Annotated in this window: 32 protein-coding genes, 2 rRNA genes, 1 pseudogene and 1 other annotated feature (1 of these 36 running past the window's edge); of the genes and pseudogenes, 18 read left to right on the plus strand and 17 right to left on the minus strand. The window is 47.6% G+C overall.

Features of this window, described 5'->3' with window-relative positions; genetic code table 11:
• On the plus strand, positions 1-208 hold the final stretch of the coding sequence (locus D0Y50_RS12545; RefSeq protein WP_117317246.1) for a PEP-CTERM sorting domain-containing protein. It extends 545 nt beyond the left edge of the window; only the last 208 of its 753 coding nucleotides appear in the window; the start codon falls outside the window, past its left edge; the stop codon is at positions 206-208.
• A gap of 50 nt (positions 209-258) precedes the next feature.
• Here D0Y50_RS12545 and D0Y50_RS12550 read toward each other — a convergent pair whose 3' ends face one another.
• Positions 259-735, minus strand: a complete 477-nt coding sequence (locus tag D0Y50_RS12550) for an energy transducer TonB (RefSeq protein ID WP_147318241.1) — start codon at positions 733-735, stop codon at positions 259-261.
• A gap of 206 nt (positions 736-941) precedes the next feature.
• Positions 942-1,063, plus strand: a sequence feature (His leader region).
• 33 nt (positions 1,064-1,096) lie between these two features.
• Here D0Y50_RS12550 and hisG point away from each other — a divergent pair.
• The 16 genes from hisG (at position 1,097) to D0Y50_RS12635 (ending at position 19,837) form a co-directional block, all read left to right on the plus strand.
• Entirely contained in the window at positions 1,097-1,996 is a 900-nt protein-coding gene (gene hisG, locus D0Y50_RS12560; protein WP_108568322.1) for an ATP phosphoribosyltransferase, read from the plus strand.
• Between the two features lie 4 nt (positions 1,997-2,000).
• Positions 2,001-3,308 (plus strand): histidinol dehydrogenase, encoded by a 1,308-nt coding sequence (hisD, locus tag D0Y50_RS12565; protein ID WP_108568323.1) that lies wholly within the window; start codon positions 2,001-2,003, stop codon positions 3,306-3,308.
• Positions 3,301-4,383, plus strand: coding sequence for a histidinol-phosphate transaminase (hisC, locus tag D0Y50_RS12570; RefSeq protein WP_108568324.1), 1,083 nt, complete (start codon positions 3,301-3,303; stop codon positions 4,381-4,383). Before hisD ends, hisC begins: the two co-directional genes overlap by 8 nt.
• Positions 4,380-5,450 carry a bifunctional histidinol-phosphatase/imidazoleglycerol-phosphate dehydratase HisB gene (gene hisB, locus D0Y50_RS12575; protein ID WP_108568325.1) on the plus strand — a complete coding sequence of 357 codons (1,071 nt, stop codon included), beginning with the start codon at positions 4,380-4,382 and terminating at the stop codon, positions 5,448-5,450. The genes hisC and hisB overlap by 4 nt, the downstream gene beginning before the upstream one ends.
• Positions 5,450-6,052, plus strand: a complete 603-nt coding sequence (gene hisH / locus D0Y50_RS12580) for an imidazole glycerol phosphate synthase subunit HisH (RefSeq protein ID WP_117317251.1) — start codon at positions 5,450-5,452, stop codon at positions 6,050-6,052. The genes hisB and hisH overlap by 1 nt, the downstream gene beginning before the upstream one ends.
• Positions 6,052-6,789: a 1-(5-phosphoribosyl)-5-[(5-phosphoribosylamino)methylideneamino]imidazole-4-carboxamide isomerase gene (gene hisA, locus D0Y50_RS12585; protein ID WP_108568327.1), complete on the plus strand. Its 738-nt coding sequence runs from the start codon at positions 6,052-6,054 to the stop codon at positions 6,787-6,789. Before hisH ends, hisA begins: the two co-directional genes overlap by 1 nt.
• Entirely contained in the window at positions 6,771-7,565 is a 795-nt protein-coding gene (gene hisF / locus D0Y50_RS12590) for an imidazole glycerol phosphate synthase subunit HisF (RefSeq protein ID WP_108568328.1), read from the plus strand. The genes hisA and hisF overlap by 19 nt, the downstream gene beginning before the upstream one ends.
• A gap of 4 nt (positions 7,566-7,569) precedes the next feature.
• On the plus strand, positions 7,570-8,187 hold the full coding sequence (hisIE, locus tag D0Y50_RS12595; RefSeq protein WP_108568329.1) for a bifunctional phosphoribosyl-AMP cyclohydrolase/phosphoribosyl-ATP diphosphatase HisIE: 618 nt from the start codon (positions 7,570-7,572) through the stop codon (positions 8,185-8,187).
• Positions 8,188-8,557: 370 nt separating this feature from the next.
• On the plus strand, positions 8,558-9,235 hold the full coding sequence (lepB, locus tag D0Y50_RS12600; protein WP_232366254.1) for a signal peptidase I: 678 nt from the start codon (positions 8,558-8,560) through the stop codon (positions 9,233-9,235).
• A gap of 143 nt (positions 9,236-9,378) precedes the next feature.
• Positions 9,379-9,834 (plus strand): Hsp20 family protein, encoded by a 456-nt coding sequence (locus tag D0Y50_RS12605; protein WP_108568331.1) that lies wholly within the window; start codon positions 9,379-9,381, stop codon positions 9,832-9,834.
• Between the two features lie 106 nt (positions 9,835-9,940).
• Entirely contained in the window at positions 9,941-10,399 is a 459-nt protein-coding gene (locus D0Y50_RS12610) for an Hsp20 family protein (protein ID WP_170145505.1), read from the plus strand.
• A gap of 127 nt (positions 10,400-10,526) precedes the next feature.
• Positions 10,527-11,057, plus strand: coding sequence for an Hsp20 family protein (locus D0Y50_RS12615; RefSeq protein WP_117317257.1), 531 nt, complete (start codon positions 10,527-10,529; stop codon positions 11,055-11,057).
• 325 nt (positions 11,058-11,382) lie between these two features.
• The gene (gene ppnP / locus D0Y50_RS12620) at positions 11,383-11,667 is read left to right on the plus strand and encodes a pyrimidine/purine nucleoside phosphorylase (protein ID WP_108568334.1); all 285 of its coding nucleotides are present in this window, start codon (positions 11,383-11,385) and stop codon (positions 11,665-11,667) included.
• A 393-nt stretch (positions 11,668-12,060) separates the two neighbouring features.
• Positions 12,061-13,044 (plus strand): transposase, encoded by a 984-nt coding sequence (locus D0Y50_RS12625; protein WP_117317259.1) that lies wholly within the window; start codon positions 12,061-12,063, stop codon positions 13,042-13,044.
• 922 nt (positions 13,045-13,966) lie between these two features.
• The gene (locus tag D0Y50_RS12630) at positions 13,967-16,585 is read left to right on the plus strand and encodes a TonB-dependent receptor plug domain-containing protein (RefSeq protein WP_117317261.1); all 2,619 of its coding nucleotides are present in this window, start codon (positions 13,967-13,969) and stop codon (positions 16,583-16,585) included.
• A 657-nt stretch (positions 16,586-17,242) separates the two neighbouring features.
• On the plus strand, positions 17,243-19,837 hold the full coding sequence (locus D0Y50_RS12635) for a TonB-dependent receptor (RefSeq protein ID WP_117317263.1): 2,595 nt from the start codon (positions 17,243-17,245) through the stop codon (positions 19,835-19,837).
• 81 nt (positions 19,838-19,918) lie between these two features.
• On the opposite strand, the gene D0Y50_RS12640 is transcribed toward D0Y50_RS12635, so the two are convergent.
• From D0Y50_RS12640 to adk, 3 genes are all read right to left on the minus strand, one after another.
• Complete coding sequence (locus D0Y50_RS12640) at positions 19,919-21,052, minus strand: alanine racemase (RefSeq protein ID WP_117317265.1); 1,134 nt, start codon at positions 21,050-21,052, stop codon at positions 19,919-19,921.
• Positions 21,052-21,450, minus strand: a complete 399-nt coding sequence (locus D0Y50_RS12645) for an MAPEG family protein (protein WP_108569048.1) — start codon at positions 21,448-21,450, stop codon at positions 21,052-21,054. Before D0Y50_RS12645 ends, D0Y50_RS12640 begins: the two co-directional genes overlap by 1 nt.
• Positions 21,451-21,595: 145 nt before the next feature.
• Positions 21,596-22,240 carry an adenylate kinase gene (adk, locus tag D0Y50_RS12650; protein WP_108569047.1) on the minus strand — a complete coding sequence of 215 codons (645 nt, stop codon included), beginning with the start codon at positions 22,238-22,240 and terminating at the stop codon, positions 21,596-21,598.
• 536 nt (positions 22,241-22,776) lie between these two features.
• Between adk and D0Y50_RS12655 the strand changes: the two genes are divergently transcribed.
• Complete coding sequence (locus tag D0Y50_RS12655) at positions 22,777-23,631, plus strand: LysR substrate-binding domain-containing protein (protein WP_108569046.1); 855 nt, start codon at positions 22,777-22,779, stop codon at positions 23,629-23,631.
• 72 nt (positions 23,632-23,703) lie between these two features.
• On the opposite strand, the gene D0Y50_RS12660 is transcribed toward D0Y50_RS12655, so the two are convergent.
• The 13 genes and pseudogenes from D0Y50_RS12660 to D0Y50_RS12720 form a co-directional block, all read right to left on the minus strand.
• Positions 23,704-25,320, minus strand: coding sequence for a zinc-binding metallopeptidase family protein (locus D0Y50_RS12660; protein WP_232366255.1), 1,617 nt, complete (start codon positions 25,318-25,320; stop codon positions 23,704-23,706).
• A 12-nt stretch (positions 25,321-25,332) separates the two neighbouring features.
• A complete protein-coding gene (locus tag D0Y50_RS12665; RefSeq protein ID WP_117317267.1) occupies positions 25,333-28,158 on the minus strand; it encodes a TonB-dependent receptor plug domain-containing protein in 2,826 nt (941 codons plus the stop codon).
• 607 nt (positions 28,159-28,765) lie between these two features.
• Positions 28,766-30,688: a molecular chaperone HtpG gene (gene htpG, locus D0Y50_RS12670; protein ID WP_117317269.1), complete on the minus strand. Its 1,923-nt coding sequence runs from the start codon at positions 30,686-30,688 to the stop codon at positions 28,766-28,768.
• Between the two features lie 105 nt (positions 30,689-30,793).
• Positions 30,794-31,393, minus strand: coding sequence for a recombination mediator RecR (gene recR, locus D0Y50_RS12675; protein ID WP_117317271.1), 600 nt, complete (start codon positions 31,391-31,393; stop codon positions 30,794-30,796).
• A 2-nt stretch (positions 31,394-31,395) separates the two neighbouring features.
• Entirely contained in the window at positions 31,396-31,722 is a 327-nt protein-coding gene (locus D0Y50_RS12680; RefSeq protein ID WP_108569042.1) for a YbaB/EbfC family nucleoid-associated protein, read from the minus strand.
• Positions 31,723-31,753: 31 nt separating this feature from the next.
• A complete protein-coding gene (locus D0Y50_RS12685) occupies positions 31,754-32,728 on the minus strand; it encodes a DNA polymerase III subunit gamma/tau C-terminal domain-containing protein (RefSeq protein WP_117317274.1) in 975 nt (324 codons plus the stop codon).
• A gap of 224 nt (positions 32,729-32,952) precedes the next feature.
• Positions 32,953-34,512, minus strand: a pseudogene (gene dnaX, locus D0Y50_RS19785) (DNA polymerase III subunit gamma/tau); the annotation flags it as partial.
• 25 nt (positions 34,513-34,537) lie between these two features.
• The gene (apt, locus tag D0Y50_RS12695) at positions 34,538-35,065 is read right to left on the minus strand and encodes an adenine phosphoribosyltransferase (protein ID WP_108569040.1); all 528 of its coding nucleotides are present in this window, start codon (positions 35,063-35,065) and stop codon (positions 34,538-34,540) included.
• Positions 35,066-35,335: 270 nt separating this feature from the next.
• The gene (locus D0Y50_RS12700; protein ID WP_108569039.1) at positions 35,336-36,097 is read right to left on the minus strand and encodes an HvfC family RiPP maturation protein; all 762 of its coding nucleotides are present in this window, start codon (positions 36,095-36,097) and stop codon (positions 35,336-35,338) included.
• Entirely contained in the window at positions 36,057-36,908 is an 852-nt protein-coding gene (locus D0Y50_RS12705; protein WP_108569038.1) for an HvfB family MNIO-type RiPP peptide maturase, read from the minus strand. The genes D0Y50_RS12700 and D0Y50_RS12705 overlap by 41 nt, the downstream gene beginning before the upstream one ends.
• A gap of 53 nt (positions 36,909-36,961) precedes the next feature.
• A complete protein-coding gene (locus D0Y50_RS12710; RefSeq protein ID WP_117317277.1) occupies positions 36,962-37,441 on the minus strand; it encodes an HvfA family oxazolone/thioamide-modified RiPP metallophore in 480 nt (159 codons plus the stop codon).
• A 1,091-nt stretch (positions 37,442-38,532) separates the two neighbouring features.
• A 5S ribosomal RNA gene (rrf, locus tag D0Y50_RS12715) occupies positions 38,533-38,648 on the minus strand.
• 207 nt (positions 38,649-38,855) lie between these two features.
• Positions 38,856-41,837 (minus strand): 23S ribosomal RNA (locus D0Y50_RS12720).
• Between the last annotated feature and the right edge of the window lie 94 nt (positions 41,838-41,931).

A 41,931-nucleotide genomic window follows, 5' to 3' on the forward strand; every position in this document is an offset into this window, starting at 1 on the left:
GTCTAAAGAGTTCAGCTTAACGGGTGAATTTGGCGCAGGAAGCTTTGGTTTTTATAACTTCAGTCAACCCGGCGCGCAATATACCCAACTAGAAGCACAGCCCGCGATCATCACCCCCGCTGCGGTAGCTGATGTAAATGCTCCGGCCACCGCGCTGTTATTTGGCCTGGCAGGCGCAGCAATGCTTTATCGTCGTCGCCAGCAATAAACAGCGATAAACCTACTGTGAACAGGCGTCGGAAATTCTCTGGCGCCTTTTTATTGGCAAGCCCTTTTCACCTGTGCCATACACAAACTATCTGCCGCCTGGGCGGACACACCGCTATAGCAAAAATCTAACCTGATTTGTTTGTTCTCTTCTCGGGCAGGAAGGCTGTCTGACTTATACCACTGCCAGCTTTTAATCAGCTGCGCTGCTGGCAAACTAATAACATCAAAAGGCTGGGCCTGGACTACCCGGATATCCTGCAACTGGCCGGCAGGGCTAATCGTTACATCAACCACGGAACAACCGGCCACCTCATTAAACGCCAGAGCACGGGGATAATGAATAGGCTCGTCAGCCAGGCGTTTCCACGTAGACTGAGCATCAGGGTTAAGCTCGGTTAGTTTTACCGAAGTGTAGTTGTCTGCAGCCAGAACAGCGTTTGCCGAGGCTACGTGCACACAACCCAAAATGACAACTGCCCCACGTAAACGCATCATAGTCCGAAGGTGAAGAAATGACGTACTCACTTGTACCGTAGGAAAGTTTTAAAAGTTTAGTTCTTAGAAGACAAAAATCACTGAGCGAGGCCCTGTTATATAATATGCTTTTTCATTTAGCATAAAAATGGCGCACTTGATAATTGAAGGGTTGCAAATCGCGATTCAATTGATTAATGTCTACCGGTCTTAAAAAATTTTGAATTTATCAACCTTATGTATAACTGCGCTGCAAACCATCATCACCACCATATAGCATAACCTTTCAGGTTCGTGCTGGAAGGGTATTGTTTCCTTCCAGTGGCGCAGATGAAGATTTCTTAGGCCCTCGGAAGGAAACTTTCGGGGGTTTTTCGTTTTAAGCGCCAGAATCAGTAATAGAGGAATCATTATGAGTGACAGCAGAAGACTGCGTATAGCGGTACAGAAATCCGGCCGATTAAGCAAAGATAGTATCGAACTGCTTAAAGCCATTGGCATTAAACTTAATATTCGCGATCGTCTGCTTATCGCCCACTCTACCAATGAAGATATTGACCTGCTACGGGTCCGTGACGATGACATCCCGGGCCTGGTAATGGACGGTGTGGTAGATATGGGGTTTATCGGCGAAAATGAGCTTGAAGAAAAAATGCTTGAACGCGCGGCGGCGGGTAAACCTGCAGAGTATGAGGTGTTACGCCGTATGGACTACGGCGGTTGTCGGCTATCTATCGCGGTGCCCAATGAAATGGCCTATGACGGCGTTAATACTTTACAGAACAAAAAGGTCGCGACAACCTATCCATACTTGCTAGAGCGTTATTTCAAAGAGCAAAACGTCAACGCAAAAGCAGTGATGCTGACAGGTTCTGTTGAAGTGGCTCCCCGGGCTGGAGTAGCCGATGCAATCTGCGACCTGGTATCAACAGGCGCCACATTGGAAGCCAATGGATTAGTAGAAAAAGACGTTATTTTCCGCTCTAAAGCCGTGTTAATCAAACGCGCTGGGGATTTCACTGATGAAAAAGCGCAGCTTATCGACCGTTTGGTACCGCGTATAGATGGCGTTATGCAGGCCAAAGAAAGCAAATATATAATGCTGCATGCCCCTAAAGCGCGCTTGGAAGAGGTGAAAGACCTGCTGCCCGGTGCTGAAAACCCTACTGTGCTACCACTGGCGGGCGCCGAGGATACCGTGGCGATTCATGTAGTAAGCCCGGAAAATCTGTTTTGGGAGACGATGGAAAAGCTGAAAGATTTAGGCTGCCGTTCAATCCTTGTGATGCCAATTGAAAAAATGATGGGTTAACGACATGCTTATCTGGAACGAACTGGATGCATCGGCCCGCCGCCAGGCTCTGGCGCGGCCGGTACTGAAAAACAGCTCAGCGTTAAAACAAACGGTGAGTGAGATTATTGCCGATGTTGAAGCCGAAGGCGATGATGCCCTATTACGGTATACACGCAAGTTTGACTGTGCTGACTTATCGTCATTGGTATTAACTATAGCGCAGCGAGATGCATTGGCTGCCCAAGTGACGCCAAAGGTGGCTGATGCGATTAATACGGCCATGGCGAATATCAAACAGTTTCACCAGGCCCAGCAACCGCAGGATATTACGCTAACCACCAGCCCTGGCGTAGTATGCGAGCAGCGCTTCGCCGCCCTTGATGCGGTAGGCTTATATATACCAGGTGGCACGGCGCCGCTGCCCTCCACGGCCTTGATGTTAGGTGTCCCTGCCCTGGTGGCTGGGGTGAACCGCCGAGTATTGTGTACGCCGCCAAACAAATCAGGCGCTATAGCGCCTGAAATCGCCCTGGTGGCCAGCTTGTGTGATATTGATGAAATATACCTGTGTGGTGGGGCGCAGGCGATCGCCGCTATGGCACTGGGTACAGATACCATTCGCCAGGTAGATAAAATATTTGGTCCCGGTAATAGCTTTGTTACGGAGGCGAAACAACAGGTTAGCCTGCGTCCGGACGGCGCGGCAATTGATATGCCTGCCGGCCCCTCAGAAGTACTGGTATTGGCTGATGATACTGCCAACCCAGCGTTCGTTGCCGCTGATTTGCTTTCACAGGCGGAACACGGTACTGACTCACAGGCAATTCTGGTTAGCCCCTCTGCTGCGCTGATTGAACAGACACAGGTTGAGGTGAGCAAACAATTGGCTGCATTATCGCGCAACGAAATTGCCACATTGGCTATGGATAATGCCCGCTATATTTTAACCGCGGATCGCGCTGAGGCTATCGCCGTTAGCAATAGCTATGCGCCGGAACACTTAATTGTGCAGCTGCAGGATAGCCGCGCCGCTATGGCCTCCATCAAAAATGCCGGTTCGGTGTTTTTAGGCCCGTGGTCACCCGAGTCGGCGGGAGATTACGCCTCAGGAACCAACCATGTATTGCCTACGTATGGCTATGCTAAAAACTATTCATCACTGGGTTTGCTAGACTTTATGCGCCGCTTTACGGTGCAGGAATTGAGTGCCGACGGCCTACGCAATTTAGGTCCTGACATTATGGTGTTAGCAGCGGCTGAAGGTCTTGATGCTCACGAAAAAGCCGTGGGTTTGCGGTTGTCAGCGTTAAAGGATGATAGCAATGTCTGATATCGTTTCTACGCTTATTAACGATAATTTGGTCGCCCTGCAACCGTATGAATCTGCGCGTCGCTTATTTGCTGGCGGGCAGGATTGGCTCAATGCCAATGAATCGCCCTATGCCAACGAATACAGTGTGGATAGCAGCCGTTTCAACCGCTATCCTTCGTGTCAGCCTGCTGAGGTAGTGAACGCCTACGCCCAATATGCTGGGGTAAGCAATAACGAACTTATCGTAACCCGGGGCGCAGATGAAGGCATTGAGCTGCTTATTCGTACTTTTTGTACTCCTGGGCAAGATAACATTCTCATTTGCCCTCCTACGTACGGTATGTATGCCATTAGCGCGCAGACGTGTAATGTTGGGGTAAAGCACGCGCCCTTAAATGCCGACTTTTCGTTAGATGTGGCCTCTATTTGTGCTACCGGTGAGGTAAACCTGGTCTTTATCTGCGCTCCGAACAATCCCACCGGCACTACCGTGGATGCTGACGACCTGGACCGTATAGTCAGGCATTTCAGTGACACGGCTCTGGTAGTGGTAGATGAAGCTTATATTGAATTTGATAAGCAAAATAGCTGGGCTGACAAGCTGGCCGACTACCCTAACCTGGTTATTTTACGCACTCTGTCTAAAGCGTTTGCTTTGGCCGGTTTGCGGTGTGGCTTCACTTTGGCGAACGCGCCCGTTATCGCTGCCTTGATGAAAGTCATTGCTCCTTATCCCTTGGCAGAGCCAGTGGCACAAATTGCAGCTCAGGCTCTAAACGCCGAAGGTAAAGCAAAAATTGAACTGCAGGTCGACTTTATCAACCGGCAAAAGCAGTGGCTAAAGAACACCATAGCTGCACTACCCGGATTTGACATTACCGGCGACACACGCGCCAATTTTGTGTTGTTTCGCTATGCACAAAGCCCAGCACTGATGGCCTATCTGGTAGAGCATGGCATGCTGATTCGGGACCAGTCAAAACAACTGAACTTACAACATTGCTTACGGGTTACGGTAGGTAATGAAGCGCAAAATCAGCGTCTTATCGCCCTGATTAAAGCCTTTGTCCAAACAACAGGAGCGTCGGCATGAGCCAACAAGCAATTTTATTTATCGACCGCGATGGCACCCTGGTTGAAGAGCCACCGGTTGATAAGCAACTGGATAAGCTCGATAAGCTGGTATTTGAGCCGGCGGTTATCCCCGTGTTGCTAAAATTCCAGGCGGCTGGCTTTAAGCTGGTTATGGTCACTAATCAGGATGGTTTGGGAACGGATAGTTTTCCCCAAGCCGATTTTGATGCGCCCCACAATTTGATGATGCAAATCTTTAACAGTCAGGGCGTCATGTTTGACGACGTACTGATTTGCCCCCACGTGGATGCAGACAACTGCGCATGCCGAAAGCCCAGACTAGGGCTGGTAAGCGATTATTTGCAGCAAGGAAAAGTAGACTTTACCCGTTCGGTGGTCATTGGCGATCGTCAAACTGATATGCAGTTGGCCCAAAATATGGGCATAAAAGGTATTTTGTATAACCGCGAACAAAACAACTGGCAGCATATTGAAAAAACATTGCTGGCCTCCTCCCGTATTGCTGAGGTGGTTCGCACAACCTCGGAAACCGACATTCGGGTGCGGGTGGATTTGGACTCTACAGCGAAGAGCCATATGGCTACCGGCATTGGCTTTTTTGACCATATGCTGGACCAGATAGCGACCCATGGCGGCTTTGAAATGCAAGTGGAAGTGACAGGCGATTTGCATATTGATGATCACCACAGCGTAGAAGATACCGCGTTGGCCCTTGGCGAGGCGCTAAAGAAAGCGTTAGGCAATAAACGGGGCATCGGACGTTTTGGTTTTGCGTTACCAATGGATGAGTGCCGGGCTGAATGCATCATGGATATTTCGAACCGCCCTCACCTTAAATTTGAAGCAAGCTTTACCCAGGATCGGGTGGGCGAAATGGCCACTCAAATGGTAGAACATTTCTTCTATTCGATGGCCCAGAGTATGGGTCTGTCATTACACCTTTCAACGAGTGAAGGTAATGCGCATCATCAGGTGGAAAGTTTATTCAAAGTGTTCGGCAGGGCGTTGCGTCAGGCTATTTCCCGCCAGGGAGATGCGCTGCCCAGTAGCAAAGGAGCACTGTAATGAGCCAGCGTATTGTTATTGTTAACACCGGTTGCGCCAACATTTCGTCAGTACGCTTTGCGTTGGAACGCCTGGGCGTGACCGTTGAAGTGTCGGACCAGGATAGTGTGATAAAAGCTGCCGACAAAGTGTTTTTGCCCGGCGTAGGTACGGCCTCGGCGGCGATGCAGAGTATCCATACCAAAAAGCTGGGGGCTACTTTGCAAAGCCTGACTCAGCCGGTGCTGGGCGTTTGCCTGGGGATGCAGATGATGGTGCAAAGTTCTGCTGAAAGCAAAATGGGCGACATCGACTGCTTAGGATTGATGCCTGGCCAGGTGAAACGCCTGCAGGCTAATGGCCAACGGCTCCCCCATATGGGTTGGAACACGGTGACAAGTACCGGTAACAATCCGTTATTTGCCGGTATCGCTGATCACACCTATTTTTATTTTGTGCATAGTTTTGCCGTGCCTGTGTATGAACACACGCTGGCCAGTTGCGAGTATGGTCAGCCTTTTTCTGCCGCTATTGGCCATAACAATTTTTACGGTGTGCAATTTCACCCTGAACGTTCTGGTGATGCCGGAGCTCAGCTTTTGACTAACTTTGTGAACCTGTAATGATTATACCTGCAATAGATTTAATTGACGGCGCCGTGGTGCGTTTGTACCAGGGCGACTACGACCAAAAGACAGAATACAAGCTGGATCCAGTAGATGTTGTTCATCGTTATGCAGACGATGGCGCCACCTGGTTGCATATTGTGGACCTGACTGGCGCTAAAGACACCGACAAACGTCAACTTGACCTTATTCGGGCCATGGTCGATACCAAGCGAATGCAGTTTCAGGCCGGCGGTGGTATTCGACGTGAAGAGGATGTTGCGCAGCTATTAGCCGCTGGGGTTAGCCGCGTGGTTATAGGCTCATTAGCCGTCCAAGAGCCCGCCCTGGTTAAGCACTGGATAACCAAATACGGCAGCGACGCAATAGTCTTGGCGCTAGATGTCAATATTGATGACAATGGTAACAAGTTTATTGCGACCCATGGTTGGCAGCAAAGCTCTGGCGTAGCACTGGAAACGTTGCTGGCCGATTTTGCAGAGGTGGGCGTAGCGCACGTATTGTGTACCGATATCAGCCGTGACGGCACCTTGCAAGGGGCTAATGTTGCGCTTTATGAACAAATGAAGGCACAATTTCCGGCGGTATCGTGGCAAGCTTCTGGTGGCATCGGCGGGCTGGATGATATTCGTGCGCTGCGTCCTAGTCAGGTTGACGGCGTTATTTTAGGCCGTGCCCTACTGGAAGGTAAATTCACCGTGAAGGAGGCAATTGAATGCTGGCAAAACGGATAATCCCCTGTCTTGATGTGCGCGATGGCAAAGTGGTAAAAGGTGTTCAATTTCGTAATCACGAAATTATCGGTGATATAGTGCCGCTAGCTGAACGTTATGCTCAGGCCGGGGCTGATGAGCTGGTTTTCTATGATATTACTGCCAGTTCCGATAAGCGGGTGGTAGACAAAAGCTGGGTAAGCCGCATTGCTCAGGTCATCGATATCCCATTTTGTGTAGCGGGTGGAATTAAGTCAGTAGAAGATGCTGGCCGCATCCTTGAAATGGGCGCCGACAAAATTTCGATTAATTCACCAGCTTTGACTAACCCCGACCTGATTAACCAATTGCACGATGTATATGGTCAGCAATGTGTGGTAATCGGTATTGATAGCTTTTATAACGAACAAAATGATCGTTATGAGGTTTATAAATTTACCGGTGATGAAAGCCGCACCCAGCAAACTCGCTGGCAGACGGTGGAGTGGATAAAGGAAGTGCAAAGCCGCGGTGCTGGCGAGATTGTACTTAATTGCATGAACCAGGATGGAGTACGTCAGGGGTATGACGTACGTCAACTTACCGCGGTACGCGAAGCCTGCCAGATTCCTTTGATAGCCTCAGGCGGAGCGGGCGCGATTGAACATTTCAGAGCCGTATTCGAGCAGGCTGACGTGGACGGCGCATTAGCTGCCTCGGTATTCCATAAAGGCATTATCGATATGCAGGAGCTCAAAGAGTATTTATCGGCTGCGGGTATCCCCATGCGCAAAGCCCACCTACGAAATAAGGACTGATTCGATGATTATCGATATCTCCAATATGGCTGAACTGGCCTGGGAAAAAATGGATGGCCTGCTGCCGGCGATAGTGCAGGATGCAATTAGCGGCAAGGTACTGATGCAGGGATATATGAACCCCGAAGCATTAGAAACGACCCTAACCAGTGGGAAAGTGACCTTTTTCAGCCGTTCTAAGCAGCGTTTATGGCAAAAAGGGGAAACTTCAGGCAATACATTAGACCTGGTGGAAGCAGGTTGCGATTGTGACCATGATTCATTATTGATCATGGCCACCCCTAATGGTCCCACCTGCCATACTGGTGAAGAAAGCTGCTGGTTTACCTCTAAACCTGCTGATTTCACATTTCTAGCCGACTTGGAACGGGTACTAGCCGAGCGCAAAACCGCGGACCCCACGTCTAGCTACACCGCTAGCTTGTATGCCAAAGGAATTAAACGTATCGCTCAGAAAGTGGGCGAAGAAGGTGTTGAAACCGCGCTAGCAGCCACGGTCAATGATACCGAGGAGCTTAAAAACGAAGCGGCTGACTTGCTTTATCATTTAACAGTGTTGCTGCAAGCCAGCGATATGTCGTTAAGTGATGCTATCAGCGTACTCCAGGCCCGCCATAAATAATTCCTTGAGTTAACCCTACCCAAGCCCGCCAGCCGCGGGCTTTTTTGTCCCTTACTGTAATTTATCTTCACGCCGTCAGACTACTACCTTAGCGTCTATAGGAAATTAGCATTGAAAATCATTGGAAATGGAAGACATTGGAAAGACAGCCATCTCTGGTAACGCCGATGAAAGGCGCTATTTAGTAATGTTTAGTAAGACACCCATATGAAAACAGTGTTTAGTAAGACACCCATATGAAAACAGCAAATCACAAGGATGTAGTAAGTAATGCTTGCGCAACGCTTCTTGAAACAGCATTAACAAGACAGCCACCTTTGGTAACGATGATTAACGCTGTTTAGTAAGACACCCAAAGTAAACACTGAATATGGATAAAGGAGTAAAAATTATGAGCAACATAAATGGCCGGGTCGAACGATTTTGCTTAGCTGCCAAGGAAAACTGGGGCTTTGTTCTTTTTCTTCTTTGCCTATTAAGTATTCGAAGTAGCTTCGCCGACTGGTACCACGTCCCCTCAGGCTCTATGTTGCCGACTATCCATATAGGCGATCGTATTTTAGTAGACAAATCAGCGTATCGTTTAGATATCCCTTTTACTGATATAGGCATCATGACTCAGCGTTCGCCAGCACGCGGAGATATTGTGGTGATAGATTCCGATACTGCTGACAAACTGTTGGTTAAACGGGTAATTGGGGTGCCTGGTGATAGGATTGAGATGCAGAATAATAGATTGAAAATAAACGGTATAACCTCATCATATGAAAAGAGCGGGTCGCAGACTTTTCTTGAAGCTGGGTTAATGCCAACCCACAGGTTACGAGTATCACAGACCAGATCTACCTATGCCACATTCGGCCCTGTAACAGTTCCTAAACATCACGTACTGGTATTGGGAGACAATCGTAACAACAGTGCTGACTCGCGCGCCTTTGGTTTTGTACCTATAGAAACACTCAAGGGTAAAGCGACTACTGTGTTATGGTCTTTTCCGGAAAAAAGCTACCTGCCTGCCACAGATCGCTGGCTTAAAAATTTAATTTAATTTTTTTCAAATTAGCCTATTGAAAAGCGGTAAAAGGATTCTATATAGGTATTGTCGGCGCTGCACGAGCAGGCTGACAATAACCGCCGCCAGGTAACTGGGGCATCTAATTAAACATATTGCTTTTAATCGAGGATATGACTATGCGTACTATCGATCTATCTCCACTTTACCGCTCTTTTATTGGTTCTGACCGTTTGGCTTCATTAATTGATGCTGCCAACCGAGCTGACAGCCAAAGCACTTATCCGCCCTATAACGTCGAACTGTTAGGCGACGATCATTATCGAATTTCAATGGCTGTAGCCGGTTTTGGTAATGATGATATTACTATTGAAGCTCAGGATAATACCCTTAGTGTACAGGGCAAGAAAGCTGAAGCAGACAATGATAAAACTGCTCGTAAATACCTGCACAAAGGAATATCGGAAAAAAGCTTCGAGCGCAAATTTCAGCTAGGTGATCATGTTAAGGTAACAGGAGCTAACCTTGCTGACGGCCTACTTCATATTGACCTTGAGCGACAAATACCCGAAGCCAAGAAGCCTCGGCGGATTGAAATCGGTCAGCGCTATATAGAAAACAAAGACAGCGAATAATACGCTGCTCACTTTTCCTTAAGGGCCTGGAGACCTAGGCCCTTAATTTTGCTGCCGCGGCGCGGGGCAAGCCAACAACATATTGCTTAATAACAAGGATATGATCATGCGAAACATCGATTTGTCACCCTATTCTCGTATGTATTCCGGGCCTGCTAGCCCACTATCATCTTTTAACAGGCCGAAGTCTGTTACCAAGACCCAAGACTTTCCACCCTATAATATTGAAGTGCTCAGCGCGGGAAAATATCGAATCTCTTTAGCTATTCCAGGCTTTAATCGCTCATGGATAGCGGTTGAAACTCAAGACAATATACTTCGGGTGAAGGGCGAAAGACCTGTACCCAATAAGTGTGAAGTGTCACGACATTTCTCTCATAGAGAAATTATGGATACGAATTTTCACCGTGAGTTTAAACTAGACGCTCAGATGACAGTTACTGGCGCGAGTATGGCAGCTGGGATATTGCATATCGATATAGAAGAAAATCTGCCGGATGAGAAAAAAACACAGCGCATCAGCGTTTCACAGCGTGACTCTGTTAGGTCAACTAACGCAAAATAGTGTCATAGCAATAAGCGCGGAGAAAAAGCAACACTACGTGCAAACCCAATAATTTATTATCAACCCTAACATAACGCTGCCGCTAGCGGGGCTGAATGTTAAATATTGCTTTATTAAGGATATTATAATGAGAAACATCGACTTATCGCCACTTTACCGTTCTTTTATCGGATCTGACCAGCTGTCTTCCTTGATTGAATCTGCGCATCGTAAAGATAATCAGCGGGCCTACCCGCCGTACAATATTGAAGTTTTGGGCGATGACAAATATCGAATATCTATGGCGCTAGCCGGGTTCAATCGCGAGCAGATTACGGTTGAAGCACAGGGTAATACTCTTACTGTTCGCGGTAAGCAGACTTCAAGCGAGCAAGCAAATGGCACCAAGGACGATGCTGACCACAATACTGGAAACGTAAATAGCGAGGCAGTAACTCAGGCCGAAACTACTGGAAACCGACATAGTCGCCCAAGCAGCGAGAATACTCAGCGCAAATTTTTGCATAAAGGTATCTCCGCTCGTAATTTTGATAAAACGTTCCAATTGGGCGATCACGTCAAAGTTTTAGGGGCAGAATTAACTAATGGTTTGCTGCATGTGGACTTAATGCGTCAGATCCCCGAAGCTAATAAACCTCGCCGGATTCAGATTGTATAAAATCTTAATTTAGCCATAGTATAGCAATGCAAGCGAACCGTATCCCCTACTCATACTTGCTATACCTGTTGGGTGACTTATTTTAGTCACCCTATTCTGTTAGGGCGGTTAATCTTTGAAATATATTAATGCGCGCCGTTGCGCCGGATACAGTTGCCCAACTTTCATCCAGAGGCTGCTCTTCCAACAATTTACAGCTCTGCTATAGCCAATAAACATACTACAAAACCTATGGAGAGTTTTTGGGGCCGTTTATCCAGTTCGCCTTTTGTAATTGTATGCGTCACAATACGCTTTTATGTTAATGGAAAAAGGAAAGGAACGTATGGCGTTTGAAGTAAATAGTTATTTTGATGATAAGGTAAAGTCCATTGCTTTTGAATCAGCAAACGGACCATGTACCTCGGGTGTAATGTCGGCAGGTGAATATACCTTTAACACCTCAAAACATGAGGTTATGAAAGTTATGGAAGGTGAAATGTCGGTTAAACTTCCCGGCTCAGAAACCTGGCAGCAGTATCCGGCGGGCAGCCAGTTTACGGTTGATGCAAACTTATCTTTTGACGTAAAAATTTCTACTCCTACCGCTTACCTCTGTTTTTACAGCTAAGTAAAATAGCAGGCCCTGGGCCTGCTATTTTCTATTTTGCTAACTACCATAAATACCGATAACCATCGATCAAGCCTTAAAACAAAATACAGTAACTTGCTGATAGAAAGTTTGCCGATAAACACCTTTCAATAACACATCTCAATAGCGTCTCTATAACGTCTCTATAAGACACCCACTCCAGGTTTCTCGATAAGGGCATTGGCAATAGATGTAGGAAAGACACCCATTCCTGGGTTCGCAAGACACCCATTCCTGGCTTCCGAGTAACAACCTCTTCATCAATTGCCTATCCCCCACCCTTGTTTACAGCATAACCTGATCTTTTGAACCGTAGTCATTGCCCGCTTTAAGCCTATACTGGCCTTATTACTTTCAACTGTATTTATTGTTATGCCCAGCGCCAGAAAGACCCAGATTTGCCTCAATGATACGCCTTATTATCACTGTATATCACGCTGCGTAAGGCGTGCCTGGCTATGTGGTAACGATGTCCTGACCGGCCACAGTTACGAGCATCGCCGCGCCTGGGTTGAAAAGCGACTGCATTTTCTTGCGGGTATCTTTGCTATCGATGTATGTGCCTATGCAGTGATGAGTAACCACACTCATGTGGTACTGCATATTGATAAGCCCCTGGCGGATACCCTGACTACAGTGGCAGTATTACAGCGCTGGCACCGCTTATATAAAGGCACATTGCTAAGTGCTAAATACCTTTGTCCGCAGCAGCGTCGAAGCCTGTCTCAGGCAGAAGTGGCTACGGTGGAAGCCACCGCTGGTATTTGGCGAGAGCGGTTAGCCGACATCAGTTGGTTTATGCGGGCGCTTAATGAGTACATCGCACGTCAGGCCAATCAGGAAGATGAGTGTACCGGGCGGTTCTGGGAAGGACGCTTTAAATCCCAGGCATTATTAAGTGACACGGCGTTGTTAGCCTGCATGGCCTATGTAGACCTTAATCCGGTTCGCGCGGGCATTGTCTCCACGCCCGCAGCGTCGTTGTATACCAGCATTCGTCACCGGCTACGCCATAGCCACCGTCAGCGCCCGGTGGCACCCTTAATGGCCTTTAATGACCAAACAACACTGTGCCCATCCCGTTCTTGTATACCATTTAGCTTTACTGATTATCTGGTACTGATAAACACTACAGGCCGCATTAAGATAAAAGGCAAGTCCTGCCTCAGCGATACGTTGGCGCCCCTCTTACACCAGTTAGGACTGAAACCGGAGCAATGGTTAGCGTTGACGCAGGGTTTTGAGCAGTGTTTTCACCGGGCCGCAGGGGATATAGAAAGTTTGCTGCGGTATCGCAACAATCATAATCTCAGTCGTATTGCCGACAGACGTAATGCACAACGACTGTTTGGTTAAAATACCAAGAGCTATGGCTTGTAAAAACAAACCAGCCTTTAATACCTTCGTCACCTTCCTATCATGTCTTCTATTGATGATATATATCAAGGCCGTCATACAATAGGACGTTGTTTATTTTCCTATCAGCGCTATGCCGCAACTAAATTTTGCTTTTGGCTACTGTTGGCTAATATAGCTTTGAAAGTTATGAACCCACGCCTTCACAGGGCTATCCTTACTTTTTATCAGATTTATATTCTCTGACAACTTAGTTTTGAACTTTAACTTTCCGCCCGTTTTCCGCCTTAAAAATTAATGCCGGCCATTACTGTGGGTGTCTTGCAAGCGCGTTGCTAGCCACAGTTCTGGAATATGGATGTCTCTTAAGTTTCTTTTTATTTTCCTATCAGCGCTATGCCGCGACTAAATTTTGCTTTTGGCTACTGTTGGCTAATATAGCTTTGAAAGTTACGAACCCACGCCTTCACAGGGCTATCCTTACTTTTTATCAGATTTATATTCACTACAACTCAGTTTTGAACTTTCACTTCCCGCCCGTTTTCCGCCTTAAAAATTAATGCCGGCCATTACTGTGGGTGTCTTGCAAGCACGTTGCTAGCCACGGTTCTGGAATATGGATGTCTTAAGCTTCTTACAGGCCACAGTGTCTGCGCATGAATGCCTTTCAAGCTATCCTTTCAAGCTACCTTCAAGCCACTTACGGCCTCCTATTTACTACCGGAGTCGTACGACCAGCTTTAAGTCATCCCTTTTTGCCGCCAATACGTAAGTAAATCGCTTTCCCCCCGCGGTGATTTTGGTAACATCGCGCCTTCTGTAACGATAAAGCCTCATAAATAAGAAGTGCAGGTCATTACAGCTATAACAAAACACCATACGACAAATCACGTATTATTGTTATTACTGAGGATGAACACACATGAAAGCATTCGCACTTTCGCCTATTGCCGCAACACTTATAGCCGCCAGCTATCTGCCAGTCTCGTATGCCCAGGAGGCCGAACAGAATAAAGCGACGGATGAGCCTGAAACTGAACAAATCCTGATTTTAGGAACTCGTCGGCCTGGGCGCTCCGTAGTTCAAAGCAACGTACCAGTAGATTTGATAGATGAAGACACTTTAAATGCGGGCGGCTTTAACGATATCAGCCGTCAATTACAGAATGTAGTACCAAGCTTCAACTTCTACCAACCTTCACTGGTGGATGGGACAGAACATATCAAACCTGCTTCATTGCGGGGCCTCGCGCCGGATCAAACCTTGGTGTTATTAAATGGTCGGCGTTTTCACACAAGTGCATTACTTAACCTCAACGGTACGTCAGGACGCGGTTCAGTTTCGGTAGATCTTAACGCTATTCCATCCGCGGCGATTAAACGCATTGAAATTCTACGCGATGGCGCGGCGGCCCAATATGGTTCAGATGCTATTGCTGGCGTTATTAATATTATTACCAAAGATGCTGCTGAAGGCGGTTCGGTTACCGTTTCAGCCGGCAGTTATTTCACTGAACTTGATGGAGTACCTGAACTAACCGGTATTTTAACCGACGAGCAAGGGAATATCGTACCGAATGAAAACGGTGCCAACCGTGTTACCGGTATCTACGGCGACGATATTAATCGCAACGATGGCGAAAATATTAATTTTACTGCTAATACAGGGCTGGCATTAGGTGATGATGGCTATATTAATATCACCGGGGAAATAGCCAATGCCAATAGAACCAATCGCGGTGGTTATGATGACGGAGATACTTACCCGTTAACCGCTGATGGTAACTTCGACCAGCGCGAACTTACCGTTAACCGCGACCGGTTTAATTTTGGTTCTCCCGACACGGAGTCTTACACGCTGCTAGCCAATGCTGGCTATTACCTGAACAGCAAGGCCGAGCTATATTCGACATTGACCTTTCAGGATAAAGAAAGTGTAACGGGGGCCTTTTTTCGGGAAGCCGCAGACGAGGGACTATTTATTCAGGATATCTACCCTAACGGCTTTACCCCACAAATTTTAGCAGAAATTCAGGATTGGTCAGTGTTGGCGGGAGTGAAAGGCAGTTCCGAACACTGGGACTACAACGCCAGTGTAGTTACAGGTAGTAATGAAGTCGACTATACGACTTATAACACCGCCAACCCCACATACCTTAGCCAGACACCCACCCAATTCTACGGCGGCCAATTAGCTAATCAGCAAACTACCTTTAGCTTTGATGCTTCCCGCTTTATTGACATTGACGGGTTATTCTCGCCGCTATCGTTCGCACTGGGCGCTGAATACCGTATCGATGAGTTCGAAATAAGCTCAGGTGACGAGGCTGCTTATACAAATATTCAAGCTATTGATGAAAATGGTAACCCGGTGGTTGATGAGACAGGTAACCCGGTTTATCAATCAGATAGGCTATTTGCCCAAGGCGCACTTTATTTTTCGGATGCCGCGCGGGTAGATGAAGATCGAGATAGCTATGCTTTTTATATCGACCTGGATGCTGATATTACCCAGCAATGGAATATTACCCTGGCCGGCCGATACGAAGATTACTCTGATTTTGGTTCTACCTCTAACGGCAAACTTGCCACCCGTTATATGTTTAGCGATACATTTTCTGTGCGTGGTTCCGTTAGTACAGGCTTTAGAGCCCCCTCTTTACAACAACAGTTTTATACTTCTGTCAGTACTAATTTCATCAACGGGGTAGCGTATGAAGTTGGAACTATTTCCTCTACCAGTACTGCAGCGCAAGCATTAGGGGGGAGCCAATTGGACGCAGAAGAATCAACGAATGTGAGCCTTGGCTTCACCTGGTCTCCCATAGAACGCCTGACTATCACTGCTGATGCTTATCGTATCGACATTGATGACCGCGTAGTGCTATCAGAAACACTGGGGGATAGCGATGATGAGGCCGCTATAGTTACGCAGGTTTTCAATGCCAATAATATTGAAGGCGTAGGCGCCGTGCGCTTCTTTATTAACGGCGTGAACAGCCGGACCGAAGGGGTTGATGTAGTTGCTAATTACACTATAGATGATATCGCCGAAGGATCATTGAACCTTTCTATGGGAGCTAATTATAACGAAACCGAGGTAAGTGAAGTTATTGCTACGGCGGGCCCTGCGGATCTGTTCGCCCCGGAGAGTCTATTTGCAAGACGTGAGCGTTCTCGCCTTGAAAATGCCGCTCCCAAAACAAAAGCCAATATTACGGCAAACTGGCAAGGCGAAAAGGTCTCGTTACTATTACGCGGTAATTATTTTGGTGAAGTTACCCAACCCGGCTCTACGCAAACTGGAGATGTTACCGTCGATACAGCGTTTATTGTCGATACCGAAGTCGGTTATTTTATTACCGAAGATTTACAGTTGAAGCTTGGTGTAAATAATTTATTCGATAAGTATCCCCAGTCCGCAGTAATCACTGACGCTCCTGATGTTGGCCAGTTTGATTATGTTATTCCCTACCCTAACTTTTCTCCGTACGGTTTCCAGGGCCGTTATGCTTATGGCAAGCTAACATATAGTTTCTAACCTGTAGAAATCTACTGGCGGGCGTATAGCCCGCCTTTAACACTGGGATTGGTATGGATGTCCTTCTAATTTTCTTCTAATTTTTTCAATTGCTAATTACTTCAGTGCGCCACGCTAAGTATCTGGTGATTGCAGTGGGGATCTCTCCAAAACCTAGTAATTTCAATGGGTGTTTCTCCAACACGTTTTTTGAAAATGGCTTGGGTGTCTACTCAATTCTTTCCAAGCCTCTTCGTAAGTGGCTATCCGCATAGCGGTGGTGTGAACTCCTACGCCGGCCTTTTTAATATGAGTAACTGATTAATCGTACGTTGACCTTCTATTCGGTATGGATGTCCTTCTAATTTTTTTAATTGCTAATTACTTCAGAACGCCACGCTAAGTATCTAGTAATTGCGGTGGGTGTCTTTCCAAAACCTTTCCAAAACCTAGTAATTTCGATGGGTGTCTACTCAATTTTTGCTACTCCATTCCTGTTGCCAATACAGGTTTGCTACCCGGCTTGGCTGCAGCTATGACGGGCTTAGTAAGTTGCATAATATTTACACGCTTTGTTACGTATTAGTGTTTTCGCATGATTGCATAGTGGTCATATTTAATGCTATTCATAAAAGTGTAGTAATAACTACTTTCACACTCATCGATAAGGAAATACAAATGAAACAAGGTGTTAAGCGCACCGCCATGGCAGTCAGCCTGGCTATATTCGGCGTATCTACTATCCCTACGGCACTGGCTCAACAAACCCAAGGCGCAGACAACGAGGTCGAGCGTATTGCTGTAACTGGTTCAAGAATTAAACGTACTGATATGGAAGGGCCTTCGCCAATTCAAAGTATTGATGCCTCGATGATTGATGGCATGGGCTATGAAAATTTACAACAATTACTGGAACGTATGCCCTCTACTGGCGCAGGGACGTTTTCCACCCGGGGCAATAGCCAAGACTCTACTGCAAATGGCGCCGCCGCAGTATCGTTACGGGGGATGGGGCCAGATGCAACGCTTGTTTTAATTAACGGACGACGGGTTGCTATCAGTGCTTTTGCTGAAAGTATTACCAATTCATTTGTAGACATAAACTCCATTCCGGTGTCTGCCATTGAACGAATCGATATTCTAAAAGACGGCGCATCCGCTATATATGGCTCTGATGCGGTTGCCGGCGTAGTGAACGTCATTCTGAAGAAAGATTTTGAAGGCCTTGAACTCAACCTAGGCTATGGTGGCACAACTGGTCCAAGCTATGATGAAACGACAGCCAGCATGGTATGGGGCGCGCAGTCAGATAAAAGTAGCTCTACTGTTATACTCGATTATTTTAACAATAGCCGCCTATCGGCCGACGAAATGGGCCAGTACGGTACGGCAAATCAATCAGCTTATGGTGGCATGGACTTTCGTTCCTCGCGGGGCTACCCGGGCTATTTTTATGTCGATGGGGTGAAAACTATTGACCCGGACTGCCCGGAAGACAGCGCGACTGAATCTGGCAGTTGTCTGTTTGACTACGGCCCGTACGGTTTGACCATTCCTAAGGCGGAACGGGTAGGCTTAATTGGCCAGTTTGATTACCAGATAAACGCTGATGTAACCGCATTTATGGAAGTCGCGGTTCAGCACAATACCTCGGAAGCTGGCGGTGCCGCTACACCGCTTGATGAAGATGCCGGCCTGACTGTGCCCGGAACACACCCTGATAATCCGTTTGGCCAGGATATTGAAATCGGTCGTTATCGTCCGGTCGATGCCGGCGCGCGCCGATGGGATATTTCTACCGATACATTACGTATGGTCGCTGGGCTGCGCGGTGTATTTATGGATTATGATTGGGAAGCTTCGATACAAAAAGGGCGCAGTAAATCCGAACAGTCAGGCAACCAGTCGCAGGGTTGGGTGCGGGTTGATTGGCTGCAAGACCAAATTAATCTGGGTAACTACAACCCTTTCGGCGGGGTGACTAACCCGGATGAAGTCATTAACGATATTACCACCAGTCTGGTTCGCCGTGGCGAATCGCGTATGACCAGCGTAGACGCTCACATTACAGGAGAAGCATTCGATTTCGGCGATGATGTGGTAATGATGGCGGCAGGCGTGGAGTACCGCGAAGAAGAAGTTTCTGATATTCCGGATATCCAGTTCCAGCGTGGGCTTATTTTCGGTACCGAATCGGTCTCAGCACAAGCTGAACGCGATCAATATGCTGCCTATCTTGAACTGTCTATTCCATTAGCTGAACAGCTTGAATTACAATTAGCCGGGCGTTATGACCATTACAGCGACTTTGGCAGCACTACCAACCCTAAAGTTGCCCTACGCTGGGCGCCCACCGATGAAGTAACGGTTCGTGGCTCGTGGGCACAAGGCTTTCGGGCGCCCTCTTTGGCTCAGGTTGGTTTAGGGCCGTCAGAAAAAAGTGTGTTTTTTGTAGATCAGTATCGGTGCGCCGCCACCGGTCTGGATTGTGAATCTCTCGATTATAATATTCAGTTCTCGGGCAACCCGGGCCTTGAAGCAGAAGAGTCAGAGTCGTGGAACGTCGGTGTTATCTGGGCTCCGGTGGAGGCGCTGGGTTTGAGTATTGATGTGTGGAGTATTACTCAGGACAATAAGATTGATGAGCAACAATTTGGCTTGGTGTATGACGCTGAGTGTAATAATCAGAACAGTGAAATTTGTGTACGTTTGGCCCCCCAAGCTGGCGAATCGCTAGGGGTAATACAAAAAATCTTCAACACCTATCAAAACGTCTCTTCACAGGAAGCTTCCGGGGTCGATTTCAGTGCAAACTATGGGCTTTCGCTCAACAATTATGGCGAACTTAAGTTTAATCTTGATTGGTCATACATGAACGAGTTTGAAAAAGATGGGCTTGATTACACTGGAGAGTATGGCTATCCGGAAAACCGTTGGCTATTTGGTACTACCTGGATGCTAGGCGCGTTTGATGCCAATTTAAATATTAGCTATATCGGTGAGTTCGAAGATACACCGGACATTGATTTCGACGGTATTCTGGATTTTGAAGACAATCAGTCTCGCATGGTCGACTCGCAATTTTTAGTCGATTTACAAGGCGGCTACAACGTATCTGACAGTGTGCGGTTGGTGTTGGGCGTGAATAATCTGTTTGACGAAGAACCTCCATTTGCCATCGGTAACGGCGATTCTGACCTTTACGGTTACGTAGGCGGTATTCACAATCCCCGGGGCCGGTTCCTGTATACCAAAGCAACCTTCCGCTTCTAACCCTGATAATATCAGCCGCTGTTTTTCCAGGCGGTAAGCTAATCAACCGCAGAGCCTATAGATAATAGTCGCTCTGCGGTTTTACCAGCCATTTATACGCTGCCAACTATCGCTGCAGGTTTGGTTATCGTTAGTGACCATATAATGGTTAAACTGAGCAGCCGTAGCACATGCATGTACGGGCAGAATTCGCAGCATATTGCCGTAAGCGAATACAGTGGGATCCGCCGGCAAACCATCGCGATGCTCAATAATGCCATGCTCCTGATTAGTCTGACTGACATACCAGCCGTCTAACACATTGCCGTGTGCATCGCACACCAAACCATAGCCACAGTCCAGCGGTTGCCCACTCGTTCCTTTATCTCTAGACAATGCCATCCAGCCTGCATCTATCATCACCCAGCCTTTCTCTTGTTGATGACCGATAATACTGGTTAACACGCTTAGCGCGATGTCGGTGTAAGCACATACCCCCAACCCGGCCATTACCAAGTCAAATGTCGCATACACGCCGGCGCGCAGTTCCGTCAGTCCCTCATGGCTGGCTGCGGCAAGCACCGTGGGTGTGGATCCTGCGGAGATCATCGTGCAGGGCAAGCCGTGGTCGGCCAACGTTTTCGCCGCAAGTAACACCTGCTGACTCTCCTGTTGCGCCATTTGATTACGTGACTGCGCATCAAAACACTGATAAGACGCCCCCGCATGGGCCATGACCCCTGCGAACCTCAGGTTATCCGTCTGCTCAATACGCTGGGCAATATCCAGCAATTGTGGATCACTGGCTTTTACCCCAGCGCGATGGTCATCGACATCAATCTCTATGGCTACCTGTAATACATTGCTAAGCTGGGCAGCATTTTGGCTTAGCTGGTTTGCCGCAGCCATACTATCGATAACCACGGTAAACGTAATCGCTTTTTGCAATAACGCATTAACTTGCGGCAATTTATTTGGGCTTAAACCCACTGCATATAAAATATCCTGATAGCCGGCTTCAGCAAATATATTTGCTTCGGCCAAGGTAGAAACGGTTATGGGCATTAGTGCCGGGGCATAAATGGCGGCCGCTTCAATACTTTTTAAGGTTTTTACATGGGGACGTAAAGCAACTCCGGCAGCCTCACATACTTCAGCTACCCGGGCTGCGTTAGCTTTTAACTTTACTTCATCTATCAGGCAGGCTGGCGTCATTAGCTCGTTCAAACGCTTCATTAAACCACCGTATAGTGAATCATATAAAGATTGGCTGCCGCCAAAAACAACATGGCACCAAATGTTAGCAACATACCGGCGACCCGTTGCCAACTGGTGCCGGTGTGGTGACGAAGCCCGTAAGCATGAATCACTCGACCAAATAGCAACGCGCTGGCACCAACGTGTAATACCCAGGTAAATGCGCCAAGGCTTTCTAAACACGCCAGGAGGATCAGGGTAATAGGAACATATTCACTAAAATTACCATGTGCCCTGTTTAGCCTTTCCAGTTCAGGGTTATCGCCAGTGCCCAGGCTAATTTGCTCGCGTCGCCGTACACTGATTACCACTATCGATAAATACAGATAACACAGCCCCAGCAAGCTGGCATAAAACGCGGTTATAAGCAGGCCCATCAAAAATCACTCCGATAATCATTATAGTTATTCTGGCAAGCTGACTGCAATTTCGCAAAAGCTTTACTGAGATTAAACGTAAAAAAGGCCGCTGTGCGACCTTTTTTTCATCTGACAGCGGTATCGCTGCGCACTATAGGTAATATTAACCTAATAGTTCGTCCAGTTCTTTGCTCACATCACTTACCGCTTTAGTGCCGTCTAACTTGTGATATTCACAATTGCCCTGTTCGGCTTCCTTGGCGTAGTACCCCACCAAAGGTTTTGTTTGCTCATGATATACGCTAAGACGATGACGTACAGTGTCTTCTTTATCGTCTTCACGGATGATCAATGCTTCACCCGTCACGTCATCCTTACCTTCAGTTTTAGGCGGATTGTTAGAAACATGATAAACACGCCCTGACGCAGGATGAACACGACGCCCACTCATGCGCTCAACTATGACATCATCGGGTACATCAAATTCAATCACGTGGTCAATTTTAATCCCAGCATCTTTCATGGCATCAGCTTGAGGGATAGTACGGGGAAAACCATCAAGCAAAAAGCCATCTTTGCAATCTTCCCGGGCTATACGCTCTTTAACCAGCCCGATAATAATATCGTCAGATACCAGCTTACCTTCATCCATAACCCGCTTCGCGGCCAGGCCTAGCTCACTGCCTTCTTTTATCGCTGAACGCAGCATATCACCGGTAGAAATTTGCGGAATACCGAATTTCCCCATCAAAAACTGAGCTTGTGTTCCCTTACCAGCGCCGGGTGCGCCAAGAAGAATGATTCGCATTGTTGCGTTCTCCGCTTTTATTTTTAAACTTTCGGCACTTTACACACTCAGCGTAACACTGACAAGCCCATAGCTGCTTTAAACCCAGCGTTTACGACTAAAATCGCATAAGCAATACACAACTTTGTAAGGTTTAGTTAACAAACTGCTACTTTATGCCTACTTCCCGTATTTGCAACGTCTAAGCGGGTACAAAATAACCGCCGCCAGTACCTTTGTTGTTACTAAAAGATGTACTTTCATGCACTACAACTACGATTTGATAGGTAAACGCTATTTTTACCTATTTTAGCGAAATAGCTGACGCACTTCGGCTTGTCTCTCAACTAATTTAGGCTAACCGGCTGCATACATGCGTAAATAGCTAGCGGCGGTCCACCTAGCTATTTATCTCTGCTTTATCAGCCGATAAGTAAAGCTTCTTTACTTTTGACAAATCTAATGCTAAATCTGGTTATGATAAAAATAATTAATAACAATCAAAGACTAAATTAACAGTGAAATAGGATTGCCTGCCTATTGCCGGGGATCTTACTATGAAAAACCTGTCTGTGGATTTTTTACGCTCGTTTGTCACTATTGCACAAACCGGTAGTTATACATTGTGTGCAGAACGCTTAAAGCGCACGCAGCCAGCCATTAGTCTGCAAATTAAAAAACTCGAACAGATCGTAGGTGAAAAATTATTCAGCCGTGAGGGGAATCGACTTACGCTAACATTAGCGGGGAGTAAATTACTTGAGTTCGGGATGAAAATACTCACCCTCAATGATCAGGCAATGGCGGAGTTCGGGAAGCCTCAGGTAAGTGGCAATATTCGTATGGGTATTCCCAGTGAGTTTTCCACCACCCTCATGCCTAAAATAATCCGAAAATTTACACAATCCTATCCCGAAGTTTCTTTAGAGGTACATTGCGCGCTGACGAAGAATTTGCTGGCAGAGCCCCTGAAAAGCCAGTTTGATCTTATCTTATCGTTGCAGGAAACCCCGGACGCTCAACAAACAGGGCATATTGTTACCGATCAGCTAGTATGGGTTAGCAGCCAGCGTTTTGTAACCACACTACCCACCAAGTTACCTTTGATAGCCGCCCCCGCCCCTTGCCTATATCGTAAACGGGCAATACAGGTGCTTGAGAAACATCATCGGCAGTGGCAGATTGTTTACACCATTGGTGATTTGAACGGCATACAGACGGCTATCAACGAAGAACTCGGAATTACCGTGCTGGCCCGTAGTACAGTACCGCCTGGGTTGCATATCTTACCGCCCTCTCCCCAATTACCGGATTTAGGCCAAATTGGCGTATGTTTGGAAAACCCGCAGAAAGTACGCTCAGAGGCCATTGAGCTATTAGCCAGAGCAATGACTACGCAATTGGCAATTTAACCTGCGGCTGGGTATTGTTACCTAACAAAAGGCCGCTATGGATATAGCGGCCTTTGTGCAGCAATGATGCGATTAGTCGGCTTGTTTAACCGTTGGATAGGTAATGTCCAGCTGTTCCAGATAGGTATCGTACTTATCCGGATTATAGTAATAGGATTTCATCTTATCGCGGAATTCATTCATGATGCCTTCATTCAGATGAATGGCCGGTTGATCCTGTTCACGCAGTAAAGGGGTATATTGCTGGTCTTTGGTTTGCACATTTTTATAATAATCCCAGGCGGCATCTAACAATTTATCATCTGTTAGCAAATCATAAAGATTCAACGCCTGAGCTTTGGCCCCTGCAACCACCCCTTTGTGCGCAATGGGTGTCGCCATTGCCACTGCATTGGACCAGTTATGCCCCGGCAGGTTAGGAATATTGGCCGGATAGCGTAGTGTGATTGTCGGCACCTGCCAGGAAATATCCCCAATATCATCAGAGCCGCCGCCGGTGTTTTTCTTTAAATCGGGTGGGTCCGTCAGCTCGGATATCTCGGTTTTTAAGCCTTCCGGTTCTGCGCCAATATTTTCCTGCAAAGCTTTAGCCAGAGCGATGTCTTCTTTCGACCATTGCGGCATTCCTACTCGTTTTATATTTTCGTACGCATCTTCTGCCATGGCTTTATTCATATGCATGGGCCACGCCGAACCTAGCACCGTTGAGTCCCACGTGGTATTCGTCATTAATGCGGCGCCTTTAGCCAGATTATCGCCAATTTGCCATAACGATTTAATGTGGGGGTAATCGGTTTCCCGGAAGAAATACCAGCGGCTTGCTACAGGAGGCACCACGTTTGGCTGGTCGCCACCATCTACGATGATAGAGTGGGTACGCTGAGACAAACGCAGGTGTTCCCGGCGATAGCCCATGCCTACTTCCATCAGCTCTACCGCATCCAGTGCACTGCGACCGCGCCAGGGCGACCCTGCGCTATGGGCTGACTCGCCATAAAAATTGTATTGAACAGATACCAGCCCGTTACCATAGCCGCCCCCCCAGTGAGTGGCGAATGTATTTGAAACGTGGGAAAACAATACGGCGTCTACATCTTTAAAATAGCCATCACGCACATAATACGCTTTTGTCCCCAACTGCTCTTCAGCTACGCCGGGCCAGATTTTGATGGTGCCACTAAGGCCATTCTTCTGCATATGCTCTTTGACCGCTAACGCAGCGATGATGTTTACCACCGAGCCTGAGTTATGGCCCTCACCATGTCCCGGCGCGCCTTTAATTAAAGGATCATGGTACGCTACCCCGGGCTTTTGCGATGCTTTGGGAATACCGTCGATATCTGACCCCAATGCAATTACTGGCTCGCCGCTTCCCCAGGTAGCCATCCATGCGGTGGGAATGCCGGAAATACCTTGTTCGATAGTAAAGCCATTTTGGCGAAGTATGTCGGTCAGGTACTTTGAAGTCTCAGTTTCCTGAAAGCCTAGCTCACCAAAGCTGAAGATCATATCGTTCATAACCTGCGCTTGTTTTGCTTTAGCTTCGACAGCGGTAATCAGTGCTTTTTTTACATCATCCGAAGAATCGCTGGCCGCGCTCGCCTGCATACTGAAACTTAGCCCGGCAGCTAAACACGCACCGGCAATCGCATTTCGACGTATTATCATTGTTTTTGTTACCTTTTTCATAGCGGGATCCTGTTATATTTCTACTCTGAAACCAATTTTGAACTGGCGGCCCAACACATCGTACAGACTACGATTTGTGGCCAGGTAGCCAGGCCGGTTTTCCGAGCCTTGATAAGCTGGATAAGTCACTACCGCAGGATCTGTATCCAGTAAGTTGCGAATTTGCAGATATAATTCCACATCGCCAGTATTGGCAAACGCGAGGGTGGTTGAGGCATAACCGTCGAGGTAGACTTTGCCGGAGACCTGGTTATTGTTGATGGTGTAGTTCGGTGCCACGCTTTCCGGACAGTCGGTGGTACATTCGATATAAGCGTTACTCAGTACGCCATCACTTACCCCTCGGGCGGTTAGATTGAACCGCATATCATTAAGGGTGTAGTCTATCGAAGCTCGGTATTTCCAATCGGGCGTGGCGCTAGTGTTAGCCCCCGCTTCATCAATGGCGGTCACCCCATTGTCGGTGATATTTTCCAGATAGTTAGTCGCTAAAAAGCGAAACTGCAATGCGCCTGGGGCGCCCGCTAAAATATCGGCCACATCAAAACGATAAGTGAGGTCATAATCTACCCCCCGTGCGGTCATTTGATTAAGGTTTTCATACAGCAGGTTGATGGTCTGCAGTGTTCCCCCCGCATCATAAACCATATTGTCGCAGTAGCGTTGTACCGCGAATTCCACACAATACTCGGCGGTAGCGTCGGCTGTAACATAACTAATCACGCCATCAATTTTAACGTCGTAATAGTCAATCGAAGCAGAAAATCCGTCTAAAAAGGCCGGCCGAAGCACCATCCCTACGCCCCATGAATCTGCTTCTTCCGGGCTAACCCCAGCGTTGCCCTGTAAGTTTTGAATCATAGGCACCGACGCCCCGTTGATCGTCACCGAGTTGGAACGGGCTGTACCGGCAGCATATAATTCAGAAAGATTCGGGGCGCGGATATCGCGTGAACGGCTTAGCCGGAAGGTTGCGTCCTCAATGGGGGTCCAGGTTAGTCCCGTTTTCCAGGTCGTCACTCCACCTGAAGTAGAGTAATCGGTGTAGCGCACCGCACCATTAAAATCCAGCGTGTGAGTTACGGGTATCAGCGTTTCCAGGTACGCTTCTTTCACATTGTACGAGCCTTGCGTAACTTTATAGTTTCCGTATTTCCAGCCCGACGCGTATTGCGGATCAACATAGCCGTCCATTTCCTCTTTACGATATTCAGCCCCAAACGCTATGGATATTGGCCCTGCCCAGCCTTCAAAGTCGCCGGTACTAAAGTTAATTGCTGCTACATCCTGAATAAAATCCTGTTCACGCCGTGGCTGTCCCATAACATAATCCAGGGCGGCGGCGCTAGCGACCCCTACTCCTAATCGATTTAACGGTACACACGTTGAGGCGCTGTCAGTTAATGCCGAACGGCACACTATCTCCCCCGTGGCGGGGTCAGTAACGGCGTCGGTAGCTAAAGTCAGGCGCTCAGAATTATAGGTGGGTGTCATGTGTTCATCGGTATGGGTTTTACCGTACTGATAATACGTATCCCAGGTGAAAAACTTCCCGCTTAAAACAAACTCGCCATTTGCCCCAATCACTATGCGGGTCGTATCACGCGTGTTATTGCTGCCCGATGCTGGCATATCCACATTACTGGTATTGAGCGTAACGCTATCTAATCCCAGCTCATTCATTTGCGAAGCTACCGATTCAGGCAGATAAGCATTGTCGTCATAAATCGTAACCCCGATAGAGGTAGGGTTTATGTAGTAACTTAGCCCTTCATATTCGGCGTATGATGCTTGTAAAAACACCTCGGTATCGTCCAGCATCCAACTAAGCCGGCCAAATAAATTCTGGCGTTTCACATCCGCTGCCAACGAGTTGGTGCCGGCCATACCTGAGGTGCTGTATTGCCAATCCCCGCCCTGCATCCATTGCCCCGATACATCGCCATAGGCCAACTGGTTAACAGTGCCGTCAACACCAAAATAGGTTCCTTGCAGCGGACCAGAGGCGATTAACCCTCCGGGCGTATAGTTCGCAATCCCAATTCCGTCATCGACCAGGTAAAACGGTGCCCCCGCGGAGGTATCCGGATTAATCATGGCAACATCACCCTGCGTGGCCCAATCACGGGTGGTATAGTGAATGCCATTAGCATTGAATGTTTCGCCACTTAGCAATAAATGCCCATCCCCCCCACCTAGCTCAGTTCCATAGGTTAAAACAATCTTATTGTTTTCGCGGTCTCCCTGGGATGTTTCGCCATACTCCACCTGTGATTTAAAGCCGGTGTATTGCTTATCTAAAATAAAGTTAACTACGCCGCTGATTGCATCTGAACCGTACACCGAGGACGCACCGCCGGTCACAATATCCACACGCTTGATTAGTGATTGAGGGAAAGTATTGGTATCTACCTCACCTGTGGACGCGGAAACCACCGAACGCTGTCCATCAAACAACACCAGTGTACGGCCCGTTCCCAAGGCGCGTAAGTTCAATGCTGCAATCCCTGACGCGCCATTACTTAATGAACCGGACGAGGTAGACGCAGTAGAACTACCTGATACCGACGGCATCGTATTTACAAAATCTGCCACGCTATCTGGAGCGTAGGCATTGATATCAGCTTCAGTCATGGAGGAAACAGGTGTGGGTGTATCATAACCATCCCTGGCTACCCGCGAACCGGTGACCTGAATAGATTCCATTTCAGGTTGTGCTGCTGGTTCGTTGGTTTGCTGCGCGAAGGCAGAGTGATGCAGTAGCGGCTGAGAAAAAACTGCAGCAATAGCTGTAGTCAGATAAAGCCGTCGGGGTGTAAACAGGGCCGGGCTACTCATGGTTATTCTCCTTGTTCCAATGCAATGTGTGCTTTATTGGCGTTCTGATGCGCCGGGGCGAGCTATACGCGCTATTTGCAGCGTGTACTAAACATTGAATTGCACAAGGTGTACCTAAAACTATGATTTAAATAAATTTTATCAGCGCTTTTTGGATTTCATTGTAAAATAAGGGGCAAAGCTGAAAAACTTTTTTTGTATTTTCATTCACTTAAAGCCTATCAGCTAAATTTATTAACAGGACGTTAACCCATAAAAAATACTTATATAGTAGATATTTTATACAGCTATTAATGAGCAAGGTGCTCTTGGGGAATCAGCAATACTAATAATAAAATTAATAAAAATTATGCGGTGCACTGCGATAGGGCATTGACGCAGGGCATTGCAATATTGGAGCGCAATATGTAAAGGCTTGGGCGAGTAGCCCCATAGCCAGCCATGCTGATGTTATAACATAATACGTTAGGGGCCCCATTAAGTGCAAACGATTAAGGTATTACCTGGTCCGCTATACCAAGCAATACTGAGTGCACCCTCCGTCCCTTGCAAGAGTCCACAAAAAAGCCGGTCATTTAACCGGCCCTTTTTACGTTTCTAACAGCGTTTACTTAGATAAGTTAAGCAAAAGCTCATTAAGGTTTTTCACGAAGGCAGAAGGATCTTTCAAACTCCCCTGCTCAGATAACGCCGCCTGGTCATACAGCACATTCGTCCATTGGGCGAAGCGGCTTTCATCCTGCACATCCGCCAGCATTTTCACCAGGCTATGCTCAGGATTCAGTTCAAAGTGATACTTAACATCTGGTACGGGTTGTCCAGCGGCCTGCATCAGCTTCATCATCTGCGTGGTCATACCGTTATCGTCAGCCACAATAACAGCTGGCGAATCGGTTAGACGGTGAGTGAATTTCACCTCGACAACTTTGTCGCCTAGCGCTGTTTTAACACGCTCGAGTACACCCTCAACTTCTTTTTCAGCCGCTTCCTGGGCTTTCTTGCTTTCTTCGTCATCTAAATCGCCAAGATCAAGATCACCTTTAGCAATAGACTTGAATTGCTTGCCATCGAATTCTGTCAGATGTGACATTAGCCACTCGTCAATACGTTCGCCTAATAGCAACACTTCGATGCCTTTCTTACGGAAGATTTCCAGGTGCGGGCTGTTTTTAGCAGTCTGATAGCTATCAGACGATACATAATAGATGGTCTCCTGACCTTCTTTCATGCGACCTATGTAATCAGCCAACGAGACGGTTTGCGCATCGCTATCATTATGGGTAGAGGAAAAGCGCAGCAGACCTGCAATTTTTTCTTTATTGGCAAAGTCTTCGGCTGGGCCTTCTTTTAAGACATTACCAAATTCATTCCAAAATGCCTGGTATTTATCCGCATCATTCTTCGCCATTTTTTCAAGCATACCAAGCACTCGCTTAGTACAACCCTGGCGTAACGCCTGAGTGATCTTATTATCCTGAAGGATTTCACGCGACACATTCAACGGTAAATCATTCGAATCGACCAGACCTTTTACAAAACGTAAATAGGTAGGCATAAACTGCTCAGCATCGTCCATAATAAATACGCGCTGGACGTACAGTTTCAAGCCATGGCTTTGGTCACGGTTCCAAAGGTCATAAGGCGCTTTACTAGGAATATAAAGCAAGCTGGTATATTCCGTTTTACCTTCAACCTTGTTATGAGCCCAGCTCATTGGCTCAGCGAAGTCATGCGAAATATGCTTGTAGAACTCCTGGTATTCTTCATCAGAAATTTCTGACTTATCCCGGGTCCACAGCGCGGTGGCTTTATTAACACCTTCCCAATGACCAGGTTCAGCCGGTGTCTTTTCACCATCCGGACCTTCCTGCTCAGGCACTTCTTCTTTATACATTTGTACTGGAATACTGATGTGATCGGAATATTTGCTGACAATAGAGCGCAAACGCCAATCATCTAGAAACTCTTGTTCATCTTCGCGCAAATGCAATACGACTTCGGTGCCACGGCTTGGCTTGGTAATCTGAGCAATGGTGAATTCACCCTCGCCTTGTGATGTCCACTCTACACCTTCTTCCGCTGGCGCGCCCGCAGCCCGGGTACGTACTGTGACTTTATCAGCCACAATAAATGCAGAATAAAAGCCTACGCCAAACTGGCCTATCAATTGTGAGTCTTTTGCCGAATCACCGGATAGCTTACTAAAAAAGTCTTTGGTACCAGATTTTGCAATGGTCCCCAGGTTAGAAATCACATCTTCCCGGTTCATTCCAATGCCATTATCGGCCACGGTTACAGTACCGGCTTCTTTATCTACACTGATTTTTACATTCAGGTCGCCATCGTCTTCATACAGACTGTCATTTTCCAGCGCCCGAAAGCGAAGTTTGTCCGCTGCGTCAGCGGCATTAGATACCAACTCCCGCAGGAAGATTTCCTTGTTGGAGTACAGGGAATGAATCATCAGCTGCAGAAGTTGTTTTACCTCTGTCTGAAAACCATGTGTTTCTTGTTGGGCTGCTTCAGCCATAAACCAGAATCTCCTAGTTAGATGGAACTCAATTCAAACAGGAAAGTAGGGGCGCGGGGAGAGCTTTTCAACTGGCAACAGGCGTTTTTGTTAAAAAAAAGCCACTTATAGTTTACGCCGACCGGAAAATGCATGGGTTAAGGTATTGCCATCAATGTATTCAAGCTCACCGCCCACTGGCACACCGTGGGCAATTCTGCTGGCGGCAATATTATTCTGATGACACAACTGCGCAATATAATGTGCAGTGGCTTCACCTTCTACAGTAGGATTAGTTGCCAGGATAACTTCTTCAATGGGCGCTTCTTTCAAGCGCGCTTCTAACTCGTCAAGCCCGATGTCAGCTGGCCCGATACCATCAATAGGCGATAGGTGGCCCATTAACACAAAATAAGTGCCTTGATAAGAGGAGGTCTGTTCGATAGCAACCACATCTTGCGGGCTTTCGACAATACAGAGTAAGCCGCTGCTGTTGCGTTGGGGATGCTGGCAAATACCGCAGATAGTATCTTCAGTAAATGTACGACAACGCTGACAATGCTGGATATGTTCCATTGCATTGTGCAGCACTGTACTTAACTTAAGCGCCCCCTCACGGTTACGTTCAAGCAAGTTGAACGCCATGCGCTGTGCGCTCTTGTTGCCAACACCCGGCAAGCAGGTAAGCGCATTAATAAGTTCCGCTAGAAGAGGGCTGAATTTCATAATTAAAACGGCATTTTGAAGCCAGGAGGTAGAGGCATACCGCCAGTTACATCACCCATGCGTTCTTTACTGGTTTCCTGAATCCGGCGTACCGCGTCATTAAATGCTGCGGCTACCAAGTCTTCCAGCATGTCTTTATCATCTTCCATCAATGATGGATCGATATCTACACGGCGAACATTATGGTTACAGGTTACGGTAACTTTTACCATGCCTGCACCCGCTTCACCGGTTACTTCCAGATCGGCCAGTTCTTCTTGTACCTTTTGCATGCGCTCCTGCATTTGCTGCGCCTGCTTCATGATGTTACCCATTCCACCTTTAAACATAATTTTTCACCTTATTTATGGTCTCTATTTGTTAGCGTGCAGTAACCGATTGCGGATTAACCCGGGCATTAAAGGTGGTAACTAACGTCTGAAAATGTTCATCGTTACTTACCACCCACTCGGCATACTGCTGACGCATGGCGTTTATTTTTTGCTGTAGTGAAAACGGGGTCTGCTCAGGTTTACCTACCTGAATCTCTAATTCTACCGTCTCATTTAAAGCACTACATAAGGCTGCTTTAACCTGCCCTATCGTATTTTCATTGAGTAAATGCGCCTGACTGTCGTCTAATTCAAGCGTTATAAGCTTATCTTTTTTCAAATACGCAGAATGCAATGCTACCTGTTTAACCAAGCCCGCCACGGGCATTTGCGATATCAGGTTACTCCAGCTGTCTATCTGATTAGCATCCACAAGTTTGGTACCGTCTGGTAAGTACGCCTGAAGCCCGTCCGGGTTCATTTGCTGCACTGTTGGCGAACGCTGGGTGGGCTCATCCCCGCCGCCCCCCTGCGACGCGCCGCCGGCGGAATTCACGGCTAGGGGCGGCACATTCCTCTCGGTATCGTCTGCTACCGGTGGTGCGGGCCTACTACTGGCAAGGTCTTGCTCACGATGGCTGCTGACAGGTCCATAGTCTCGGTTATCCTTTCCTTCAGGCACGGCTTCGGTAACCCAGGGCGGCACATCATCCATATCACTATTTTCGGATAACGCCGGCGCATAGGATGGTGTATCTATAGCTGGGTTATTCTGATTCCCGTGAGATGGTGTGGGCGATATGCTCGCTGGTGTAGGAGAAGTGTTATGCTCCGCTACGTCAGCCCCCATGGGGGGCGTATTCCCACTGCTATCTTCCGGTTTCGCGCTAACAGGCGTGCGGTCGGGGCGGGCCAACCGGTTTAACGGGTTGCCCTTAGCCTGCGTTTCAGACTTTTTTACCTCGGCATCTTCTCCCTCCCGATTACGCTTTAGCCGCTGACGCAACGCTAGCATATCCTGCATGGAAGAAGTGGCCTCCCCGCCTTCATCAGCTTTATCAGCTTCATCAGGCGAACTCTGTGTTGCGCTTGGGGCGGCCCAGAGGAAGCAACATCGTCCCTGGGGGGAGTGTTGTCGTAGTATTGTGAAGGTATTTGCTCAAATGGCGGTGCTGCACCGGACAATTCATTCTCGTGGTGTTGCGCATGAGAGTATTCATCTTGCTGTGCAGGGACCGGCGGTGCGGGCTGCGCAGCATCGGGCGCCCGATATGCCTGCGCCTGTTGCTCAATTACCCAATGCTCGGTCGCCAATGCTTGTGCAGAGTCACCTGATTCACTTAGCGGTGCGCCGGATGAGGACACGTCTTCTGCTGAGCGATGCAGCTGGGTCTGACGCGTTGCTGCGCGCGGCGCCTCGGCCGTCTCTGGTCCAGTCTCGTGTGATAGACTTTGCTTTGCGTCCGATAACGCTGCTACGTCGTCTGTACGATAAGCCTGCGCCTGACGTTCAATAGCGTTTTGCTCGTTGGCTAACGTTTGCTCGGCATTGTCGGACTCGTCGTCCATTGACGGTAATTCATTATGATTATCTGAAGCAGCATCAGGGTTAACTGCTCTACCGGTCACGTCAGGGCTATCATTGGCGGTGCTGGCAGATTGAATAGGTAAACGGCTATCGGGCCCGCCTTCACTAATCAGTTTTTCAGGATCATCTACCGGGGCCGCTGGCGCAAACGACATCATTCTTAATAATGTCATTTCCAATGCGCTTTTACCGTCAGCAGCGTAAGGCATGTCTTTACGCCCATGCAGTGAGATTTGATATAGCAACTGAACCTGTTCACTGCTCATCTGTTTGGCTAAACTGTAAATAGCCTTAGCTGAAGTTGTTTCCAGTTTGCATGCCTCGGGCACCCACTGGGTTAAGGCAATCTGATGCAGCAAACTGCTTAATTCAGCGAGTACCTGACCATAATCAGGCGCTTGCTCAGCCATTTGCTGCACTATCCCAAGCACTTCTTGTGGCTGCTTTTGCGCCACAGTATAAAGTAATTTAACCAGCATATGCCGGTCCATCAGGCCCAGCATATCTGTGACTATTTGTTTAACAACCTGATTATCGCCCTGCGCAATAGCCTGATCTGTTAAACTTAACGCATCCCGCATACTACCGTTAGCGGCCCTGGCTAATAAACCTAGCGCAGCGTCTTCGTAAGGAATATTCTCCTGAGTGAGGATATGCGTTAGCTGCCCACTAATCTGCTCACGCGAGAGCGCTTTCAAATTGAACTGCAAACAACGTGATAAAATAGTAATCGGCAGTTTTTGTGGATCGGTCGTTGCCAGCAAAAACTTCACGTGCGGAGGAGGTTCTTCCAGTGTTTTGAGCAAAGCATTAAAACTGTGCTTAGACAACATGTGAACTTCGTCTATAAGGTAGACTTTATAGCGCCCGCGCGTTGGCTTATATTGGACGTTATCTAATAAATCACGGGTATCTTCTACCTTCGTTCGCGAGGCCGCGTCAATTTCTAGCAGGTCAACATAATTACCATGCTCGATTTCCTTACAGGTAGCGCATACACCACATGGGTTTGCGCCCTGGCCTTCTTCACAGTTCAGACTTTTAGAAAAAATTCTGGCTATGGTTGTTTTACCGACGCCGCGAGTTCCGGTAAACAGATAAGCATGATGAAGCCGGTCGTTATCCAGGGCATTGGCAATGGCAGCAACAACATGCTCCTGGCCTACCAGCTCAGCAAATTTACCGGGTCGCCACTTGCGGGCTAGTACCTGATAGCTCATTGCCCTTGCATCCCCATGATAAACCTTAAAACTCGCAAATTGAGTAGGTCTGTATTGCCAGCTCAGCTAATTTTTTGTTACCGCCTAGCTCAGGTAGCTCAATAACAAAACCTGCGTGATCGACGGTTCCGCCTAAACGGCGGATAAGTTTCGCAGACGCAGCAATGGTGCCGCCTGTAGCGAGCAAATCATCGATTAGCAACACATTGTCACCTGGGTCAATCGCATCTTTGTGGATCTCCAGCGTATCAGTACCATATTCAAGTTCATAGCATTCGCTTACCACTTCTCGCGGTAACTTGTTAGGTTTGCGAACTGGTACAAAACCAATTCCCATCTCAATAGCCAAAGGCGCACCAAACAGAAAGCCGCGGGCTTCCGTTCCTGCTACTTTATCAAATTTAACGTCTTTGTATTTTTCAAGAAGCAACGCAATACAGGCGCTAAACGCCTTATGGTCTTCTAATACACTGGTTACGTCCCGAAATAAAATGCCTGGTTTAGGATAATCAGGCACAGTTTTTACAACTGATTTAATGTACTCAGCAGTCACTATTACGCCTTTTATTCGTGCTGGTTAGATCCAGAATGTGAACCAGCCGCAAATGATATGCAGCAATGGAAATGCAATCAATACAGCTAATGAAGCAAGGAACCACCACCCATTGTAGGGTTCTTTGAAATTTTGGTCGTCGGACATCCGCATCCCCTTCATTTTAGTTCACGCAAATGGGCATAAATGGTAATCGAATAGGAAGCATAATGACAGTATTTCTATACATTACGGCAACTATTCGTACGCGATGTGAACGAATAGTATAGTTCAGGCTTGAATGAATATCTGTGCTTGTAATAGTTCGCTAAGTGTTTGCTTGAGTGAATGCTCAATTTCATTCGCGCCGCGGTGCGGTAAGGCAGCCTGTATACGCTGAAAAAGCGCTTTAAAAGACTCCCGTTTACCCACATTTTGAATTAAAAAAGCGGTTAATTCGTTGACCTGTAGAAAGCTTACCTTGTCCATTGCGTCCCGATAAACGACATAGTAATAAACCAATGCCGTTTCGTTAGCAGGAATAAAGTTAGGCGAAATTCGATGAACTTCATAACGGTAGGACACTAACTCAGATAACGGGGACACTGCAAAATAAGCCGGTAACCCGGCAGCCTGCCACAATTGCTCGCTAATATCACCATGGCGGATACTAATGTCTAATTCCAGCCATTCGTAATGTGCCAGCTCTGCTACCCAAGCGGGATAGCCATCTAATACATCCGGCCGCTGCGCTAGATAATCAACAAACTCTTTTGGGATATGCGCAAAATAAGGACTTTGTGCACTATGCGAGATAAAAAAGCCTCTGGCCAGCGTTGTCCATTGCTGGGGCCGTAATACACGATGCAATACCGGAAATCCATTTACTAGAAACTGGTTTATATTATTGAAAAATAACGTTTGGTATATATTAATACGGCGCCGGGCCTCAGCATCACTAATAGGTGATTGGTCAGGGTTTCTTACAGCCTGGGTAAAGCGTTTTTGCACTTCATACAAGCTGGCCAGGGCGTACTCCTGAGGTTTTCTCATTGTTAACCGTTAACTGAATTTGCTTGATTCGAGCCACTTCCTTCAATAGTTCGGCCAGCGGCGGTATATTGAAGTCACGCTCTAAAAGCGTCGGAAATACACCGTGTATACGGTATGCCGTCGCTAAAAGTTGCCAAACTGGTTCAATAACGTCCGTGCCGTGGGTATCAACTTTTAAATCAATCGCTTCATCATAATGGCCGGCTATATGGCCGTAAACTACGGCATCTTTGGGTAGCTCGGCTAAAAACAGGTAGGGATCGTAGGCATGATTGATACTGTTAACGTATAAATTATTAACATCTAAAAGTAACTTACAGCCTGACTGTTTAAGAATTGCATTGGTAAATTCAATTTCACTCATTTGCTGATCGGGCGCCAAATAATATGACGTGTTTTCCAGTACCAGTGGCCGCTTAAGAATATCTTGTACCTGATGGATCCTATCGGTGACGTGTTTAACGGACTGTGTGGTAAACGGTATCGGCAACAAGTCGTACATATGGCCGTCGGCTGAACAATAGCTTAGGTGTTCAGAGTAAAGCTCAATATCGTGTTGTTGAATAAATTGTTTAATTTGCTTTAGCAAATCAGTATCCAGCGGATCGCAGCTGCCTATAGAAAGCGACAATCCGTGCGTGGTGAACTGAGCTTGTTCAGTGCACGCACGAAGTTGTTTACTAAACCGGCCGCCCATAGGTATCCAGTTTTCGGGGGCAACTTCCCAAAAATCCACCTCTTGTGGCAAAACAGGAAGCGCCTCATCTAACATTTCCCTTCTTAAGCCTAAACCGGCTCCTGTTAGTTGCATACCACTATCCCACACCTTAGTTTTTCACAAGCGTACAGACAAAGCCCTATTGGTTAGGCCATGCCACCGCATTTACCCTCACCGCACTTGCCTTCTTTAGCCGCTTTATCACCGCCGCACTTACCTTCTTTGGCAGCTTTATCGCCGCCACACTTGCCTTCTTTGGCTGCTTTATCACCGCCGCACTTGCCCTCTTTGGCAGCTTTATCGCCGCCGCACTTGCCCTCTTTGGCAGCTTTATCGCCGCCGCACTTGCCCTCTTTGGCAGCTTTATCGCCGCCGCACTTGCCCTCTTTGGCAGCTTTATCGCCGCCACACTTGCCTTGTTTGGCTGCTTTATCGCCGCCGCACTTGCCCTCATTAGCTGCTTTATCGCCGCCGCACTTTCCTTCGGTAACAGTTTGCATGTACCCAGCTTCTAATGGTTGCATACCAAATAAATTTGAACCCGCTGCAGCCGATGTTGCAGTCAACGTACCAAATACAACAGCCCCAAGGGTGGAAGTGACGGCTAAAGTTTTAGCATTCTTCATTGTGATGTCCTCGTAGTAACACGATTAGGCTGGTGCCAAAGTGCACCTATAATAGAAGACCTTACTTGCCCCGGTTTAATTTCAGATTTAATTTCAAATAAATTAAGGCAAGTGATAAAAGCGGCCCTCTAGATATTCGCAAGTGGCAGCCTGACGAGAGCGAACGCGGGGACGTTTTAATCGCTAGAATACTAAAGTGCTAAAACAAACAAGCGATGTATTGCGCTACCTACGCTGCTCACCACGGCTTCTTTTTTATTTCAAAACATAGCTTATAGCATCCTTAGCTGAGCTGATTTACCAAAGATAGTCGGGATTCGAGAGATAGAAAGCGTTTATTGATATAACGAAAATCAGTAGCTAAGCAAAACTTCGCTTCCACCACGTAATTTTACAGTTTTGTACATTACGCCAGGTGGTTCTACTCATTTATGGGGAGTAAGCTAACCGATTAGCACATCAGATAATTTAAGTACGCTCGCACCAAGTATTGCTTTACTACCGCCGTTCAAGATCGCGCTTGGGGTGCTAATATTATCCTCTAGCCAGCATTTCCTTATTTGTACCCGCATACTTTAATGGCATTCGATAAATTGTTATCAAACTTGATGGCTGCTGAAAAGTACACAGCGCTGTATAAGTCGCTGCCGGTGGATAAATACATGGTGATGGATTGCCCTGCGTAAACATTGACCTAAGGTATGTACTTTTAATCAAAGAACAATCCTTGGTCCCTTAAATAACGCACGACTTTTCTCTGGCTGAGCCTATAACATACTACAGCCACGGCGCTATATAGAAATAAACACGGCTATAGCGTTTTATTTACTAATCGGTGAAACGAAAAAAGCCCACTCAATCGAGTGGGCTTATTCGTAGAATAGGCCTGCTTCACAGCGAGCCGTGGCGGCTGTGCTACGCGAAGCGCTATCCTGATACCTGAGAGAGCAGTCGGGTGCTCTGACAAATGGGTAAGTCTGCTCAGGCACGGCTTTGCTGCACTGAATCGCGAAATTACTCTGGCTAATCTACTGGCCGTAAAAACGAAAAAAGCCCCTGTCTTTCGACAAGGGCTTCTTCGTAGAATAGGAGTCTGGCGGTGTGCTACTCTCACATGGGGAAACCCCACACTACCATCGCCGCTAATACGTTTCACTTCTGAGTTCGGAATGGGATCAGGTGGTGCCGTATCGCTATGGCCGCCAGACAAAAACTTTTTGTGCAGAATACGTTTTATATTCTGCGTAAGGAGGACCTGCTGTGCGCTTAAGCGCGCGGCCTGTCAGCCTTACTTTAAAAACTTAACAATTCGGGAAATCTGATATTCAATCAATCATTGAGTAACGTTGCTACTCTCACTTATTTTAGCTTGTCTCTACCACAACCCGTCGCGCATGAAGCCGCTTAGGGTTGTATGGTTAAGCCTCTCGGGCAATTAGTACAGGTTAGCTTAACGCCTTACAACGCTTCCACACCCTGCCTATCAACGTTGTAGTCTACAACAACCCTTCCGGACTTTAAAAGTCAGGGATGACTCATCTTGGGTTCGGCTTCCCGCTTAGATGCTTTCAGCGGTTATCCGTTCCGAACGTAGCTACCGGGCAATGCTATTGGCATAACAACCCGAACACCAGCGGTTCGTCCACTCCGGTCCTCTCGTACTAGGAGCAGCTCCCCTCAATCATCCAACGCCCACACCAGATAGGGACCGAACTGTCTCACGACGTTCTAAACCCAGCTCGCGTACCACTTTAAATGGCGAACAGCCATACCCTTGGGACCGACTTCAGCCCCAGGATGTGATGAGCCGACATCGAGGTGCCAAACACCGCCGTCGATATGAACTCTTGGGCGGTATCAGCCTGTTATCCCCGGAGTACCTTTTATCCGTTGAGCGATGGCCCTTCCATACAGAACCACCGGATCACTATGACCTACTTTCGTACCTGCTCGACGTGTCTGTCTCGCAGTTAAGCTAGCTTATGCCATTGCACTAACCTCACGATGTCCGACCGTGATTAGCTAACCTTCGTGCTCCTCCGTTACTATTTGGGAGGAGACCGCCCCAGTCAAACTACCCACCAGACACTGTCCACAATCCCGATAAGGGACCTATGTTAGAACATCAAACATACCAGGGTGGTATTTCAAGGTCGGCTCCACGCAAACTGGCGTCTGCGATTCAAAGCCTCCCACCTATCCTACACAAGTAGGTTCAATGTTCAGTGCCAAGCTGTAGTAAAGGTTCACGGGGTCTTTCCGTCTAGGTGCGGGTACACAGCATCTTCACTGCGATTTCAATTTCACTGAGTCTCGGGTGGAGACAGCGTGGCCATGGTTACACCATTCGTGCAGGTCGGAACTTACCCGACAAGGAATTTCGCTACCTTAGGACCGTTATAGTTACGGCCGCCGTTTACCGGGGCTTCGATCAAGAGCTTCTCCGAAGATAACCCCATCAATTAACCTTCCGGCACCGGGCAGGTGTCACACCCTATACGTCCTCTTTCGAGTTTGCAGAGTGCTGTGTTTTTAATAAACAGTCCCAGCCACCTGGTCACTGCGGCCCTCATTCGCTCAAGGAGTAAATCCTATCACCAACAAGGGCGTACCTTCTCCCGAAGTTACGGTACTATTTTGCCGAGTTCCTTCACCCGAGTTCTCTCAAGCGCCTTAGTATTCTCTACCTGACCACCTGTGTCGGTTTGGGGTACGGTTTGTATAATCATAAGTTTAGAAGCTTTTCCTGGAAGCAGGGCATCAACAACTTCACTCCCTTGGGAGCTCGTCTCGTGTCTCGACTTTAAGTGTCCGGATTTACCTAAACACTCGGTCTACGCACTTTCACCTGGGCTACCAACGCCAGGCTTGCCTAGCCTTCTCCGTCCCTCCATCACTGATTATACAAGTACGGAAATATTAATCCGTTTCCCATCGACTACGCATTTCTGCCTCGCCTTAGGGGCCGACTTACCCTGCCCTGATTAGCATGGGACAGGAAACCTTGGTCTTCCGGCGTGGGGGTTTTTCACCCCCATTATCGTTACTCATGTCAGCATTCGCACTTGTGATATGTCCAGCAAACCTCTCGATTCACCTTCATCCACTTACACAACGCTCCCCTACCCAGAGGACATCCTGAATGCTACTTCTTCGTTCTTTATCTTCACCACCTTGTGGTGAACGCTTTACCAGCGGCTGCTTACGCAGGTCGCTGTTAGCTTAAATAGCATTGAGTGATGTCCTCTGCCGCAGCTTCGGTATATTGCTTAGCCCCGTTACATCTTCCGCGCAGGCCGACTCGACTAGTGAGCTATTACGCTTTCTTTAAAGGGTGGCTGCTTCTAAGCCAACCTCCTAGCTGTCTGTGCCTTCCCACATCGTTTCCCACTTAGCAATATTTTGGGACCTTAGCTGGCGGTCTGGGTTGTTTCCCTCTCCACGACGGACGTTAGCACCCGCCGTGTGTCTCCCGGATAGTTCTCATTGGTATTCGGAGTTTGCAAAGGGTTGGTAAGTCGGGATGACCCCCTAGCCTTAACAGTGCTCTACCCCCAATGGAATTCGTCCGAGGCTCTACCTAAATAGATTTCGGGGAGAACCAGCTATCTCCCGGTTTGATTGGCCTTTCACCCCCAGCCACAGGTCATCTCCTAACTTTTCAACGTTAGTGAGTTCGGTCCTCCAGTTGATGTTACTCAACCTTCAACCTGCCCATGGCTAGATCACCGGGTTTCGGGTCTATACCTAGCAACTAAACGCGCAGTTAACACTCGCTTTCGCTACGGCTCCGCTATTCGCTTAACCTTGCTACTAAATATAAGTCGCTGACCCATTATACAAAAGGTACGCAGTCACACCACGAAGGTGCTCCCACTGCTTGTACGTATACGGTTTCAGGTTCTATTTCACTCCCCTCACAGGGGTTCTTTTCGCCTTTCCCTCACGGTACTGGTTCACTATCGGTCAGTTAGGAGTATTTAGCCTTGGAGGATGGTCCCCCCATATTCAGTCAGGATAACACGTGTCCCGACCTACTCGATTTCACATTAAATTCGCTTTTGTGTACGGGGCTATCACCCGGTATCGCGCCACTTCCCAGAGGCTTCCACTAACTTATAAAATGCTTAAGGGCTAATCCCCGTTCGCTCGCCGCTACTAGGGGAATCTCGGTTGATTTCTTTTCCTAAGGGTACTTAGATGTTTCAGTTCCCCTCGTTCGCCTCGCTACACTATGTATTCATGTAGCGATACCTGTAAACAGGTGGGTTTCCCCATTCGGACATCTGTGGCTCAAATGCATTTTGTCGGCTCACCACAGCTTTTCGCAGACTTACACGTCCTTCATCGCCTCTAACTGCCAAGGCATCCACCGTATACGCTTTGTCACTTAACCATACAACCCCAAGCAGCCTTTTGACTTCTGCATTGGTCGGTGAATTAACACCTGCTGTATGATGACAAGCTAATCGATAAATCGCCTTGCTATC

It is taken from the genome of Salinimonas sediminis, assembly GCF_003429285.1.
In the GTDB taxonomy this organism is placed as follows: Bacteria; Pseudomonadota; Gammaproteobacteria; order Enterobacterales; family Alteromonadaceae; genus Alteromonas; species Alteromonas indica.

What these genes read in the sequence shown, in the direction of transcription:
- hisG (WP_108568322.1), top strand. Translation starts at nt 1,097, where the DNA reads ATGAGTGACAGCAGAAGACTGCGTATAGCGGTACAGAAATCCGGCCGA.
- hisD (WP_108568323.1), top strand. Translation starts at nt 2,001, where the DNA reads ATGCTTATCTGGAACGAACTGGATGCATCGGCCCGCCGCCAGGCTCTG.
- hisC (WP_108568324.1), top strand. Translation starts at nt 3,301, where the DNA reads ATGTCTGATATCGTTTCTACGCTTATTAACGATAATTTGGTCGCCCTG.
- hisB (WP_108568325.1), top strand. Translation starts at nt 4,380, where the DNA reads ATGAGCCAACAAGCAATTTTATTTATCGACCGCGATGGCACCCTGGTT.
- hisH (WP_117317251.1), top strand. Translation starts at nt 5,450, where the DNA reads ATGAGCCAGCGTATTGTTATTGTTAACACCGGTTGCGCCAACATTTCG.
- hisA (WP_108568327.1), top strand. Translation starts at nt 6,052, where the DNA reads ATGATTATACCTGCAATAGATTTAATTGACGGCGCCGTGGTGCGTTTG.
- hisF (WP_108568328.1), top strand. Translation starts at nt 6,771, where the DNA reads ATGCTGGCAAAACGGATAATCCCCTGTCTTGATGTGCGCGATGGCAAA.
- hisIE (WP_108568329.1), top strand. Translation starts at nt 7,570, where the DNA reads ATGATTATCGATATCTCCAATATGGCTGAACTGGCCTGGGAAAAAATG.
- lepB (WP_232366254.1), top strand. Translation starts at nt 8,558, where the DNA reads ATGGATAAAGGAGTAAAAATTATGAGCAACATAAATGGCCGGGTCGAA.
- D0Y50_RS12605 (WP_108568331.1), top strand. Translation starts at nt 9,379, where the DNA reads ATGCGTACTATCGATCTATCTCCACTTTACCGCTCTTTTATTGGTTCT.
- D0Y50_RS12610 (WP_170145505.1), top strand. Translation starts at nt 9,941, where the DNA reads ATGCGAAACATCGATTTGTCACCCTATTCTCGTATGTATTCCGGGCCT.
- D0Y50_RS12615 (WP_117317257.1), top strand. Translation starts at nt 10,527, where the DNA reads ATGAGAAACATCGACTTATCGCCACTTTACCGTTCTTTTATCGGATCT.
- ppnP (WP_108568334.1), top strand. Translation starts at nt 11,383, where the DNA reads ATGGCGTTTGAAGTAAATAGTTATTTTGATGATAAGGTAAAGTCCATT.
- D0Y50_RS12625 (WP_117317259.1), top strand. Translation starts at nt 12,061, where the DNA reads ATGCCCAGCGCCAGAAAGACCCAGATTTGCCTCAATGATACGCCTTAT.
- D0Y50_RS12630 (WP_117317261.1), top strand. Translation starts at nt 13,967, where the DNA reads ATGAAAGCATTCGCACTTTCGCCTATTGCCGCAACACTTATAGCCGCC.
- D0Y50_RS12635 (WP_117317263.1), top strand. Translation starts at nt 17,243, where the DNA reads ATGAAACAAGGTGTTAAGCGCACCGCCATGGCAGTCAGCCTGGCTATA.
- D0Y50_RS12640 (WP_117317265.1), bottom strand. Translation starts at nt 21,052, where the DNA reads ATGAAGCGTTTGAACGAGCTAATGACGCCAGCCTGCCTGATAGATGAA.
- D0Y50_RS12645 (WP_108569048.1), bottom strand. Translation starts at nt 21,450, where the DNA reads ATGGGCCTGCTTATAACCGCGTTTTATGCCAGCTTGCTGGGGCTGTGT.
- adk (WP_108569047.1), bottom strand. Translation starts at nt 22,240, where the DNA reads ATGCGAATCATTCTTCTTGGCGCACCCGGCGCTGGTAAGGGAACACAA.
- D0Y50_RS12655 (WP_108569046.1), top strand. Translation starts at nt 22,777, where the DNA reads ATGAAAAACCTGTCTGTGGATTTTTTACGCTCGTTTGTCACTATTGCA.
- D0Y50_RS12660 (WP_232366255.1), bottom strand. Translation starts at nt 25,320, where the DNA reads ATGAAAAAGGTAACAAAAACAATGATAATACGTCGAAATGCGATTGCC.
- D0Y50_RS12665 (WP_117317267.1), bottom strand. Translation starts at nt 28,158, where the DNA reads ATGAGTAGCCCGGCCCTGTTTACACCCCGACGGCTTTATCTGACTACA.
- htpG (WP_117317269.1), bottom strand. Translation starts at nt 30,688, where the DNA reads ATGGCTGAAGCAGCCCAACAAGAAACACATGGTTTTCAGACAGAGGTA.
- recR (WP_117317271.1), bottom strand. Translation starts at nt 31,393, where the DNA reads ATGAAATTCAGCCCTCTTCTAGCGGAACTTATTAATGCGCTTACCTGC.
- D0Y50_RS12680 (WP_108569042.1), bottom strand. Translation starts at nt 31,722, where the DNA reads ATGTTTAAAGGTGGAATGGGTAACATCATGAAGCAGGCGCAGCAAATG.
- D0Y50_RS12685 (WP_117317274.1), bottom strand. Translation starts at nt 32,728, where the DNA reads ATGCAGGATATGCTAGCGTTGCGTCAGCGGCTAAAGCGTAATCGGGAG.
- D0Y50_RS12700 (WP_108569039.1), bottom strand. Translation starts at nt 36,097, where the DNA reads ATGAGAAAACCTCAGGAGTACGCCCTGGCCAGCTTGTATGAAGTGCAA.
- D0Y50_RS12705 (WP_108569038.1), bottom strand. Translation starts at nt 36,908, where the DNA reads ATGCAACTAACAGGAGCCGGTTTAGGCTTAAGAAGGGAAATGTTAGAT.
- D0Y50_RS12710 (WP_117317277.1), bottom strand. Translation starts at nt 37,441, where the DNA reads ATGAAGAATGCTAAAACTTTAGCCGTCACTTCCACCCTTGGGGCTGTT.